Origin of the sequence: Methanohalobium sp., from assembly GCF_046546175.1 — an archaeon.
GTDB lineage: Archaea > Halobacteriota > Methanosarcinia > Methanosarcinales > Methanosarcinaceae > Methanohalobium.
Map to the genome: position 1 here is coordinate 1 of NZ_JBKGYF010000005.1, position 41,797 is coordinate 41,797.

The window sequence follows — 41,797 nt, forward strand, 5'->3', positions numbered from 1 at the left end:
GTTCCATCTGTGTGCTTGCCCCAAAAATGACAGAGGTTGCCAATCATCCAAACATTGAACTTTACACAAATTCCGAAATAACTGAGATTAGCGGGTCAGTAGGAAATTTCACTGTAAAAGGATTAAAAATACCCAGATATGTTTCTGAAGATAAATGTAAAGGCTGTATTGAAGAATGTGCCGGTGTATGTCCTGTTGAAATATCCAATCCGTTTGATTATGGTATCGGGAAAATAAAGGCTATCAGCATACCGTTTCCTCAAGCTGTTCCCCAGTGCGCCTATATCAGTAACAAATACTGTGTAGGTTGCGGATTGTGCAAACAAGCATGTCCTGCCGATGCAATTGATTATGAACAGAAAGAGCAGGAATTTTCTTTTACTGTAGGTGCTGTCATCGTGGCTACCGGGTATAAGATATTTGATGCATCGCGTAAAGAAGAATACGGATATAGTAGATATCCCGATGTAATTACAAATATGGAATTGGAGCGCATGATAAATGCTTCAGGTCCTACTCATGGTAAAGTAATTGTTCCTTCAACCAAACAAATTCCTCAAAAAGTGGCTTTCATACATTGTGTAGGTTCAAGAGACGAAACTGTAGGAAATCCCTATTGTTCAAGGGTTTGCTGCATGTCGGCGATAAAAAATGCCCAACTGTTAAAGGAACGCTACCCTGATATGGATATTACACTTCATTATATTGATATAAGAGCATCCGGTGAAATGTATGAGGAATATTATACAAATGCCCAATCAATGGGGATTCATTTTGTAAGAGGAAAAGTTGCTGAGATACTGGAAGATAGTAGCGGCAAACCGGTACTAAGATACGAGGACACGCTTGAAAATAAAATACATGAAAAACCCTATGACATGGTAGTTCTCTCTGTCGGAATCGAGGCTAATAAAGACGATAAAATATCCAGTATGCTGAATCTGACAACCCGATCAGACGGTTTTTATACCGTGTCTCATCCTAAAATGCGTCCGGTTGAATCCAATATTGATGGAGTATTCATTGCAGGATGTGCTTCAGGCCCAAAAGAGATACAGATATCTATAGCACAGGGAAGTGCTGCGGCCTCCAAAACCATGCAGCTTTTAAACAAAGGGGAACTTGAAACCGACCCGATGAGCGCTTTTGTAGACTCAGACAAATGTACCGGCTGTGGTATCTGTCAGGATGTATGTAAATTCGGTAAAATTAAATTGCATGACCATAAAGCAGAGGTTGATGAAATATCCTGTCACGGATGCGGTTCATGCGGTGCTGCATGCCCTGAAGATGCCATATATATGCGAAACCAGACCGATGCACAGATACTTTCCCAGATAGATGCAGCTCTTGAGGTTAAAGACGAATATCCACTAATAATAAGTTTCCTGTGTAACTGGTGCAGTTATGCCTGTGCAGACCTTACGGGAACATCCCGTATTCAGTATCCAACAAATGTCAGAATCATCAGGGTAATGTGTGCAGGACGTGTTGACCCGGAATTCGTTCTCACAGCCTTTGAAAAAGGCGCAGACGGTGTCATGGTATCAGGCTGTCGTCTTGGAGAATGTCATTATGTATACGGAAACTACAATGCAAAGCAGAGAATGGATGTCTTAAAAGAAGTTCTGGAAGAAATAGGTATCAACCCGAATCGTCTAAAGATGGAATGGATATCTGCATCTGAATGTGACAGATTTGCAGAATCCATAGAAACTTTTGTTGATGAACTGGAAGAAATCGGTCCAATAGGTTCTGAAATCCTGGAGGCACCAAATGCAAAATACACAGGCTGAAGATAAAAACACAATGAATGAACATGAAGATGGTCCTGAAGAAGAAACCATCACAGTAACAAAGGATATAGATATCCAGGGTTCACATTTTATCTATAAACAATCAACCGAAAAATCCAGAAAAGAACTGGATTATGATTACAAAAGGTGTACTGGCTGTGGTCTTTGTGTTAAAATCTGTCCGACCGAAGCACTTGAATTGGGACCAATGCATGAAATCGCCACAGGTATGGATGCACCACCTGTTACAATGGATATTGAAAAATGTACATTCTGTGGTATGTGTGCAAAATTCTGTCCTGCAAACGCCTTCAAAATCGAAATCAAAGGAGAAGTACCTTCTGAAGAATTCTATCCCGGATTTGATTCCTATGTAAAAATCAATGATAAATGCCTTCCGTGTCTTCTCTGTGAATCTGCATGTCCTGAAGATGCCATCGAAGTAGAACTCAATATTCCAAAAAAAGAAGATATTGCCCCATTTGATGAAAATGCAATGGGTGAAATAGAATTAGATACTGAAAAGTGTAATCTCTGCGGACTTTGTGCACGGTTCTGTGATGCATTTATCATGCTTGAAAAGGAACCAACCCCTATAGACCCATCACCCTTTGAACAGTTGATGATAGATGAAGATGAATGTGATTACTGTATGCTCTGTCAGGATTTATGTCCTGAAGATGCCATAAAAGTAAAAGGAAAAAGACCCTGTGAACCACCTGCAATAGAAGGCGAAGTACATATCGATGAGGACAAATGTACACGATGCGGCTGGTGCAGAGAGGTCTGTCCCTATGATGCAGTAGAAATCAAAAAACCGTTTGAAGGTGAAATAATATTAAAAGAAAATAACATCAAACGTTGCGACCCTCATGGCTGTCAGGCATGTTTTAATGTATGTCCTTCACATCTTTGGTATGTCCCTGAAGACAAAAACATCGCAATAAAAGAGGATTACTGTATCTATTGCGGAGCATGTGAAAATGCATGTCCTGAAAATGTTATGAGTGTTAAACGTACAAAAGTACACCATACGAAAATTCCAGATGCTCCCTGGGCTTCCCAGTGGAGGGATGCCATTGAATCGATGGTTACATCAAAACGAAAACATCCAGATACATCACATACCCTTGAAGTCGAAAATGAACCACCGAAAGAACATGGAGAAATTGAGTTTCCAAAAATCGATGAATCACTTCTTAAATCTGTAAAAGAGTGTATCAAATCCGCAAAACCAGCACTTAAAAATATAAGTATAAGACGCAAGTGGGAAAGAGATTTACCTGAAGAGACCAGGAAAGAAGTTAGAAAGAAGTATAAAAACAATAAAGAAAGTAGTAGTAAATAATAATTCTAATGACCTTTGTAATCAGCAGGAAAATACTATGGTGTGATAATATTCATGAATGAAAAATTCGACTACAAAAAAATCGGGCTAAAATGCGGTCTTGAGATTCATCAGCAACTGGACACAAAAGAAAAATTATTCTGTAGATGTCCAACAACATTAAGAGATATTGAAGAGTCGAATTTGGAATTTTTCAGGTATATACGCCCAGCAGCAAGTGAAATGGGTGAAACGGATTTTGCTGCGCTTGAACAATCAAAACTTAACAGGAAATATATTTACAAAGCCTATGATTCCACATGTCTGGTTGAATATGATGAAGAACCACCAAACGAAATTGATAAAGAATCTCTCAATACATCACTTGCTATTGCAAAACTTCTGAATATGCAGCCAGTTGACCAGATGCATGTTATGCGGAAAATTGTAGTTGACGGTTCAAATACTACAGGATTCCAGAGAACTGCTTTGCTTGCCAGTGGCGGGTTTCTGGAAACTTCAAATGGTTATGTGGGTATGGACACGTTATGTCTTGAAGAAGAATCCGCACGTATAATAGAACAAAAAACTGATTCTACTGTTTATTCCCTTGACCGTCTGGGTATTCCACTTGTTGAAATTGCAACCGCACCTGATATTCATACACCTCAACAGGCAAGAGAAACAGCACAGTTAATAGGTATGCATCTAAGGTCAACAGGCAAAGTCAAACGCGGACTTGGTACCATCCGTCAGGATGTAAACATATCTATAACAAATGGAGAGCGTATTGAAATAAAAGGTGTGCAGTCACTGGACCAGATTGAATCAATTGTTGAAAATGAAGTCGAACGCCAGATTAATTTGATAAAAATACGGGAAGAACTCCAGCAAAAAAACGCATCAGTAATTGAAAAACCGTTTGATGTATCTGATGTCTTTGCAAATACACAATCAAAGATAATAAAGAACTCACTTAAAAAAGGAAAAGTTATTGCAGGTGTGTTATCGGGGTTTGCAGGTTTTATCGGAAAAGAAGTTCAGCCCGGAAGGCGTCTTGGTACAGAATTTTCAGACCTTGCGAAAACTTCCGGTGTTGGTGGAATCTTTCATACGGATGAACTTCCAAATTACGGCATAACTGAGGACGAACTCGAGTCCCTTTGTGAATATGTTGGTGCTGGGGAAAACGACGCTGTTGTACTGGTAGCTGACAATGAAAAACGCGCTTATAGTGCAATGGAAAGTGTTATCCAGCGTGCTAAAGAAACCCTTTATGGTGTTCCGGAAGAAACACGTAAAGCCCTGCCTGAAGGAAACACCTCATATATGAGACCCCTTCCGGGAGCTGCACGTATGTATCCTGAGACTGATGTTCCGCAGGTTGAAATATCAAGAGAATATTTTGATTCAATTGAAATGCCTGAACTGTTAAGTGAAAAAATAAAACGGTTCAGGGAAGAATTTGAATTGAATCAGGAACTTGCAGAAAAGGTAGTGCAGTCAAAGGAACTACCACTTTTTGAAGACATCATACAGACCTTTAAAAATAATCCTAACATAAACGCTACACTTTTAGCTCGAACCCTGACCGGTACTGTGCCAGAACTTCGAAGAGATGGTATAGATGTAGATAATATTACAGATGACCAATTCTTCCAGTTATTTGACCTTGTAGGCAGTGGTAAAGTTGCAAAAGAGGGAATCGAAAAAATATTACGCAAACTGGCAGACAGTCCAAGCATCAGTGCTGAAGATGCAGCATCAGAACTTGGTTTGACTGATATTGATTCATCAGAAATTGAAAATTTTGTAGAGAAAGTTATTAAGAACAGGCAGGATTTTGTGAAAGATAAAGGTGTCGATGCCGTCGGACCCCTTATGGGTGTTGTAATGGGAGAATACCGGGGCAAAGCTGACGGTAAACAGGTTAGCAGTATATTAAAACAAAAAATAGAGGAATACATGAATCAATAACAAAAAAGATTAAAATGTCTATCCCAGAAAATTATTATGTTTTTTTATTTGTTATCGTTTTGTTTACTATCCCTGTTGTAGATGGGGACGCTAATGCGGTAACAGAAAATACACAATTGATCCATGCCAGCAACCATGATTCACCCTCCTGAAGCCCTTATGGGGAAAAGATAGTGTATTCGTCCAATCAGGTAATCTGGATTATGAATTCAAGTGGTTCGGGCAAGGAAAAGGTCTATGACAGCATTGTCTGGGATGGTGAACCCTGTTTTAATCATAACTGGAGTTTAATCTATTTTGCATCAGAACATGTGGAGCCGTTTTCACCTGAATACATCAATATCCACAGAATAAATTCTGACGGAACCAGGAGAGTACAATTGACAAGTGATGCTAACCAGAGAGCACCAGACGTTAGCCCCCTGACGGCAGTTCTATTGTTTACATTTCAAAAATCTCCGGAAATTATGATGTCTGGATAATGGACCCGCATGGTTCAAATAACAGGAGACTTACTGAAAACCCTGAGAATGAAAAAACCCTTCATGGAATCCAGATGGTTCAAAAATCATCTATTCTTCAAATGGGGACTTGTGGTTAATAAACCGAAATGGTACAGATAAAAAACAGCTAACTAATGATGAATTTGATAATATCGATCCGGTGTTCAATCTTGATGGTGAATGGATAGCGTTTTCATCAAACCGAAACGGGAATTATGATATCTGGGTTATGAAACCCAGAAAGGGGAATTACATGGTACAGTTAACATCAACCAATTCAACACAGAAAAAACCATCATGGAGTCCGAATGGTGATAAATTGGTTTATACTTCAAATGAGGATGGAAATTACAACATCTGGTTGATAACACTGAATATCTCAAAACTTGAATCATCTGGTAATGAATTAGAAGATTCTACTGATACGTCAACTGATAGTGTATATAACCATGTCAAAAATGTCGTTACAAACAATTTCTTGACCGTGATGATTGCGGGAATTTCAGGGATGATAATTTTAATGATATTCTTTTTCAAACGCCTTGTTAACAATCTTTGAATCGAAGCAATCTATTAATTACTCAATCAAATATATATTGTATGAAATAATTAAGGTGTGGAAAATATATTTCCAGCACAATACTTATAGCCTATTTCCTACATTTAATGGCAGGTTCTAATGATGGATGCAGTAATAGGATTAGAAGACGGTACAATTGTAAAAGGCACTGGTATCGGAAGCGAAGGTGCAGTCAGTGGTGAGCTTGTTTTTACAACACTTTACACCGGGTACGAGGAGGCAATGACCGACCCCTCATATAAAGGTCAGATATTGATGTTTACCTACCCCTTAATCGGGAATTATGGTGTAAGCGGTGAAAATTTCCAGTCTGAGAATATCCAGACCGATGGAATTGTAGTCAGGGAGGCGTGCAGTAGCCCGTATCATCATAAATCTACAAGAAACTATAATCAATTGTTGCAGGATGAGGGGATACCGGGAATATCAGGAGTCGATACCCGTATGCTTACCATAAAAACAAGAGAATCGGGAGCAATGCGTGCAGCTCTTATAAATGGAAGTGATGACGGAGAAGAAGCGGTAAATCTAGCGCGCAAGCAACCCTATATATCAGATATTGATTTGATTTCCAAGGTTACCTGTCAGGAGCCGTACCATATAAAAAGTGAGAAATCAGTTTTTGGTAAATCAAAACATGCAGTTGTCATTGACCTTGGTTTAAAAAGAAATATTCTGTCAAGTCTCCTTGCACGCGGAATTGATGTTACTGTTGTTCCTGCGAACACATCTACATCAATGATTGAAGCCTATGAGCCAGATTTCATTTTCCTTACCAACGGACCGGGTGACCCGATGCATGCAAAAGGTGCAATATCAGCTGTAAATGAATTCGCTGGTAAACTACCGATAATCGGAATCTGTTTTGGAAACCAGATAATATCTCTTGCGCTGGGTGCAGATACCTATAAACTCAAATTCGGTCATAGAGGAGCCAATCAACCGGTTAAAGACCTGGAAACAGGTAAAGTGTATATTACATCCCAGAACCATGGATTCGCAGTAGATGGAGATTCTCTTGAAAGTACAGACCTTTCGGTTACACAGATTAATGCTAATGATAATACTGTTGAGGGTGTAGCCCATGAATATCTTGACATCTACAGTGTCCAGTACCATCCAGAAGCCAATCCGGGTCCGTGGGACACAGAAAAACTGTTTTTTGACAGGGTTGTCAGGACTGTTGGAGGTGATATATAATGCCAAAAAAGGACGATATCAAAAAAGTTCTGCTGATAGGTTCAGGTCCGATTACTATCGGACAGGCAGCTGAGTTTGATGTCTCCGGAAGTCAAGCATGCAGGGCATTAAGAGAAGAAGGGATTAAAGTTGTACTTGTAAACTCAAACCCTGCAACAATCATGACCGATCCGGAAATGGCAGATTCTGTGTATATAGAACCACTTGACCCCAGAGTTGTTGAGAAAATTGTGGAAAGAGAGCGTCCAGATGGAATCATAGCAGGTCTTGGTGGACAAACTGGACTGAATGTCACAAGTGAACTATCAGACCTCGGAACACTTGAAAAATATAATGTAAAATTACTGGGAACTCCTCTTGATGCTATAACCAATACTGAAGACAGGGAACTTTTCAAACAGAAGATGGAAAATATTGGTGAGAAAGTTCCACAGAGCAAAGCAATCTCTTCACTGAAAGAAGCAGAAGAAATGATTGATGAACTTGGACTGCCATTGATTGTCAGACCAGCCTATACACTGGGTGGTGCTGGAGGAGGAATTGCCCACACCAGAGAACAGCTTCTTGAAATTGTTGAGAGGGGACTCAGAAGAAGCCGAATCCATCAGGTACTGGTTGAAGAGAGTGTACTCGGATGGAAGGAATTTGAATATGAAGTCATGCGAGATTCAAAGGATACATGTGTCGTCATCTGTAACATGGAAAACATCGACCCAATGGGAATTCATACAGGTGAATCCATTGTAGTAACACCATCCCAGACACTTAGCGATGAAGAGCACCAAATGCTTCGTACCTCTGCAATAAATATCATCCGCTCTTTTGGAATTGAAGGCGGCTGTAATATTCAGTTTGCAGTTAAAGACGGAGATTACAGAGTGGTTGAAGTAAATCCGCGTGTTTCACGTTCTTCTGCACTTGCATCAAAAGCAACTGGTTATCCGATTGCAAGAGTTACCGCAAAGATTGCCATAGGTATGACACTTGATGAGATACCAAATGATGTTACCAAAAAGACTCCTGCATCCTTTGAGCCTACTATTGATTACATTGTCACAAAAATACCAAGATGGCCGTTTGATAAATTTGTAACAGCCGATAAGACACTTTCAACATCCATGAAGAGTACCGGTGAAGTAATGGCTATAGGACGAACTATTGAAGAGTCGATGCTGAAAGCCATCCGGTCTCTTGATATAGATATGAAACTTGGAGAGGGTACATGGGATGAAAACGAAATTATCACACTGTTAAAAACCCCCACAAGCAACCGGTTGTTTGTCATATTCCATGCTCTAAGGTACGGATTTACTGTAGACGCCATCAACCAGTTTACAGGAATCAGTAATTTCTTCCTCTGGAAAATCAAAAACATTGTAGACATGGAAAAATCACTGCAAGGATATGCAGAATCTGATAATCTACCTATTGTTTCCTTGTGTGAAGCAAAACGCCTGGGTATTACCGATTCAAGGATTGCAGAACTGACAGGAAAAACTGAAGAGCAAATAGGTGATTACAGAAGGAACAATCAAATCACAACCACCTATAAGATGGTGGATACCTGTGCCGCAGAATTCGCTGCTGTTACTCCCTATTATTATTCATCCTATGAGTCCATGTGTGAATCCAATCCCACAGATAATAAAAAGATACTGATTCTTGGTTCAGGTCCTATCCGTATCGGTCAGGGTATTGAATTCGATTACTGTACTGTGCATGCGGTGTCTGCTATCAGTGAAGAACATATTGAATCACATATAATCAATAATAACCCTGAAACTGTATCAACAGATTATGATACCTCTGATAAACTGTTCTTTGAACCATTGACACTGGAAGATGTGATGAATGTCATAGAAAAGGAACAACCTGATGGTGTGCTGGTTCAGTTCGGTGGTCAAACTTCTGTAAATCTTTCTCTCCCACTGCAGTATGAACTCGAACGCAGAAAAGATTTAAAAACAAAAATCATGGGGACATCTCCCGAAAAAATCGATATTGCAGAAGACCGTGACAAGTTTTATACCCTTATGAAAGAACTCGGCATCAACCAACCAGATGGTAGATATGCTCTTTCACAGGAAGAAGCAATAAACTTTGCAGCAGAAATCGGTTATCCTGTACTTGTAAGACCTTCATATGTTCTCGGTGGAAGAGCGATGGAAATTGTCTATGACAAGGAAGAACTAAAAAGATATCTCAGAGAAGCGGTCTGTGTATCAAAGGATAACCCGATTTTAATCGATGATTTCCTTGAAGGCGCAGTTGAAGTCGATGTTGATGCAGTCAGTGATGGAGAAAATGTACTCATTGGTGCAATAATGGAACATATCGAAGAAGCGGGTGTACATTCAGGGGACTCAGCATGTGTTATCCCTCCACAGAGCCTTTCAGAAGAGACACTTGAAACTGTCCGTGACTACACCCGTAAAATTGCACTGGCACTTGATGTCAAAGGATTAATAAATATACAGATGGCAAAAAGGGACGGTGAAGTATATGTCCTTGAAGCAAATCCACGGTCCAGCAGGACAATTCCATTTGTTTCAAAAGCAGTTGGTATACCTCTTGCAAAAATAGCTGCACAGGTTATAATGGGTCACAAACTGAAAGACCTTGGATACGCACTGGAAAAAGAACCAGATGTTAAACATGTTTCTGTGAAGGAAGTTGTCCTTCCTTTTGATAAGCTGCCCGGTGTTGACCCTGTCCTCGGTCCTGAGATGAAAAGTACAGGAGAAGTTATGGGTGTAGATTACAACTTCGGATGTGCCTTTTTCAAAGCCCAGTTAAGTGCAGATAACCTGTTACCACAGACAGGAAAGGTGTTCCTTTCCATTCGTGATGATGATAAGGAAAAAATAGTAAATGTTGCCCACAAGATGCAGAATGCAGGTATCGAACTCATGGGAACCCAAGGAACCGCCAATTACCTGGCAGACCATGGTATAATTGTGGAATCCGTCAAGAAGGTACATGATGGGAGCCCAAATGTTATCGATATGATGAGAAGGGATGAAGTCTCGTTAATCATCAATACACCCACAAGCAAGCAATCCAGAAAAGACGGTTACCAGATACGCAGAGCAGCAGTGGACTTCAAGGTACCCTATATAACAACCATCCAGGCAGCAATTGCAGCAGCAGATGCCATTGAAGCAATGAGGAACAACGACATTACTATAAAATCGATTAATGAATACCATAAAGAGGTTGAACAAGGTCGATAACATGCCAGAGCCAAAAAAAGTAGTGTTAGCGTATTCCGGAGGACTTGATACATCGGTATGTATCCCTCTGTTGAAAGAAGAATACGGCTATGATGAAGTAATAACAGTTGCAGTAGATGTAGGACAGCCTGAAGATGAAATTAAAGAAGCTGATGAAAAAGCTGAAAAAATTAGTGACAAACATTATACAATCGATGCCAAAGAAGAGTTTGTACACAATTACATCTTTCCACTTATCAAAGCAAACGGTGACTATGAAGGATACGTCATGGGTACATCAGTTGCACGTCCGCTAATTGCTAAAAAAGTTGTAGAAGTCGCTGAGAAGGAAGGGGCAGTTGCACTTGCTCACGGATGCACCGGCAAAGGCAATGACCAGCTTCGTTTTGAAGCGGTATTCAGACTTACCGACCTTGATGTTATAGCACCCATGAGAGACATGAACCTCACCCGAGAATGGGAAATCGAATACGCTAAAAAACACGGAATCCCGGTTTCTGTTACCACTGGTGAGCCCTGGAGCATAGATGAAAATATATGGAGCCGGAGTATTGAAGGTGGTGAACTTGAAGACCCATCATGTGCACCACCACAGGAAATATACGACTGGACTGAATCACCAGACGATGCCCCTGAAGCACAGGCAATGGTCATCGGATTCGAAAATGGAGTTCCTGTATCCCTTGACGGTAAACAGATGGATGGGGTTAAACTTATACAAAAACTAAACCAAACCGCAGGTTCCCACGGAATCGGCAGAACTGATATGATTGAAGACCGTGTTCTTGGTTTAAAAGCCAGAGAAAATTATGAACACCCTGCAGCAACAGTGCTTTTAACAGCTCATCAGGACCTGGAAAAACTAATACTTACCCGATCAGAACTCAAATTCAAAGCTATGGTGGATGCTCAGTGGTCTGAACTTGCCTATTATGGGCTTGTAGATGAGCCGTTATATACAGATCTCAATGAGTTCATTGATAAAACACAGGAGCGTATGACAGGGAAAGTAACGGTAAAACTGCATAAAGGTAATGTCAGTGTACTGGCACGCAGTTCACCATATGCACTGTATTCAGAAGAGTTTGTATCCTTTGATAGTAAAACTATAAACCAGAAGGACGCTGAAGGTTTTGCTAAATATTATGGATTCCAGGCACGTCTGTTCAAAAAGTTTGTAGAGAGATAAATATTCCTCTCATATTTATTTTTAAAACCACAATCTAATGGTTAACAGAAAACTTCTGAAAGAATATTTAAGAAAAGCATTTCATCTGATATCTGTATTCATTATCGTCATCTATGCATATCTGGGAAAACAGATAATCCTTGCAATTTTACTTGTATCCCTAGTTTTTTTTCTTTTACTTGAATATATCCGGCTTGAAAAATCTGTCAAACTTCCGTTCCTGCATGTACTTTATCGTGACAGCGAAAAAAACAGGCTCGGTGGACATGTTTTTCTGACCATAGGTGCTATCATATCCATTGCGATATTCAGCAAACAGGTGGCTTTTGCCTGTATTCTGATGACAACCCTAGGGGATTTAAGTGCTGCAATAGTTGGTAAAACAGTTGGAAATATAAAAGTGCCGTTTAACGATAAATCACTGGAAGGATGCACTGCTGAATTTCTGGTTGATCTGGTTATAGGTTATGCTTTTCTTGGTAACTGGATGATTGCCGTTATAATGGCAGTTGTTGCCACTGTCGTCGAAACTGTTGCTGTTAAAATCGATGATAATTTAATGATACCTCTGTTTTCCGGAATAATCGGAGAGATTTTGTTGTTTTTAATGATTTGAATCTGTGGGTGAACTACCACTTGGCTAAATACCAAGTGGCTTCAGAAGGAGTTTACTCCAAAGAGTCTTACTCTTTAAATCAAAGATTTAAAGATATTTGTAAATTTTCAATTTACAAAGTCCTTCCTGGATGGTTCACACACCCACTATCGGCTATCCCTTTGAAGAAAAGGGAATCGCCGAGTACCCTTCTCAATATTTTCAATGCTCCATTAACATCGGCATTGAGCAATTTACCAGTAGAGGACTGGAACAATCCTCTCTTGACTCTTTTACCCATGTATTTTTGGTGTTTTTCAATGGGTTCTAATGCAAGAGCATCGGTTTTACTGGTATATGCCTCATCAACTTCTAGGCAATTGATACCGTAGTATCCACATTTTGACCGAAGTTTCTGTTTGAATTTGCCAAAGGGTATAGTCTGAAAGGTCTGGTTATTCTTTTTACCCATATTGGAGCTCTGTTTGATGTCTTCCAGTTCTCCGATTATTATGTTGCCGATTTTTTCATCTATACAGTGTTTAACGATATAGTTAACACTCTGATTCATGAAATCGTTGAGTTTGTTCTTCCCTTTCTCGAACAACCAGTTCAGTTTCTGACCCGATTTTATACCCTGTTTATCATATACAGACTGCAATCCGCTTTTGACTTTGTTCCACCAACGGTTATAAGATTTCAAGCCCCTGACTTCTATTATGAAAGCAGTCCCATTGGTATCTACACAGGTTGCAAAATTGTTTACTCTGTTTTATTTCCCAAATCTATGGACAGATGTTTATTGTAGTCTACATCGACTTTTTCACCGATATCCCTGTAAACATACTCTATCTCAAACCACTGTCCGTTATACTTCGGGATTATCCTTACTTCTTTTATATGTTTACCGATTATGTTTTCAGGTAACTTGAAGTACAGGAATCTAATACCATAATTCTTATAGAAATCCCTACCCATAGACAACCAGATATTATTATCATCGATTTTGAACATATCTTTTGGATAAATACATACAAATTTATCGTCTTTTGGTAGATATTCAGGCTTTTTTACAGGTCGGTTGTAGTTACCCTTTTTTCTCTCACCCAAAATCCTGAAAAACGATTTCATATTCCTATCCACTACCTTCATGGTCTGCTGTGCGACCTGTGAAGGCATCATCCTGTAATTCTCACTGTCTTTTACCAGATGATAAGCGGATTCATGGTTGAGGTACTCTGCATTCTCAAAATAGGAATGTTAGCAAAGAGATTGTAACAGAATACATACGGAATCAGGGGTGATTTGACGCTTACATCCCTGATGCTAAAAACACCAGGGTTTTACGCTTTGTTTATAAAAACTTATTAGTATTTATAAAGCGATTTTACTATTTATGAGTGGGGATACCAAATGGTACCAGTTGGACAACGATAAAGTATTCGAAAAACTGGGAAGCGGGAGAGAAGGTCTCAAGCAGGAAGAAGCAGAAAAAAGACTCTCTACTGATGGGTATAATGAAGTAAAAGCAAAAAAGAAACATAGCCCTATCTACAAGTTTTTAAAACAGTTCGCCAGTCCACTTATATATATTCTATTAGCTGCAGCTATAATTACATTTTTTCTGGATAAATTAATCGATACTGCTGTCATATTAAGCGTAGTTATTGCCAATTCCATAATTGGTTACATCCAAGAAAGCAAAGCTGAGCATGCTCTTGAATCATTGTCCAAAATGCTGGTACCTGAAGCTACTGTACTCAGGAACGGTCAGAGAAATGTGATTCCCAGCAAGGAACTTGTTGTAGGGGATGTGGTTATTCTAGAAGCAGGAAACAGAATACCTGCTGATATTCGACTTTTTTATGTGAAAAATTTAAGAGTGGATGAGTCCCCATTGACCGGTGAATCTGTTCCTGTTGAAAAGAAAACCGAAGTTATAGATGATGATAAAATCCCACTTGGTGACCAGAAAAATCTGTCATTTGCAGGAACATTTGTAAGTGAGGGATTGGCACACGGTATAGTGGTAGCAACTGGTGAAGATACAGAAATCGGTAAGATCTCAGAGTCGATAAGAGAAAGTGAGGATATATCTACACCACTAGTCAGAAAAATCGCAAAATTTGGAATTTATCTCTCAATAGCAATAATTGCAGTATCAGTATTTGTCTTTTTTGTAGGTATATTACGAGGATTCAATGCAGTGGATACATTTCTTGCGGCAGTCAGTCTTGCAGTTGCTGCGATTCCCGAAGGTTTGCCTGCAACCATTACCATATCCTTTGCAATCGGTATTAAAGCCATGGCATCACGTAATGCTATTATCAGAAGCCTTCCCGCAGTGGAAACACTGGGATCTGCTACTGTCATTTGTTCGGATAAAACAGGAACTTTGACCAAGAATCAAATGACTGTCACTGATATTTATACAGCTACAGGTAAAAATTACAATGTCAGCGGTACTGGATATTCTCCTGAAGGTGATTTCATCCTTGATAACGAAACTGTAGACCCAGAAACTGACCCTGTATTATTAGAAACATTGAAAACCGGTTTTTTGTGCAATGATGCATCATTTAAGGATGGAAATATTGTTGGTGAGCCTACTGAAGGTGCTTTATTGATATCTGCTCTCAAAGCTGGTAATTTCCACATGCCAAGGTTGGATATAATTCCCTTTGAATCAGAAAAACGTATCATGGCAACTTTGAACCAGGATTCAGAGGAAAATAAAATAATCTATGTCAAGGGATCACCTGAAAAAATAATAGAATTGTCACAACATAAATTCGATGGAGAAAACGAGGTAGACATAGATGTAGATGCGCTGGCAGAGATAAAAAAGAGTTCTGAAGAGATGGCGTCCAAAGGATTACGGGTAATTGGAATGGCATATCTCAAAGTAGAAAAGGACAAGGAACGCATTGACTATTCCGACCTCAGTGACCTGGTATTCTTGGGATTGCAGGGAATGATAGACCCACCCAGAGAGGAAGTAAAAGATTCTATTCAACAATGCAAGACTGCTGGTATAAGAGTTATCATGATCACCGGAGATCATACACTTACAGCTTATTCCATAGCCCGTCAACTTGGCATAGAAACTGAAAAAGCAATCCCCGGCAATACAATTGATGATCTGACAGACGTACAGTTAAAAGAAACACTAAAAACAGTATCAGTTTTTGCAAGGACATCTCCTGAGCACAAATCAAGGATTGTAAAACTTCTAAAATCGGATGGAGAAATTGTAGCTGTAACAGGCGATGGAATCAATGATGCTCCTGCCTTAAAGAATTCTGATATCGGTATCGCCATGGGTGTATCAGGCACAGAAGTCGCACGCGAAGCTTCTGATATGGTTCTTGTAGATGATAATTTTGCATCTATAGTGGCATCAGTAGAAGAAGGACGTGATGTATACAACAAGATTCAGAAACTCATTATCTGGATGTTACCTACAAACGGGGGTCAGGCACTTACTGTTGTATCAGCCATACTGCTTGGTGTTACGCTGCCACTGCTTCCACTGCATATTCTCTGGATAAACACTATAACCACTATCGGACTTGGTGTGACAATATCATCAGAACCACGGGCAAAAGGTCTGCTAAACAAACCCCCTAGACCTACGGATGAACCTATCTTGATACCATTCATAAAAAAGAGAATAGGATTTGTATCTATATTAATGGTTTCTGCTGCATTCTTTTTATTTGCTGTAGAAATAAATACAGGTGGAGAGTTAGCCGCTGCACGCACTGCAGCACTGAATACTATTGTTTTTATACAGATATCCTATCTGTTCAATATTAAATCCCTTTATGACCATGTCTTTGATGCTTTGCTCTCCAACAGATACATGCTTATAGGAATTGCAGGAGTAATCGGGCTTCAGATGTTGTTGACCTATCATCCGTTCATGAACCTGATATTTGATACAGCTCCGCTTGGATTGTACAACTGGTTGTGGATTGTTGTTATGGCGGTTCTAGTATTTTTCATTATAGAATTTGAAAAGTATATTTATAAAAGGTTAAGGTAAAAATTCCAAATAAAAGGATTATTTCGTAATTCATCTCTTATTTTTTTCAGAGATTTGTTTACGCATTTCTTTAATGGCTTTGGTTGGAGGAACCTTTTTGGGACAGACTGCTACACATTTATAAACCACATCACATCCCCACACCCCAGAGGGAGAATCCACTATATCCAGTCTCTGATGTTTATTTTCTTCTGGTTCTCTTGGGTCCAACTGGTACCTCCAAGCTCTAGCAAGTCCGGATGGACTTAAATATTTTTCATCACTGGAAGCTGCGGGACAAATTCCATGACATACTGCACAAAGGATGCAGTTGGTGTATTTTTCCAGTTTTTTTTGAGTTGGTGGGCTTATCCTGTGCTCTTCAGTAGATTTATCACCTGCTGTTATCTAGGGTTGTACAGAATCTACAAGGTCATAGAAATGATCCATATCCACAACAAGATCCCTTATCACTTCTAAATTTGGTAAAGGTTCAATCAATATCTCATTGTTGGTATCTTTTCTGGAAACGGGTGCAGTGAGTAATTTTCCAGGTTTCATACCGGATATATCTTCTTTTTTCACATCTTTAACCAGTTTTTTGCAGGCAAGTCTTGGTACCTTGTTTATAAGCATGGCACAGCTACCACAGACTGCTCCCCTACAGGCGAACCTGAAACATAGGCTTCCGTCCTGTTTTTCCTGGATATCAAATAGCGCCTCCAAAACATTCATTCCAGGTTTTTCATCTACCTGGAAAGTTTCATACCAGGTTTTATTATCATCCTGACGTTTGATTTTTAAATTAACCATCTTTTCTACTCTGTTTTATTTCCCAGTTAATATTCCCTTTTTTCTGAATGAAACTTTGTTATCGTAACATCTTTGTATTCCAGTCTGGGACCTTTTGATGTGTGATAAGCAAGTGTATGTTTAAACCAATTAGCATCATCTCGTTTTGTGAAGTCAGTCCTATAATGAGCACCTCTGCTTTCCTGTCTTGTCAATGCGCCCGATGCTATAACATGTGCAATATCAACCATACCTTTAAGTTCGATAGCATCCAAAAGTTCCAAATTAAAAGACCTGACTCTGCTTTTCACACCGATATTGTACGCTTTATCCTGCAGGTTTTTGATTTTTTCAATTGCTTGCTCCAGAATTTTCTGATTTCTGAATATTCCAACATTATCCTGCATGACATCCCTTAATTCATTTCTAACATCAGCAAATTTTCACATGTTCCTCCCATCATATCAGATATTGATTTTTTCTCATTTTTTAGTTCTTTCAAGAGTTTGTCATCACCTAGAGTTTCAATATTTGCAACTGACCCTGCAGTGTGCCGACCAGCTCTTCTACCAAATACAAGAGTATCAAGCAGTGAATTGCCACCAAGCCGGTTTGCACCATGAACACTTATACATGCACATTCACCTACTGCATATAACCCATCTAGAGGAGTTTTTCCGTTTATGTCAGACGAAACCCCACCCATGGAGTAGTGCTGACCGGGCTGTACAGGAATTGGTTCTTTAGTGGGATCTATTCCTGCAAAATCCATTGAAATTTCACTTATACCGCTCAAACTGTCCTTTATCAACGACGGATTCAAATGTGTAATATCAAGATGAACATATCCACCGGGGAATCCTCTTCCTTCATCGATTTCAGTCTGGATAGACCTTGCAACAATATCTCTTGGAGCTAGTTCCATGGATTCTGGAGCATGTCTATCTATGAAGCGCTCATGGTTCCTATTATAAAGATATCCTCCTTCTCCCCGGACACTTTCAGTAATCAGTATATTGGAATCCCATAATATAGTGGATGAAATTGTACGAATTCCATATCCTTTATAGGCACACCTGCTCGTAAGCCAGACCTATACCAAATCCTCTATTGATAATCGAATTTGTGGAACGCCTGTAGATTCTTCCGTATCCACCTGTTGCAAGAACTGTTATCTTTGCCTTAAAAGCTACAGGTTTTGAATTAAACAGGTTAACTGCCACAAAACCTGTGCATCTATTATCATCTATCACCAATCTGGTTACCATCCATTCCTGATAAACTTTGATTCCGGCTCTTAGAACCTGTTCATGCAGTGTGTGCAGTAGATTGTGCCCGATTCTATCACCGGCGTAGCATGTTCTTGGAAAACCGGCACCTCCAAAGGGTCGTTGAGCTATTTTACCATCTTAAGTTCTTGAAAAAGATGTCCCCCAGTTTTCCATCTCAAGCACTATCTCAGGTGCATCTTTACATAATATTTCCACTGCATCCTGATCAGCTAAATAATCGCTACCCTTTACAGTATCCCATGCATGAGCTTCCTAGCTGTCATCATACCCCAACGAAGCATTGATACCTCCCTGTGCAGCCACAGAATGACTGCGTATAGGAGGAACTTTGGAAACTACCGCTACATCGGCACCATTATTATGAGCTTCAAGAGCAGTTCTAAGCCCTGAAAGACCTCCCCCGATTACAATAATATCAAGATATTTCATATCTCTACCCTGTCATTTTTAAAAGGTCAAGTAATTCATCAACTTCGTTTTCGGCAAATAATTTTTCATCAAGTATTACCTGCCGTATGGTCTTGTTTTCATCGTAAGCCTGGTAAGCAATCTCAGCAGCTTTTTCATATCCGATTTTTGGAGCCAATGCAGTTGCCAGCGACAGGCTGGACTCAGCCAAATTTTCACAGTGTTTTTTATTTGCAGTAATACTCTTTAGACACCGGTTATTAAAAGATTCCAGACCTCCTGACATAATCTGTATTGAATTGAGTAAATTGTGCGCCAGAACAGGAGTAAAAACATTCAAATCCAGCTGTCCAGATTGGGATGCCATCATTACTGCTGTATCGTTACCCAAAACCTGAAAACATACCATATTAAGCATTTCAGCCATCACAGGATTTACTTTACCGGGCATTATAGATGAACCGGGCTGGACCACAGGAAGTTGGATTTCTCCCAGACCTGTTCTGGGACCACTGGAAAATAACCGCAGGTCATTTGCTATTTTTATCAGGCTGACTGCCAGTCCACGCAGGGTAGAGGATACTTCCAGTATAGCTTCTGCACTCTGTGTAGCTTCAAAATAATTATTTGTCAATCTGAAATTCAGTCCAGTAACCCGGTTTACTTCTTCTACTGCAATTGTTCCAAAACCTTCTGGAGCATTCAATCCTGTTCCCACAGCAGTACCACCCATATTCAATTCTGCCAACCCGTCCAATGCATTATATAAGCGCTCAGTTCCCATCCCCAGCATTCTGGAATAACCACTGAATTCCTGTCCCAGTGTAATAGGTACAGCATCCTGAAGGTGAGTTCTGCTGGGTTTTACAACATCATTGAATTCACCGGATTTTGACTCAAAAGTACTGTAGAGTTCTTTGAGAACAGGAATTAAATTATTATTGATTGATTCCGTTGCTGCTATATGGATAGCTGTGTGTGATGTGTCATTGGATGACTGGGACATATTAACATGGTCGTTGGGATGGATTATTTCGTATTTACCTTTTGAATATCCCATAATCTCCAGTGCGCGGTTTGCAATAACTTCGTTTGCGTTCATATTCTGGGATGTGCCTGCTCCTGACTGGAACGCATCCACTACAAATTGGTTATTGAATTTCCCATCTCTAACCTCTGATGCAGCAGACATTATTGCTTTCCCAATCTCAGAATCCAGTTTACCGGTTTGGATATTGGCTTTTGCAGATGCCCATTTAATCGCAGCCTGTGCTCTGATAAATTCAGCAGGTAACCGATGGTTACTCACTCTGAAATTGTTCACAGCACGTGCAGTCTGTGGTCCGTAATAGACATCATCCGGGACTTCCACATACCCCCGCGTGTCCCTCTCTATACGTACCATAATTACACCACAAAAATCAAACTCCTGTATTAACAAATCCTGGATTTGTTCCTTAAATATTAATAACACTACTAATTAAATTTATAGATATTGCAAGTAGGAGGGTATACATTGGTTGAAATTATAAAAGGTCTACAAGATGTTATTGCGCTGGAAACCCATATTTCATATATAGATGGTGAAAATGGAATTCTTAGATACAGAGGTATCGACATTAATGATTTGGTAAATCTACCATACGATTCTGTTTCATATCTGCTCTTAAAAGGGTCCCTACCGGATGTTACAGAATTGGCTACATTCTCAAAAAAACTAAAAGATGAGCGTGTAATAAATGAAAACCTGATACAGGCAATCAGAACCTGTAACTTTAATATCGAAGCGATGGATGCTTTACGTACAGTGGTTTCTCATATGTCACACTGTGATCCGGATTTAAACGATAATTCCCACGACGCAAATATTCGAAAATCCACCAAGTTAATATCGCGCTTTCCTACAATTGTGGCTTCTTTTTCCCGGATTAAAAATGGGTATGAACCCTTAATGCCTGACACCAACCTGTCCCATGGTGCCAATTTTTTGTATATGTTAAATGGAGAAAAACCTGAAAAAACCGTAACCGAAATCATGGAAAAGGATTTCATCCTTATTGCTGAGCATGAATTAAACGCATCAACCTTTTCAACCCGAATAACTGCATCTACGCTTTCTGACCTCTATTCTGCAATAATATCCGGACTTGGTACTCTTAAAGGTCCACTGCATGGAGGAGCAAGAATGGCTGTTATGAACATGTTGGATGAGGTGGATTCATCGGATGATGCTGAACAGTATGTAATGGATTTAATTGAAAACCACCAGAAAATCATGGGATTTGGGCACAGGGTGTATAAAACCTATGACCCGCGGTCAAATATTTACAAAGGTCTTGCAAAGAAACTGGCAGAAGAAAAGAGTGATACTACTTTATACGAAATTGCGGAAAGGATAGAAAATACCGTCATACGTGAATTGGTGGAAAAACGTAATAAACCGATTTATCCAAACGCTGATTTTTACTCAGGTGTTATATATAAATATCTTGGATTACATCCCAAGCTTGCAACTTCTGTGTTTGCTATTGGAAGAGTATCAGGATGGATAGCTCACTGCCTTGAGCAATATTCAGATAACAAACTTATAAGACCAAGAGCAAGGTCTGTTTAATCAAATTCGAAAAGGTGAGACAATGGGTATTGAATATGACCCTTTTGATGCTAAAGATTTTATCGATACAAATAATAAAAAAGTAGCAATATATCGTTTGAATAGGCTTGAAGAACTTGGAATAGGTCACATATCAAAATTACCAAATTCCATTAAAGTATTACTGGAATCATTATTAAGAAACATAGATGGAAAAATAATAACAGAGGATGATGTAAAAGCACTTGCAGAATGGGATCCAAATAATGTTTCAAAACATGAAATTCCTTTTATCCCTTCAAGAGTACTAATGCAGGATTTTACAGGTGTCCCGGCAGTTGTGGATATAACAGCCATGAGGTCAGCCATTCAGAGAGAAGGAGGGGACTCTTCAAGGATAAACCCAGTGACTCCCGCAGACCTTGTGATTGACCATTCTGTACAGATAGATTATTTTGGAACTAATTATTCCAGAAAATACAATGAAGAAAAAGAATTTGAACGCAACCATGAGCGTTATTCTCTTTTGAAATGGGCACAGAGATCGTTTAACAATTTCCAGGTTGTCCCTCCGGGAAGAGGTATCATTCATCAGGTAAACCTTGAACATCTTGCTCCACTAGTACATTTTAAGAATACCGAAGACAGTGATGAAACAGTTGCCTATCCGGACACACTTGTGGGGACCGATTCACATACAACTATGATAAACGGACTTGGTGTCCTCGGGTGGGGTGTTGGTGGTATAGAAGCGGAAGCTGTCATGTTGGGTCAGCCGTATTACATGTCCATTCCCGAAGTTGTAGGATTTAGATTAGATGGAGAATTACAGGAAGGAGTGACAGCAACCGACCTTGTACTTACTGTAACCCAGATGTTAAGAGAGCATGGGGTAGTAGGTAAGTTCGTTGAATTCTATGGACCTGGGCTGGACAAATTAAGTCTTCCGGACCGAGCTACATTGGCAAATATGGCACCTGAATATGGAGCTACAATGGGTTATTTCCCTATTGATGAAGAAACTTTGGAATACCTGAAACTGACAGGAAGAAGTAGTGAACATGTGGATATGGTTCGAAAATACGTCAGGGAGCAGGGACTACTGTTTGATTCTCAGAATGAAGGCCCGATGTTCAGTGATAAGCTGAAACTTGATATGAGTACTGTTGAACCCAGTATAGCTGGTCCCAAGCGACCTTATGATCGAATATCCATTGAAAATATGTCTGAGCATTTCCATAACCTCATGAAAAAAACCTTTGCTGAAAGAAGAGGAGAAAAAGTACCTCATGGGGATGATTCTGATTATAACAGATGGCTTGAGGAAGGTGGCAATATAAGTGATGTTCATTCACAACCGACCCATCATACAAGCTACATCAAATGCAGAGATGCGTTCACATCCATTACACATGGAGCAGTAGCAATTGCATCCATTACTTCCTGCACAAACACATCAAATCCATCGGTCTTAATAGGTGCTGGATTACTGGCCAAAAAAGCAGTTGAACACGGACTTGACGTCAAACCCTATGTTAAAACAAGCCTTGCACCGGGTTCCAGAGTCGTTACCAATTACCTTAAAAAATCTGACCTTTTACCATATCTTGAAGCACTGGGTTTCCATCTGGTTGGTTATGGTTGTGCAACCTGTATAGGAAATAGCGGACCAATAAATGAAAGTGTGGCAAATGAGGTAAAAAAGAAGGACCTGACAGTAGTATCTGTACTCAGTGGAAACAGAAATTTTGAAGGGCGTATAAACCCGTACATCAAAGCCAATTATCTGACTTCACCGATGCTTGTTGTTGCCTATGCACTGGCAGGGACAGTAGACATCGACCTGAAAAATGAATCACTGGGATGTGACCCGAACGGTCTACCGGTTTATTTAAAGGATATCTGGCCAACGCAGGATGAAATTAATCTGGTCATCAAAAACACTATCGACGCCTGGATGTTTAAGAATGAATATTCACATGTTATGGAGGGTACAGAACTGTGGAACAGCATCGATGTTCCAAATGAAAATCAGTATCAATGGGACGATGAATCCACTTATATACAGGAGCCCCCGTTTTTCAAGAATTTCCCGTATGAGACACCTCAATTAAAGGATATTAAAGGTGCAAGGGTTCTGGTATATCTGGGTGACAACATCACAACTGACCATATATCACCCGCCGGAGCTATTCCTGTTGACAGCCCTGCAGGGCAATATTTGCTAAACCATGGTATTGATGAGAAGGATTTCAACACCTACGGTTCCAGGAGAGGAAACCATGAAGTAATGATGAGAGGTACATTTGGAAACATACGTCTCAATAACAAACTGGTAGAGAAGAATGGTGGATGGACTCTATATCATCCAACAGGAGAAGAAATGAGCATCTACAACGCTGTGATGAATTACCAGGATAACAATATACCACTGATTGTAATTGCCGGAAAAGAATACGGCACAGGAAGTTCCCGGGACTGGGCTGCTAAAGGTACACAGTTGTTAGGTGTCAAAGCAGTGATAGCAGAATCCTTTGAAAGAATTCACCGCAGCAACCTCGTTGGGATGGGAGTTCTGCCGCTTCAATTCAAAGAAGGTGAAAATTCAGAGACACTGGGATTAAATGGCGATGAAACCTATGATATCCGGGGCATAGAAAACATCACCCCGGATGGTGAACTTGAAGTTATAGTCAAATCCGAAAAAGGTGAAAAATCCACATTTAAAGTAGATGTCAGACTGTATTCTGATATAGAGTTAGAGTATTACCAACATGGTGGAATCCTGCACAAGTTCCTTAGAAACCTTTTAAATGAGAATTAAAGCTGGTCATATACCAGCTATTTTTTCCTTAACAAATAAGCCATTTGACAATAATTTTTTTTTATAGTTGTTAGGATAGAATTTTTAAAATCTGATAAAATTTCTTGATGGATGGCTAAATTGTTGTTCAGGACAACGTTGCCACATCTCTGGTTATAGGTATTGTCATTATGTTCGTGCTTACTGTCGCATTAGCTACAACTTTCGTATCTCTTGTTTTTGGATTTACTGATCCACAATACCAATTTTTAGAGTCGGAAAACGGTGGAGTATATATAAGCGACTTTGAACTGGGCGAAGGCAATGAAACCAATGGTGAATGAGTGACTATCAGTAATAATCGAAAATTTACCACAAACCTTCAAGGCTGGACTATTAAAGATTGTGAAACGGTTTACAGCTATACCTACACACTTCCATCCTGCAATCTGAACACAGGAGATTCGATAACTGTTTACGCAGGTAATGGTCTAAACACCAGCAATAGTATATATCTATGGCAGGAAAAATGTATATGGAACAATAGTGGAGACAAGGTCTATCTTTATGATTCAGATGGGAACCTTATAGATACACTGAAACAACATTGATTTGTGATGACTATTATACAGGAATTACCTGTTAAAACAAAATAAATTCGAGGACATCTACTTGACATCGTTTGAAAAATGGATCATCAATATTCGCCGTAAGTTCCACCGTTATCCGGAGCCAAGTTTTGAAGAATATCGTACTCAACAAAGGATAATTGAAATTCTTAATAGATTGGGTATTGAATCAGATAGGATAGCCGGTACAGGAGTAGTAGCAACGATTAATGGAAACTCACCGGGTCCGTGTATAGCTCTAAGGGCTGACATGGATGCACTCAGGGTTAAAGAAGAACAAACCGATTTAAACAGAGATTATATATCACAGAATGAAGGAATCATGCATGCCTGCGGGCATGACGGTCATATGGCTATTGTTCTGGGTGCTGCCCGATATTTAAATGAAATAAGAAATCAGTTTTCTGGAAGTGTCCGATTGGTTTTCCAACCAGCAGAAGAACAACCACCTGGGGGAGCATCAAAAATCATCGAGGAAGGAGGAATTGATGATGTAGATGCGATTGTCGGATTACATATATTCGGTGATATGGATTTTGGCAAAATCAAGTTCAAATCAGGATGTTTCATGGCAAGTTCAAACCGTCTTAATTTAAGTATCTTTGGAAAAGGAGGGCATCATTCAAACCCGGGGGATTGTATAGACCCAGTTTTTATAGCTTCAGATTTTTTAAGTTCAATACATACCGAAATTCAAAAACAAATCAATCCTTCAAAATACGCTATGGGTATTGGAAAAATTGAAGGTGGTGAACAGTTCAACCGGACTATGGACAGAATCGATATAACCGGTAGCTTACGGACATTTTATGATGAAGATATCGATTTAATCAAATCAATTATAAAACAAAAACTTGATAGTTTGATGAACGATTATTCTATAGATGGCATTTCTGATGCTCCTGAGTATGAATTTGAAATCCTTCGTGCATATCCTGTACTTAACAATGATGAAAAATTTACCAGTGCAGCCTACAACCTGTTGAAAGAAAAATTCCCTGAATTTGAAACTGATAACAATTCCAAACCTCTGTTTGGTGCCGAAGATTTTGCTTTTTACGTCAAAAAAATACCCGGATTCTATTTTACAGTCGGAACAAAAAATGTCCAGAAAAATATTGTTGAAATAAATCATTCCAGTAAATTCGATATAGATGAAGAAGTACTTATAATTGGAGCTCATATCCTCAAAACTATCACAATAGATTTTTTGAATAACCCACAGGACTATCTACAATGATTGTCAAGACCTGCAACAGATATCAGAACAACCAGATTAAAAATCTGATTATGGATGTCCTCAGTGAACACGGGTTTGAATATGACCCTGAAAAAGATTATGATCTTGAAGATATTAAACAGTATTATCTGAATGATGGTTCTGTTTTTTATACCGGGATTGTTGATGGTAAGATTATTGGTACAGGTGCTGTTAAAAGGATTGATAATGATAGGTGCGAAATAAAACGAATATACATTAAAAAGGGATTCAGAAATAAGGGTTATGGTACGAAGCTTTTTGACGAAACGCTTGAATTTGCCAAAAAACATTATAAAACTGCTACAATTAAAACCGATGTTGCATTAAGAAAGGCTGTTAACCTATATTTAAAAAAAGGTTTTGTTATTACACATTTAGATACAGAAAATAAAATAGTGTACCTGAGAAAATATTTTCATTGAAGTTTGCAGTAATTTTCAGTAATAGCTTTTAAATATTCATATACCGCAAGAACAAAGGAACTGTGAGACCACATCAATGGGAGCACCGATTTCAGGGAACCGTCGTTTGCAACCTGTTCTGACATCAAACCGGTTGTAGGGTGACTGTTATCAGCGCACCAGTTTATAAGGTCCATAGCTCTGTCAAGATTACCTATAGCTATATGCCACTGTGCCACCCACAGAGTACATATAATCCAGCTGTTCATGTGCCCCATGTAATTATCGTCCACATATCTGGCTATTCCTCCGGATGGGCGGGAGAGTTTATTTTCGATTGCTTTCATGGTATTTACTACTCGTTCATCATCCGGTGGAAGTATTCCAAAATACCAGACACCGAATATGGATGAATCTACAGTTGAGTCATTGAGTGAACGTTTAAAACGTTTTTCCTCTTTATCGTAGAGATATTCTATTATAGCGTTTTTCACTTTTTGAGCTGATTTGGACCAGTATTCAAATTCCATATCATGCCCAAGAGCTTTTGCAATTTCTGCTGCACCATGAAGACCGGCATATACGGTACAGGCACTGTAAGTATGTACACCTTTGCGTTCCTCCCAAAGATCAAAACTTGAAATTGGTAATCCATCAGAATCTATCGATCTGGCCAGATAATTGGCGGCAGGAACTACTATTGACATAAAATATCTCCCGATTGTCCAGACATTTCGTGACATCAACCAGTTATTATAGAGTGCGTAAAGAGGAAGTCCTGTTTCATCAATCTGAATCATCGGTACCGGATGCCATGTGCTCCCAAAATCACCAGCAGGTGTGTATTTATGAAGGAAATAACCTTTTCCAGATATTATCTTTGAATAAAAATCAAAAACTTCCAGGCTCAGATTATGATATTTTGCACTATCAAGCGCAACAACTGCCCATGAAGCGTCACGCGGCCAGCAGTAGGTATAATAATCCGCCCCAAACTGTTTTATATCGGTATCACACGAGGCAATTACAGAACCGTTTATATCCATGTGAGATATGGTTGCAAGAAGGCTGCGATAAAACATCCGTCTGATTTTATCAGGAAGCTGGTCCAACGTTCTATATTCTGGGAATATAGTAAAGCGTTCGATGAAAGAGTTCCAGAAATTGAATGCTTTACGAAAGAGTGAATTGTAATCTGGGTTTTTAATTCTGTTATGTATCCTTACCGTACTGGTATAATTTTCACCGGTTGCTATCCAGAAATGAATCTCTTTCGATTGACCGGGTTGTAGATCGGATATCGTCCATCCTATCGTTGAATCTACTGAGCCGTGTGCAACGACGTTACCACTAAGTTGTCCGTCATCTTCCATATCCTTCCATGTACCTTCAAAACCGTTCCATTCAGCATCCCCCACAGCCCACTGGTCAAACACGGGATAACTGCTGTGAAGGAAATAGCGGTTGCGTTTATAATGAACCAGGAAATCCCTGTCCACAACAGCTGTTTCTGCAAGTTTATCTTCAAGTATCCTGTAATTGTGAGTGGAAAAAAATCGCAGGTTTCTGGGTTTATCTGATGTATTTTTTATTTCAAAAATCCGGTAAAAATAATTGATAGACGGATGGATGGCATCATAAATATGAACTTCAAGACCTATATCAGAATTTTCAAAAATCGTTTCCCCTATGTTGGATATATAACCATTTGAAAGATTCTGTTTATCAGTTACCTCTGTTTTTTTAGAGGTACCCGGTATTATAAAATTTCTGGAAAAATTTGATTTATATATCTGCTTGAGTTCCCAGTTTTCAAGCCAGCTGCAATTAAGGTTATCAAGGTCACATACACCAATACGTATTGATTTTCCGTGGTTTTCCTGACCTACATAGGGGTAATAAAGGTCTCTAATTACGCCCTTTTCATCTTCTCCCACAAGGAATTGTCCATTACTGAATACAAGAGGTCTGATATTTTTCCCTCACTATTAATGATGGTTTATTATTTTTAACTTAATTTTTTTACAAGTGGAATTTCATCACATTCCGGGAATTTGGGACATTTTATACATCCATTCCAGATTTTATGTGGAAGTGATGATTTTTCAACCCGGTGAAATCCTTTTTTTTCAAAGAATTCAGGAACGCAGGTAAGAGTAAATACTGTTCCCACATCAAGTGCATGGTCATCCTCAAGGCAGACATTTAACAATTTTGATCCTATACCATTGTTGCGGTACTCAGGTTTTACAGCAAATGACAGAATTTCAGCAAGGTCTTCCCACATTACATGCAAAGCACAGCAACCAACTACCTCGCTATTGATTTCATAAACATAGAAATCACGTATTGATTCATAAAGTTCACTGTATGAACGTGCAAGCATAAGCCCTTCTTTTGCATAACCATTAACCATAGTTTTAATTGTTTTTACATCTTTAACTTTTGCTTTTCGAATCAAATACCGCAATACCACCTATCTGAAGTGATTATTAAAGAATTAAAACGGGCGTGAAGGGATTTGAACCCTTGATTTACAGCTTAGGAGGCTGTCGCCATATCCTGACTAGGCCACACGCCCAGATGGGTGAAAATGTAGGCTCATATTTTAAACCTGTTGGTTCCTATATCAGTAAGACCTGAATGGATAGAAATTATATAAAAGTTTGTTTAAATATAATAAATTTACAGTCCAGATTTTAGGAAGAGTTTTAAGTAAGAAATGAATAATTATTTAATGGGGAGCACTATGAATAGGACATTTAAAACATTTTCAATAATGCTTATTTCAATTTTAGTTCTCAGTATTTCAGGATGCTTTGATACAGAGAATAATAACCAGACACCTGATGAAAATAACGAATCAGAAAATAATGAATACATTTACAAAACAGCCAATATAGAAAACATCGAAATTAACATAAAGGAATCACTTCCTGTTCAGGTAAGGGTTATGGCAGAGGGATATTTCTCTGATGGATGTACTCAAATTCATGAAATCGAAAAAGAAAGAAAGAAGAACAATTTCAATGTCACAATTACAACAAAACGTCCGAAAGACAAAATCTGTACCCAGCAAATCGTACCATTTGAAGAAAATATATCGCTTGATGTTGAAGGATTAAAAGCAGGAGTTTATAACGTAAGTGTCAACGGAGTAAACAGTAGTTTTGAATTGACAACTGATAATGTTGTTCAAGATTGATATAGGAACTGATACCATCCCTATAGACAAAAAATCTCTGAATGAACAGTATAAACAATGAGAAAAAACGTTTTCGCAACACAGTGAAAGATTCGGTGATGTGCCCAGTGTACCTGCCATGGAAGCAATTAAACTATTTAAAAAAGAACATAAAAACAGAATACTGGAACTGGGTGGTGGACAGGGTAGAGACACTATCAACTTTGCTCAAAACGGTTTTAAAGTTGATGTAATCGATTATACTAAAAAAGGTATTGATACAATACAGGAAAAAGCAAAATTTCAGGGTTTATCCGGATGTATAAATTCCATCCAGCATGATGTTAGAAAACCTCTTCCTTTTGAAGATGAAACATTTGATGGGTGCTATTCTCATATGCTGTATTGTATGGCATTGACAACTTCAGAAATTGAATTCATCACAAATGAGTTATGGAGAGTTTTAAAACCCGGCGGACTGTATATATACACTGTAAGGAACAAAAATGATGCTGATTACGGAAACGGTATACATATGGGAGAAGACCTGTACGAAATAAGGAAGGGATTCATTGTACATTTTTTTGACAGGAATAAAATACAACATCTGTCCAGAGGTTTTGAAATCATCGATATTGATGAATTTGAAGAAGGTATCCTGCCAAAAAAGCTGTACCGGGTAATTCTTAGAAAAAAATAAGAATAAATTATTGATAACAATAATCCTCTATTTCGGATAATATTCTCTTATAGAGGCTCATATACTCATCAATAGGCTTCATATCGTATTCAGAATTCACCACATAACATTCATTGAATGGTTTTCCTGCAGGTGGATTAGTTAACCTGTCTTCATATTTGTAATATATCTTGCCAACAATTTCGTTCGCATCTGATAGATTGAGGTCTGTAGCCATATAGGCGATTTCACCCATGAATCTGGATTCAAGACCTGTTGAATGGTCTGCAGTCCCTCCGCGAGCTCCTACTGGACCTATCAACATATCCCTGCCACTGACGGTATCAGCAATAGCCTGTGCTGCAGTTTCATAAAACATCATATCTGTACAGCATCCTGCCTGATTCCAGTAATACCTGGCTTTATAATAATTCATGTTGCGTGAGATTGCTATTGATGACAGACTGGAAGCCCATATAATTTCTTTTGTAGATGATGAATTTGTGTTTACATGTATAGCTCCTGAAACATGAAAACTGGCACCAGTGACAAGTTTTGCCTGGATGGTCTCTGCCACATCAACTATAGCTAATCCCGGTGCAGATGCTATTGATGCACCTCCGAAAATAGGGCACTGACCCGAAAGATAATGGTTCCCATGTTCCTGATGATAGATGGATTTATAGAATGTTTCATAATCAGTTTTCAATTCATCCAGCTGGGATACTTCCTGTGGGTCGTATTTAGAATATAGTTCGTCATCCGATACAAGCATATACGCCTGTGAAATCGTAGGTGTTCCGGGACCCATTAAAGTAAGTCCTTCTCGTCCTGCTATTTTGGTTGCAAGCTTTTCCAGCCTTGCTTCTTTTAGTGCTGCATACATCTCAAGCGGACTCCTGGGTTTTATCCTTTCTCCACCCAGTTTATCGATTACACCAGCATACAAACCCTGTACTAGTGGCTCATTTGCAGAACTTAAATGAACATTCAGGAAATTTTCCTCTGATACTGTACCACCCATGGGTCCACCTATGATTACTGGAGGTACCGGATCCATTGAGCAGCGCTCAGGAACCGGAATTTTTTCTCTTCGCCTGCCGATTTCAAGTTCTTTGAGAGCGTGAATTGACCTATATATATCATTTTCATCAATGGGTATGGTTCTTTCTGTATCTATGCAATATATTCCGATTGATGACAGGAGTTCCACACCAGCTTCAAAAACCGAATCTGCCAGTTCATCATTATCTGGCACAAAGGATTCACCGTCATAGCTGATATCATATTCACCCGCCAGTTCTTCTGCTTTCTGGAACACCGCCATGTCGTGTTTTGTTTCCTTTTTCTTTTCACCTTCAGTTGCCGATTTGAGATAATTGTATAATTGACTCATTGAAACACCATAATATCTTCGTTTTTGATTATTTATATAACAATAGCATAAAAAACATATTTTAGTTTTTATCACCAGTCAATCATACTTAAATATATTTTTGTTGTACCAAGTGTTACTAATGAATAAATTTATATGAAAAAACTTGTTTACATCTGGTTCAGATAGAAATAAGTGAAAACATGATGAGGTTTATAAAGATGAAAAAGTGGATCGGTGTCATATCAGCGATATTGTTGTTAACAGTAGTTGCAGGTTCTGGATGTATAAATAATACAAGCGCAAACAGCCAATCTGGAGGGGTCTGGTACAGTAACGATTACAGACAGCCTTAGAAGAGAAGTTGAGGTCCCTGAAAGTTCTGAACGAGTTGTATCTCAGGGACCAGGTGCACTCAGATTTCAGTGTTACCTTAATGCCCAGGACAAAGTAGTAGGTGTAGAAAGCATCGAAAAAAGGGAAGAAGAAAACAAACGACCCTACAGGATAGCAAACCCTGAACTCAAAAATAAACCATTGATTGGAGAGTACAGAGGCAATACAGACCCCGAGAAAATCGTTTCGGTTAATCCAGATGTAATTTTCTGGACATATGTGACATCACCAGATGATGCTGATAAATTGCAGCAAAAGACCGGTGTTCCTGTAGTTGCTCTTAACTACGGTACGTTGGGAGCTCACCGTGGTGAAATGTACAAGTCTCTTCGAATAAGGGTGATGTTTTGAATAAAGAAGAAAGAGCTGATGATGTTATACAGTTCTTCAATAATACAATCAAGGATTTGAACGAACGGACTAATAATATTCCTGATGAAGAGAAAAGCAGTGTATATATAGGTGGCATCGCTTATAAAGGACCGCATGGTTTTAAATCAACAGAGCCTGCGTATCCACCTTTTGAATTCATAAATGCAAATAATGTTGCCAATGGTATGGGTACAGACCATGCCGATGCATCTAAAGAATCTATTATTGAATGGGATCCAGAACTGGTCTTTGTAGACCTATCCACCTATGGTACACAACCTTCAGCAGTAGAACAAATCAGAACCGATCCAGCCTATCAGTCATTAACAGCTGTGGAAGAAGGTGAAGTTTATGGAGTACTCCCATACAACTGGTATACCAAAAACTATGGCACAGTGCTGGCAAATGCATATTATCTAGGAACGGTAATCAATCCTGAAAGATTCAGTGATATCAACCCTGAAGAAAAAGCCAATGAAATATACAAGTTTCTGGTATCAGAACCTGTATATGAAGATTTAGAAAAAGGATTTGGGCGAGGCTATGGTAAAATTCCAGTTAACTAACCGGTTTTAATAGCCATTTCCTATTTTCTTTCTAATTTTTATTATTAAAACAACATGGTGTCAGAATGGATTTTATGAACAAAAAAATGAATATTAATGAGGATGTTGAAGGTTTTTCCCTGAATTATAATAAGTATATTAAAAAAAAGATAGCTTTTCTTCTGATATTCTCTCTGTTTCTTATAATAATGTTCCTCTTTTCGATATCAGTAGGTAATTCGATTGTTCCATTAAGCGAAGTTGCAGGAGTACTACTTGGACAACATATCGAAGGATCATCAATCATAATCTGGGACATACGTGTACCCCGAGCACTTGCAGCTATTTCTGCTGGTATAGGATTATCTGTATCAGGTGTAGCACTTCAATCAATATTGAGAAATCCTCTTGGTTCTCCATATACCCTTGGAATCTCCAATGCAACCGCTTTTGGAGCTGCTTTTTCAGTGATAATACTTGGTGCAGGTTCTATGCACAGCACAGGAGATGACACTGTAATAATAAACAACCCTTACATAACTACAATTGTTGCCTTCCTCTGGTCACTTGTTGCAACTTTCATGTTACTGGCAATATCAAAATATAAATGAGCATCACCAGAGGTTATGATTCTTATTGGAGTTGCATTATCTTCACTTTTTACAGCAGGGACAATGTTTTTACAGTATTTTGCCAATGATGTTGAGCTTGCAGTGGTTGTATTCTGGACTTTTGGAGATGTTGGGAGGAGGGGAGATTGGGGAGAACTCGGTATTATAACTGCAGTTGTCGTCCCTGCTACAGTATATTTTTTTCATAACAGATGGAATTACAACGCTATTGATGCCGGTGATGAGACTGCCAGAGGACTTGGTGTTAATGTTGAAAGAATACGACTCTGGGGTATGCTCCTTGCATCCTTTGTAACAGCAATCATCATATCATTTTTTGGAGTAATCGGATTTATAGGTCTGGTATGCCCTCATATAGCACGTCGTTTTATCGGAGATGAACAGCGTTTTCTCATACCTGCTTCCTGCATAACCGGTGGTCTGCTATTATTGGTTTCTGATACAGCAGCACGTTTGATGCTTTCCCCTCATGTATTGCCTGTTGCTATTCTGACCTCCTTTATGGGTGCACCTCTGTTTATCTATCTGCTTGTCAGGGGGTATAGACATTGATGATGGATGTTGATAATTTAGAATTTGGTTACAAGTCAGGGAACGTCCTGAAAGACATCGGTTTTGAATTAAAACATGGAGAATTTCTTGCGATCCTGGGACCAAACAGAGTTGGTAAAACAACTCTGCTCCGCTGTATCAACAATATCCTATCTCCAAAGAAGGGTACAATTGAAGTTGAAGGTGAAGAAATATTATCAATGAAGAATGAGGAAATCGCAAGACGTCTAGGATACGTCCCCCAGCGTTCAAAGGTTGGAAGGCTCACTGCTTTTGACGCGATACTTCTGGGTAGAAAACCTCATATGGGATTCAATATTAAAAAGCAAGATTTTAGAATTGTTAATTATGTAATAAAAAAACTGGAGCTGAAAGAATTATCACTTCGACACATCGATGAATTAAGTGGTGGAGAACTACAAAAAGTAATGTTTGCAAGAGCACTGGTACAGGAACCAAAAGTATTGCTCCTGATGAGCCTACAAGTAGCCTTGATCTTAAAAATCAGCTGGAGATATTAAACACTGTAAGGCAAACAGTGGATGAAAACCAAATATCAGCGGTTTTTACAATGCATGACCTCAACCTTGCTTTACGTTTTGCAGACCGCTATGTTCTTGGTAAAGATGGAAGAGTATTCAAACATGGTGGTAAAGATATAATAACACCAGAAAATATCGAGCAGGTCTATGAAGTAAAAGTTGATGTGGAAAACATAAATGGATATCAGGTTGTTATACCCAGCAATTGATAACGATACATTTATATAAAATACCATCAAATATCCGAATATAATTTGGACATCCAAAAATTGTTGGTTATTATGACAACTGAACGAACTGAAGATTATTTAAAAACCATTGAAGCAGTGATATCCAAAAAGGGGTACGCTCAAGTAAAAGATATTTCTGCGGCTCTTGGAACCACTCCGTCAAGTGTTACCGGAATGTTCCAGAAACTGAAAAATGATGGGTACATAAATTACGAAAAATACGGCGGTGTTACACTAACTGCAAAGGGTAAGGATATTGCCCAGAATACAAAAGCAAAATATGGAGTTGTGCGGGACTTCCTCACTGTACTTGGTGTAGATAATGATACAGCTGATGAAGATGCATGCAGAATCGAACACGTGTTAACTGATGACACCATCGATATTTTGACAAAATTTATGGATTTTATCCATCAGAATGAAGAGTGCCCATTATGGCTAGACCATTTCAAACACTTTTATGAAACCGGTGAATACATAAAATGCAGTCCTGCGACAAAAGAAAATTGTCCAGTGCATGGGAACAGTACAAACCAGAAATCTGATAAGTGATTACATAGAGGTTTTATTTACTTTTTATTTGAGGCATCTTCAAGTTTTTCAAAAAAACCCTGATTTTTAACATAGTTAAGGTCAATACCAATTTCTGCCGGTGTGTATCCAAAAGCCAGCCCAAGAAGCTGTGTGTAATGCAGAACCGGAATATTATATTCCACCCCAAACTTTTCACCCAGTTCTATCTGTCCTGAATCAAGCTGCATATGGCAGAATGGACAGGCATTAACAATACAATCTATATCTTTGCTTTTTATCTGCGAAAGCTTGTGGTTTGTTATTTCAAGGGCATCATCATGAAGTGCTGAACGAACACCTCCACCTGCTCCACAGCATTCCATTTTATCAGGATAATCTATACTTGTTGCTCCTGTAGCCTCAATCAAATCATCAAAAAATAAAGGTTTTTCTATACTTCCCATTTTTCTTTCTTTTGATGGCTTTACAAGATGACATCCGTAATGCAGTGCTACATTGAGTTTTAGAGGTTTTTCAACCATTTCCCTGATTTTATCGGAACCAGTTTCTTTGTAAAGATATTCAATAATATGTCTGATTTCTATTGTTCCTCTGAATTGTTTGTTGACCTCTTCAAGGTGGAGGTTCGTATCTTTTTTCGATTTTTCATTATTTTTAAGTTCATAATTGGCATCCGCAAGCGAACCATAACAGCCGTTGCATATAGTAAGAATATCCCTTCCCAGTTCCTCTGATATGGCAATATTTCTGCCTGCGATTGCAAGCCATGTAATCTTATCAAACGACCTGAATACACCAGGTGCCGGGCAACATGATGCTTCTGGAAGGTCTACCCAGTCTACACCCAGTTTATCAAGACAGATTTTGGTGGCTTTTTCAATACCTGGATATCGGTTTGGAATGATACATCCAAGAAAAATGGACAGTTTATCAGAGCTCATATATCTACATGATACAATGCATAAAATAATAAATTATTCCTTTTAAGACACAAGTTCATCAAACTTACAGGATTTTAAAAGCTTTTTAATATCATCCAGTGCATCAGGATGCTTATGTACAGTTTCAGGGAGTGAATCCAGCCCAAGATGTTCACGTTTTTGTTTTGTTTCATTGTTAATGGGTACCGCATGACCGGTGTCCAGTAGCAGATGACTTACTTTTCTGTGTTCCGGAAGCATAATACCTTTACGCACGGCAATGGTCCGGATTTCATAGATACCATCTACAATTTTTATACCTCTGGGACATCTTTCCTGACAGGTATAACAGGTAGTACACATCCAGAGGTCTTTGTCATTAAGGACTTCAATCTCATTGCTGGATGCTTTTTTAACAATTTTTCTTATGTTAAAATTCATGTGACGCCCAGATGGGCAGCTACCACTGCATACACCACACTGCATGCATTTAAGAATATCAATTTCGGTTCTTTTCAGTTCTTCAGGAAGGTCTGATTCTTCCATTGTATTCACCATAAATATGGACTCAGGAAAAATTAACTCCCAAGTCATTCAGGTTATTCATTATAGCAAGATTAAGTAGAAGTGGTGTAATGGATTCTACTGTATTTGACACTTCAAGCGGCCCTCCATAAAGAGGACGTAAACAGTTCATCTCTTTTGTGAGGTCGATGATGATTTGTATTACTTCTTCATCATCAGTACAAATCACAGCATCATATCCAAGGTCACAGCTTGTATCTTTCAATTTGCATGACGGTATATTATGGTATACAGATACAACTTTGGTGGATACAGGGACTGCTTCCTTAATCGCAAGTGCTGCAGAACCCTGTTTTGGAGGTGTATATTCAAAATGGTCTCCGACCTTTTTCATGGGGACAACTGGGGTTACAAGTATCTTGTTTTCAAGTTCATTGTACAAGGGTTCAAGGGTATTAAAGACATGTTTGTAAGGAACTGCCAGCACAATTAAATCGGAAACATTTGCTGCATCCTGATTATTCATTCCTCTGATTTCTACTTTTGAAGTATTGAGACCACAGTTTTGCATTTCTGAAAGATATCTACTAGCTGCTTCAATTGCTTTTTCAGGTTTCCTCGAACCAATGATTATCTGGTTTTTTTGAGCCCAACGGATGGCTAATCCTTCACCTATATTACCTGTTCCTCCGATTATTGCGATTATCACTTGTAAGCCTCTCCAACACTACATCAACTATACTGATTATATCCAGCAGAGATGTCAGTACACATATAAATTCTCATAGGGTCTACTAGATAATGGAAGTAGCTTGATAAAAGGCTTACTCATTATTTTGTTAACATCAAATCCAAAATATTCACAGTATTCTGTAAGATATTCTTCCAGTATCTTTTTATCCTCTTCATCAACATTAAGCATTTTTACTTCTTTTCCAAGTGTATCATCTTCAACAGTACCCCGGATATATATTATCCCACCATGCATCCCGGTTGCAAGGTAATCTCCTGTGATTGCATCATTATCAGTATCAAGACCAAGCAGAATAAAAACACCACCTGCCATGTATTCACCAAGAAAATCTTTGGCTGTTCCTCCGGCAATAACTACTGGTATCTGGGACTTATATTCCTTCATATGAATACCGGCACGGTATCCTACATCACCTCTGATATACAGCTTTCCGCCACGCATTCCATAACCTACAACATCACCCACACTTCCATGGACTATAATCTTACCTGTGTTCATAGTGTTTGCAATCATATCCTGTGCATTACCGTTGATAATAAGTGTTGGTCCATTCATAAACACTGCACAGTCGTTTCCAGGTGTACCATTTACTGTGATATTTATATTCTTATTGATACCTGTACCCAGATAACGCTGCCCATTGAGGTTATCAAGTATGAATTCCGTTTCCCCGTCATCTACTGACTCCCTGATGAGTTCATTCAGCCTTCTGTAATATAGCTTCCTGCAATCGAATTTTGTAACCATTGTTTCCACCTTTATTACTGCCCAACACCTGCTGGTTTGACACCAATTAATTCCAGTGTCTTTTCATCGAGTTCATAACCTCGCAATCGTTCACGACTTCCCCGCAGTGATTCTATGGAATTTACACCCAGTGAACCAAGAATTTCTTTTAATTCAAAACTCCATCCAGACAGTAAATTAGAAAGTCTTTGAGCTACTGTTTCAGGATCAAGTCTGCTCACAAGTTCAGGTTTCTGGGTAGCAATACCCCATGCACAGTTACCTGTGTAACATCTCTGGCAGACCCTACAACCCATCGCAATAAGTGCTGCAGTTCCGATTACAGCTGCATCTGCGCCCAGTGCAACAGCTTTTGCAACATCAGCACTACTTCGTATACTTCCTGCACAAAGGATGGATGTTCTGTTTCTTATTCCTTCATCACGAAGACGCTGGTCAACAGTAGCCAGTGCAAGTTCGATTGGGATACCGACATTGTCTCTGATAACCAAAGGTGATGCACCGCTTCCTCCACGATATCCGTCAATTGTCAATACATCTGCTCCTGCACGTACAGCTCCACTAGCGATTGCAGCTACATTATGAACTGCAGAAATCTTGACACCCACTGGTTTTTCATAATTGGTAGCTTCTTTGAGAGCGTAGATAAGCTGTGAAAGGTCTTCTATGGAATATATATCATGATGAGGTGCAGGGGATAGAACATCAGTTCCTGATGGTATCATTCGAGTTTTTGATATTTCCTCACCCACTTTCTCACCAGGTAAATGACCACCTATACCGGGTTTTGCACCCTGACCTATTTTTATTTCAATCATCGAGCAGGTATTGAGATATTTATTGTGTACTCCAAACCTTCCAGATGCCACCTGCACCATTATATTATCAGCGTATGGATAGAGATCTTCATGAAGGCCTCCTTCACCGGTGTTCATGAGGGTTCCTGACCTTCTGGCAGCTATTGCAAGAGCTTTATGAGCATTTAGGCTTACTGCACCATAGGACATCGCCGCAAAAACAACTGGTACATCCAGTTTAACCTGTGGTTGCAATTCAGTAGAAAGCTCAATTTCACCTTCATCATTTTCAACAAATTCCAGATGATCCGGTTTTCTTCCAAGATAGGTACGCAGTTCCATGGGTTCTCTAAGAGGGTCGATGGATGGATTTGTAACCTGACAGGCATCGATTAACAGGTGGTCCCAGATGATTTTATGAGGTCTGGGGTTCCCCATCCCGGAAAGAAGTATGCCGCCGGTATCAGCCTGTCTTTGGATGTTGTTCGTGATTTCAGGTGTCCAATTAGCATTGTATCTAGAACCCCATTGAAAATTACTTATGGTTATCGCATTATCCGGACATTTTGATACACACCTGTAACACGCAACGCACTTGCTGTCATCAGCGATTACTCGATCATTTTCAAACTGAAGAGCTCCGAAACTGCAGTTATTGACACACATCCTGCACTTTCTGCATCTATCGTTATCTATGGATACTCTAAATTCTGGAGGTATATTTGCCATTATTTATTCTACCTCCTCATACAGTTCACCTATAACAGGTGCTCCTGCTTTTGGACTCCAGACAATATCAGGATCAGTTTCAACTTCTCTTATTGCGGATTCTTCAGATGACATATAAAGCATATCGTCTTTTCTGGCGCAGGTCATGGGTCGCAGTTTGATTCTGTCATTAAACCCTACAATGCCTCTGCTATGTCCCAATACAATACTGTACGGACCATTTAAAAGGGCACTACCATAGACCTGTCTTATTGCGGTCATGATTTTTCGTTCACTTTCAGGCATTTTATCTATATTTTTCCAGAACGGTGCTGAAAGCGCATTTATAGCTGTCTCGATTGGCAGGTTATGTCTTCTCACAAGTAAATCAAACAGATAAGCAACAACCTCTGTATCTGTTTTTAGTTCCATCCTGTAACCAAATGGCTCAAGATAGCGTTTATTGATACCATAGGATGATATTTCTCCATTATGTACTATAGACCAGTCCAGAAGACCAAACGGATGTGCACCTCCCCACCATCCAGGTGTATTTGTTGGAAATCTGCCATGTGCAGTCCAGATGTATGCTTTATACTCATCCAGCTTGTAGAAAGTTCCGATGTCTTCCGGATATCCAAGTCCTTTAAATATCCCCATATTTTTACCGGAGGATGCAACAAAGGCCCCACTAATTCTCGAGTTAATCTCCATTACTTTTCCAAAAACATATTCGCTTTCAGAAATAAACTGAGTTTTGCTCTCGGGTACATCTATAAAATACCTCCAGAGTATCGGTGAATCTGTAATCGGATTCATTCCGTATTCAACATTTCTACCTGTGGTATCCTCTTCAAAAACCGCACCAGGACGTGTTGGTATTTCCTCATCAAGAACAATGTAAAAATTGTCCTTCAGGTAATCTTCACAGATACTTTTGGCTTCAAAATTGTCAAACATTATATGGAATGCATATTGTTCTGCATAACGGGGATAAATTCCGTAAGCTGCAAAACCACCACCAAGCCCATTTGAACGATCATGCATAAGAGCAATTGACCTAGTTATTGCACTTCCATCCATACGTTTTCCAGATTCGCTCATCATCGCGGAAATGGAACATCCAGAAGGAATATAACAGCTGGATTTCATTAATTAATACTACCTCTTTATGATTATTATTAGTTAAACAAAATAATATTGCAAAGTACAGATTGAATAAATAAACTCCATCTTTAATGCAGATTTAAACTCCCAATAATATACTGGTCGTGTATTAATATTATCTGTTGTGGTAGCCTATCTTTTCCTAGCAACCGGTAACCTAATGTAGGTTTAATAATAGATAAAAGTTTTGGTTGAAGAGGCTTTGCCTAAAAAGTCCCTTTGCACAAAAAGTTAACGAGTTGCCCAAAAAATAGACAATCTTTAGAAAGTGTCTGCACAAAAAACCTAATTTGTCTACTACAAAAATTGAAATGGCAGATTGATTTATCAGAATAAATGCTATCTAAAACTACATTAACAGGCTTTGACCAAAGGAGTAACAAATCCAATTCGAAAAATTGTAATGGAGTAACGTTAATTTAAAAATGATTGATTATACGGCTCTGTAGAAATCCTATTCTGATAAAACTCTCTAATTCTGAAATGTTTTAAGAAAAGGAGCTCCTTTTTGGTTTTGAACAAAAACCAGAAA

The 41,797-nt window shown here is 39.0% G+C and carries 36 protein-coding genes, 1 tRNA gene and 4 pseudogenes; 25 read left to right on the forward strand and 16 right to left on the reverse strand.

What is annotated here, in order from left to right:
* The 9 genes from ACLFMM_RS01080 to ACLFMM_RS01120 all read left to right on the forward strand — a co-directional run.
* The coding region (locus ACLFMM_RS01080) for a hydrogenase iron-sulfur subunit (RefSeq protein WP_410806868.1) at positions 1-1,796 on the forward strand (1,796 nt) is incomplete at its 5' end.
* Positions 1,777-3,144, forward strand: coding sequence for a 4Fe-4S binding protein (locus tag ACLFMM_RS01085; protein ID WP_410806869.1), 1,368 nt, complete (start codon positions 1,777-1,779; stop codon positions 3,142-3,144). The genes ACLFMM_RS01080 and ACLFMM_RS01085, both read left to right, overlap by 20 nt.
* Before the next feature lie 54 nt (positions 3,145-3,198).
* Positions 3,199-5,100 (forward strand): Glu-tRNA(Gln) amidotransferase subunit GatE, encoded by a 1,902-nt coding sequence (gene gatE, locus ACLFMM_RS01090; protein WP_410806870.1) that lies wholly within the window; start codon positions 3,199-3,201, stop codon positions 5,098-5,100.
* A 173-nt stretch (positions 5,101-5,273) separates the two neighbouring features.
* Positions 5,274-5,582, forward strand: coding sequence for a hypothetical protein (locus tag ACLFMM_RS01095; protein WP_410806871.1), 309 nt, complete (start codon positions 5,274-5,276; stop codon positions 5,580-5,582).
* Between the two features lie 109 nt (positions 5,583-5,691).
* Entirely contained in the window at positions 5,692-6,162 is a 471-nt protein-coding gene (locus ACLFMM_RS01100; RefSeq protein WP_410806872.1) for a TolB family protein, read from the forward strand.
* Positions 6,163-6,285: 123 nt separating this feature from the next.
* On the forward strand, positions 6,286-7,383 hold the full coding sequence (gene carA / locus ACLFMM_RS01105; protein ID WP_410806873.1) for a glutamine-hydrolyzing carbamoyl-phosphate synthase small subunit: 1,098 nt from the start codon (positions 6,286-6,288) through the stop codon (positions 7,381-7,383).
* A complete protein-coding gene (carB, locus tag ACLFMM_RS01110; protein ID WP_410806874.1) occupies positions 7,383-10,616 on the forward strand; it encodes a carbamoyl-phosphate synthase large subunit in 3,234 nt (1,077 codons plus the stop codon). Before carA ends, carB begins: the two co-directional genes overlap by 1 nt.
* Positions 10,582-11,805 (forward strand): argininosuccinate synthase, encoded by a 1,224-nt coding sequence (locus ACLFMM_RS01115; protein ID WP_410806875.1) that lies wholly within the window; start codon positions 10,582-10,584, stop codon positions 11,803-11,805. The genes carB and ACLFMM_RS01115 overlap by 35 nt, the downstream gene beginning before the upstream one ends.
* A 37-nt stretch (positions 11,806-11,842) precedes the next feature.
* Entirely contained in the window at positions 11,843-12,421 is a 579-nt protein-coding gene (locus ACLFMM_RS01120; RefSeq protein ID WP_410806876.1) for a diacylglycerol/polyprenol kinase family protein, read from the forward strand.
* 112 nt (positions 12,422-12,533) lie between these two features.
* Here the strand turns inward: ACLFMM_RS01120 and ACLFMM_RS01125 are convergent.
* Positions 12,534-13,654, reverse strand: a pseudogene (locus ACLFMM_RS01125) (RNA-guided endonuclease InsQ/TnpB family protein); the annotation flags it as partial.
* Positions 13,655-13,796: 142 nt separating this feature from the next.
* Between ACLFMM_RS01125 and ACLFMM_RS01130 the strand changes: the two are divergent.
* Complete coding sequence (locus tag ACLFMM_RS01130; protein ID WP_410806877.1) at positions 13,797-16,448, forward strand: cation-translocating P-type ATPase; 2,652 nt, start codon at positions 13,797-13,799, stop codon at positions 16,446-16,448.
* A gap of 30 nt (positions 16,449-16,478) precedes the next feature.
* Here ACLFMM_RS01130 and ACLFMM_RS01135 read toward each other — a convergent pair.
* The 5 genes and pseudogenes from ACLFMM_RS01135 to ACLFMM_RS01155 form a co-directional block, all read right to left on the reverse strand.
* A pseudogene (locus tag ACLFMM_RS01135) lies at positions 16,479-17,240 on the reverse strand (succinate dehydrogenase/fumarate reductase iron-sulfur subunit).
* A gap of 26 nt (positions 17,241-17,266) precedes the next feature.
* Positions 17,267-17,626 (reverse strand): hypothetical protein, encoded by a 360-nt coding sequence (locus ACLFMM_RS01140; RefSeq protein ID WP_410806878.1) that lies wholly within the window; start codon positions 17,624-17,626, stop codon positions 17,267-17,269.
* A gap of 8 nt (positions 17,627-17,634) precedes the next feature.
* Positions 17,635-18,273, reverse strand: a complete 639-nt coding sequence (locus tag ACLFMM_RS01145) for an FAD-binding protein (RefSeq protein WP_410806903.1) — start codon at positions 18,271-18,273, stop codon at positions 17,635-17,637.
* A gap of 10 nt (positions 18,274-18,283) precedes the next feature.
* A pseudogene (locus ACLFMM_RS01150) lies at positions 18,284-18,940 on the reverse strand (FAD-dependent oxidoreductase).
* 4 nt (positions 18,941-18,944) lie between these two features.
* Complete coding sequence (locus ACLFMM_RS01155) at positions 18,945-20,324, reverse strand: class II fumarate hydratase (RefSeq protein ID WP_410806879.1); 1,380 nt, start codon at positions 20,322-20,324, stop codon at positions 18,945-18,947.
* A gap of 111 nt (positions 20,325-20,435) precedes the next feature.
* Between ACLFMM_RS01155 and ACLFMM_RS01160 the strand changes: the two genes are divergently transcribed.
* From ACLFMM_RS01160 to ACLFMM_RS01185, 6 genes are all read left to right on the forward strand, one after another.
* Positions 20,436-21,533: a citrate/2-methylcitrate synthase gene (locus ACLFMM_RS01160; RefSeq protein WP_410806880.1), complete on the forward strand. Its 1,098-nt coding sequence runs from the start codon at positions 20,436-20,438 to the stop codon at positions 21,531-21,533.
* 22 nt (positions 21,534-21,555) lie between these two features.
* A complete protein-coding gene (acnA, locus tag ACLFMM_RS01165) occupies positions 21,556-24,336 on the forward strand; it encodes an aconitate hydratase AcnA (protein ID WP_410806881.1) in 2,781 nt (926 codons plus the stop codon).
* Between the two features lie 170 nt (positions 24,337-24,506).
* Positions 24,507-24,659: a hypothetical protein gene (locus tag ACLFMM_RS01170; protein WP_410806882.1), complete on the forward strand. Its 153-nt coding sequence runs from the start codon at positions 24,507-24,509 to the stop codon at positions 24,657-24,659.
* Entirely contained in the window at positions 24,660-24,926 is a 267-nt protein-coding gene (locus ACLFMM_RS01175; protein WP_410806883.1) for a lamin tail domain-containing protein, read from the forward strand.
* Positions 24,927-24,987: 61 nt separating this feature from the next.
* Complete coding sequence (locus ACLFMM_RS01180) at positions 24,988-26,184, forward strand: M20 metallopeptidase family protein (protein ID WP_410806884.1); 1,197 nt, start codon at positions 24,988-24,990, stop codon at positions 26,182-26,184.
* Positions 26,181-26,627 (forward strand): GNAT family N-acetyltransferase, encoded by a 447-nt coding sequence (locus ACLFMM_RS01185; protein ID WP_410806885.1) that lies wholly within the window; start codon positions 26,181-26,183, stop codon positions 26,625-26,627. Before ACLFMM_RS01180 ends, ACLFMM_RS01185 begins: the two co-directional genes overlap by 4 nt.
* Here the strand turns inward: ACLFMM_RS01185 and ACLFMM_RS01190 are convergent.
* The 3 genes from ACLFMM_RS01190 to ACLFMM_RS01200 form a co-directional block, all read right to left on the reverse strand.
* On the reverse strand, positions 26,621-28,543 hold the full coding sequence (locus ACLFMM_RS01190) for a glycoside hydrolase family 15 protein (RefSeq protein ID WP_410806886.1): 1,923 nt from the start codon (positions 28,541-28,543) through the stop codon (positions 26,621-26,623). The two genes, ACLFMM_RS01185 and ACLFMM_RS01190, sit on opposite strands and share 7 nt — an antisense overlap.
* A 71-nt stretch (positions 28,544-28,614) precedes the next feature.
* On the reverse strand, positions 28,615-29,067 hold the full coding sequence (locus ACLFMM_RS01195) for an N-acetyltransferase (protein WP_410806887.1): 453 nt from the start codon (positions 29,065-29,067) through the stop codon (positions 28,615-28,617).
* A 45-nt stretch (positions 29,068-29,112) separates the two neighbouring features.
* Positions 29,113-29,187, reverse strand: a tRNA-Arg gene (locus ACLFMM_RS01200).
* 168 nt (positions 29,188-29,355) lie between these two features.
* Between ACLFMM_RS01200 and ACLFMM_RS01205 the strand changes: the two genes are divergently transcribed.
* Positions 29,356-29,811 (forward strand): hypothetical protein, encoded by a 456-nt coding sequence (locus tag ACLFMM_RS01205; RefSeq protein WP_410806888.1) that lies wholly within the window; start codon positions 29,356-29,358, stop codon positions 29,809-29,811.
* A gap of 118 nt (positions 29,812-29,929) precedes the next feature.
* The gene (locus ACLFMM_RS01210) at positions 29,930-30,490 is read left to right on the forward strand and encodes a class I SAM-dependent methyltransferase (protein WP_410806889.1); all 561 of its coding nucleotides are present in this window, start codon (positions 29,930-29,932) and stop codon (positions 30,488-30,490) included.
* Between the two features lie 7 nt (positions 30,491-30,497).
* Here ACLFMM_RS01210 and ACLFMM_RS01215 read toward each other — a convergent pair whose 3' ends face one another.
* Positions 30,498-31,865: a monomethylamine:corrinoid methyltransferase gene (locus tag ACLFMM_RS01215; RefSeq protein ID WP_410806890.1), complete on the reverse strand. Its 1,368-nt coding sequence runs from the start codon at positions 31,863-31,865 to the stop codon at positions 30,498-30,500.
* A 200-nt stretch (positions 31,866-32,065) separates the two neighbouring features.
* On the opposite strand from ACLFMM_RS01215, the gene ACLFMM_RS01220 reads away from it, so the two are divergent.
* The 7 genes and pseudogenes from ACLFMM_RS01220 (at position 32,066) to ACLFMM_RS01250 (ending at position 35,665) form a co-directional block, all read left to right on the forward strand.
* Entirely contained in the window at positions 32,066-32,200 is a 135-nt protein-coding gene (locus ACLFMM_RS01220) for a hypothetical protein (RefSeq protein WP_410806891.1), read from the forward strand.
* A gap of 181 nt (positions 32,201-32,381) precedes the next feature.
* Positions 32,382-32,591 carry a hypothetical protein gene (locus ACLFMM_RS01225; RefSeq protein ID WP_410806892.1) on the forward strand — a complete coding sequence of 70 codons (210 nt, stop codon included), beginning with the start codon at positions 32,382-32,384 and terminating at the stop codon, positions 32,589-32,591.
* On the forward strand, positions 32,588-33,178 hold the full coding sequence (locus tag ACLFMM_RS01230) for an ABC transporter substrate-binding protein (protein ID WP_410806893.1): 591 nt from the start codon (positions 32,588-32,590) through the stop codon (positions 33,176-33,178). The genes ACLFMM_RS01225 and ACLFMM_RS01230 overlap by 4 nt, the downstream gene beginning before the upstream one ends.
* A 188-nt stretch (positions 33,179-33,366) precedes the next feature.
* A pseudogene (locus tag ACLFMM_RS01235) lies at positions 33,367-34,341 on the forward strand (FecCD family ABC transporter permease).
* Positions 34,341-34,862, forward strand: coding sequence for an ABC transporter ATP-binding protein (locus ACLFMM_RS01240; RefSeq protein WP_410806894.1), 522 nt, complete (start codon positions 34,341-34,343; stop codon positions 34,860-34,862). Before ACLFMM_RS01235 ends, ACLFMM_RS01240 begins: the two are co-directional and overlap by 1 nt.
* A gap of 17 nt (positions 34,863-34,879) precedes the next feature.
* Positions 34,880-35,092, forward strand: coding sequence for a hypothetical protein (locus tag ACLFMM_RS01245; RefSeq protein WP_410806895.1), 213 nt, complete (start codon positions 34,880-34,882; stop codon positions 35,090-35,092).
* Between the two features lie 72 nt (positions 35,093-35,164).
* Complete coding sequence (locus ACLFMM_RS01250; RefSeq protein ID WP_410806896.1) at positions 35,165-35,665, forward strand: metal-dependent transcriptional regulator; 501 nt, start codon at positions 35,165-35,167, stop codon at positions 35,663-35,665.
* Positions 35,666-35,682: 17 nt separating this feature from the next.
* Here ACLFMM_RS01250 and hdrB read toward each other — a convergent pair whose 3' ends face one another.
* From hdrB to ACLFMM_RS01280, 6 genes are read right to left on the reverse strand one after another with little or no spacing between them, the layout of a single operon-like run.
* The gene (gene hdrB / locus ACLFMM_RS01255; protein WP_410806897.1) at positions 35,683-36,588 is read right to left on the reverse strand and encodes a CoB--CoM heterodisulfide reductase subunit B; all 906 of its coding nucleotides are present in this window, start codon (positions 36,586-36,588) and stop codon (positions 35,683-35,685) included.
* Between the two features lie 42 nt (positions 36,589-36,630).
* Positions 36,631-37,113 (reverse strand): CoB--CoM heterodisulfide reductase subunit C, encoded by a 483-nt coding sequence (gene hdrC, locus ACLFMM_RS01260; protein ID WP_410806898.1) that lies wholly within the window; start codon positions 37,111-37,113, stop codon positions 36,631-36,633.
* A gap of 22 nt (positions 37,114-37,135) precedes the next feature.
* The gene (gene npdG / locus ACLFMM_RS01265; RefSeq protein ID WP_410806899.1) at positions 37,136-37,801 is read right to left on the reverse strand and encodes an NADPH-dependent F420 reductase; all 666 of its coding nucleotides are present in this window, start codon (positions 37,799-37,801) and stop codon (positions 37,136-37,138) included.
* Positions 37,802-37,855: 54 nt separating this feature from the next.
* A complete protein-coding gene (locus tag ACLFMM_RS01270; protein WP_410806900.1) occupies positions 37,856-38,593 on the reverse strand; it encodes a hypothetical protein in 738 nt (245 codons plus the stop codon).
* Positions 38,594-38,607: 14 nt separating this feature from the next.
* Complete coding sequence (locus tag ACLFMM_RS01275) at positions 38,608-40,119, reverse strand: glutamate synthase-related protein (protein ID WP_410806901.1); 1,512 nt, start codon at positions 40,117-40,119, stop codon at positions 38,608-38,610.
* A 3-nt stretch (positions 40,120-40,122) separates the two neighbouring features.
* Positions 40,123-41,250 (reverse strand): class II glutamine amidotransferase, encoded by a 1,128-nt coding sequence (locus ACLFMM_RS01280; RefSeq protein WP_410806902.1) that lies wholly within the window; start codon positions 41,248-41,250, stop codon positions 40,123-40,125.
* Positions 41,251-41,797 lie beyond the last annotated feature (547 nt).

Coding starts and splice junctions, on each gene's coding strand:
- ACLFMM_RS01280 (WP_410806902.1), bottom strand. CDS start 41,250: ATGAAATCCAGCTGTTATATTCCTTCTGGATGTTCCATTTCCGCGATG.
- carA (WP_410806873.1), top strand. CDS start 6,286: ATGGATGCAGTAATAGGATTAGAAGACGGTACAATTGTAAAAGGCACT.
- ACLFMM_RS01085 (WP_410806869.1), top strand. CDS start 1,777: ATGCAAAATACACAGGCTGAAGATAAAAACACAATGAATGAACATGAA.
- ACLFMM_RS01185 (WP_410806885.1), top strand. CDS start 26,181: ATGATTGTCAAGACCTGCAACAGATATCAGAACAACCAGATTAAAAAT.
- ACLFMM_RS01205 (WP_410806888.1), top strand. CDS start 29,356: ATGAATAGGACATTTAAAACATTTTCAATAATGCTTATTTCAATTTTA.
- carB (WP_410806874.1), top strand. CDS start 7,383: ATGCCAAAAAAGGACGATATCAAAAAAGTTCTGCTGATAGGTTCAGGT.
- ACLFMM_RS01120 (WP_410806876.1), top strand. CDS start 11,843: ATGGTTAACAGAAAACTTCTGAAAGAATATTTAAGAAAAGCATTTCAT.
- acnA (WP_410806881.1), top strand. CDS start 21,556: ATGGGTATTGAATATGACCCTTTTGATGCTAAAGATTTTATCGATACA.
- ACLFMM_RS01210 (WP_410806889.1), top strand. CDS start 29,930: ATGGAAGCAATTAAACTATTTAAAAAAGAACATAAAAACAGAATACTG.
- ACLFMM_RS01155 (WP_410806879.1), bottom strand. CDS start 20,324: ATGGTACGTATAGAGAGGGACACGCGGGGGTATGTGGAAGTCCCGGAT.
- ACLFMM_RS01170 (WP_410806882.1), top strand. CDS start 24,507: ATGTTCGTGCTTACTGTCGCATTAGCTACAACTTTCGTATCTCTTGTT.
- ACLFMM_RS01140 (WP_410806878.1), bottom strand. CDS start 17,626: ATGCAGGATAATGTTGGAATATTCAGAAATCAGAAAATTCTGGAGCAA.
- ACLFMM_RS01130 (WP_410806877.1), top strand. CDS start 13,797: ATGAGTGGGGATACCAAATGGTACCAGTTGGACAACGATAAAGTATTC.
- ACLFMM_RS01250 (WP_410806896.1), top strand. CDS start 35,165: ATGACAACTGAACGAACTGAAGATTATTTAAAAACCATTGAAGCAGTG.
- ACLFMM_RS01270 (WP_410806900.1), bottom strand. CDS start 38,593: ATGGTTACAAAATTCGATTGCAGGAAGCTATATTACAGAAGGCTGAAT.
- hdrB (WP_410806897.1), bottom strand. CDS start 36,588: ATGAGCTCTGATAAACTGTCCATTTTTCTTGGATGTATCATTCCAAAC.
- ACLFMM_RS01275 (WP_410806901.1), bottom strand. CDS start 40,119: ATGGCAAATATACCTCCAGAATTTAGAGTATCCATAGATAACGATAGA.
- gatE (WP_410806870.1), top strand. CDS start 3,199: ATGAATGAAAAATTCGACTACAAAAAAATCGGGCTAAAATGCGGTCTT.
- ACLFMM_RS01115 (WP_410806875.1), top strand. CDS start 10,582: ATGAATACCATAAAGAGGTTGAACAAGGTCGATAACATGCCAGAGCCA.
- ACLFMM_RS01215 (WP_410806890.1), bottom strand. CDS start 31,865: ATGAGTCAATTATACAATTATCTCAAATCGGCAACTGAAGGTGAAAAG.
- hdrC (WP_410806898.1), bottom strand. CDS start 37,113: ATGGAAGAATCAGACCTTCCTGAAGAACTGAAAAGAACCGAAATTGAT.
- ACLFMM_RS01220 (WP_410806891.1), top strand. CDS start 32,066: ATGAAAAAGTGGATCGGTGTCATATCAGCGATATTGTTGTTAACAGTA.
- ACLFMM_RS01240 (WP_410806894.1), top strand. CDS start 34,341: ATGATGGATGTTGATAATTTAGAATTTGGTTACAAGTCAGGGAACGTC.